The sequence below is a fragment of the Facklamia sp. P9177 genome (assembly GCF_050409585.1).
Classification (GTDB): Bacteria; Bacillota; Bacilli; order Lactobacillales; family Aerococcaceae; genus Facklamia.
Genome location: NZ_JBNUPE010000005.1, coordinates 57,672 through 115,342, shown reverse-complemented (window position 1 = coordinate 115,342; position 57,671 = coordinate 57,672). Strand labels below are relative to the sequence as shown.

65 protein-coding genes and 1 pseudogene (2 of these 66 cut by a window edge) are annotated in these 57,671 nt (G+C 37.4%); 5 read left to right on the top strand and 61 right to left on the bottom strand.

The features are described 5' to 3' along the window. The 5 genes in view from ACQV18_RS04315 to ACQV18_RS04295 are tightly spaced (at most 17 nt apart) and all read right to left on the bottom strand, a layout consistent with a single transcriptional unit that may run on beyond the window. Positions 1 to 457: the start of a V-type ATPase subunit gene (locus tag ACQV18_RS04315; RefSeq protein ID WP_428873286.1), read on the bottom strand. 554 nt of this gene lie to the left of the window's left edge; only the first 457 of its 1,011 coding nucleotides appear in the window; its start codon is at positions 455 to 457; its stop codon lies off the left edge, out of view. Between the two features lie 12 nt (positions 458 to 469). Further along, positions 470 to 1,048 (bottom strand): hypothetical protein, encoded by a 579-nt coding sequence (locus ACQV18_RS04310; RefSeq protein WP_428873284.1) that lies wholly within the window; start codon positions 1,046 to 1,048, stop codon positions 470 to 472. A 12-nt stretch (positions 1,049 to 1,060) separates the two neighbouring features. Beyond that, on the bottom strand, positions 1,061 to 1,525 hold the full coding sequence (locus tag ACQV18_RS04305) for a V-type ATP synthase subunit K (protein ID WP_428873344.1): 465 nt from the start codon (positions 1,523 to 1,525) through the stop codon (positions 1,061 to 1,063). A gap of 17 nt (positions 1,526 to 1,542) precedes the next feature. Then, complete coding sequence (locus ACQV18_RS04300; protein ID WP_428873283.1) at positions 1,543 to 3,468, bottom strand: V-type ATP synthase subunit I; 1,926 nt, start codon at positions 3,466 to 3,468, stop codon at positions 1,543 to 1,545. Continuing rightward, positions 3,459 to 3,779 (bottom strand): hypothetical protein, encoded by a 321-nt coding sequence (locus ACQV18_RS04295; protein WP_428873282.1) that lies wholly within the window; start codon positions 3,777 to 3,779, stop codon positions 3,459 to 3,461. The genes ACQV18_RS04300 and ACQV18_RS04295 overlap by 10 nt, the downstream gene beginning before the upstream one ends. 202 nt (positions 3,780 to 3,981) lie before the next feature. On the opposite strand from ACQV18_RS04295, the gene ACQV18_RS04290 reads away from it, so the two are divergent. Both ACQV18_RS04290 and ACQV18_RS04285 read left to right on the top strand, forming a co-directional pair. After that, positions 3,982 to 4,902 (top strand): peptidase U32 family protein, encoded by a 921-nt coding sequence (locus ACQV18_RS04290; RefSeq protein ID WP_428873281.1) that lies wholly within the window; start codon positions 3,982 to 3,984, stop codon positions 4,900 to 4,902. 9 nt (positions 4,903 to 4,911) lie between these two features. Next, the gene (locus ACQV18_RS04285; protein WP_428873280.1) at positions 4,912 to 6,156 is read left to right on the top strand and encodes a peptidase U32 family protein; all 1,245 of its coding nucleotides are present in this window, start codon (positions 4,912 to 4,914) and stop codon (positions 6,154 to 6,156) included. 79 nt (positions 6,157 to 6,235) lie between these two features. Here ACQV18_RS04285 and ACQV18_RS04280 read toward each other — a convergent pair whose 3' ends face one another. From ACQV18_RS04280 to nox, 37 genes and pseudogenes are all read right to left on the bottom strand, one after another. Next, on the bottom strand, positions 6,236 to 7,702 hold the full coding sequence (locus ACQV18_RS04280) for a phosphate:AMP phosphotransferase (RefSeq protein ID WP_428892618.1): 1,467 nt from the start codon (positions 7,700 to 7,702) through the stop codon (positions 6,236 to 6,238). Beyond that, positions 7,696 to 8,229 carry a GNAT family N-acetyltransferase gene (locus ACQV18_RS04275; protein ID WP_428875094.1) on the bottom strand — a complete coding sequence of 178 codons (534 nt, stop codon included), beginning with the start codon at positions 8,227 to 8,229 and terminating at the stop codon, positions 7,696 to 7,698. Before ACQV18_RS04275 ends, ACQV18_RS04280 begins: the two co-directional genes overlap by 7 nt. Continuing rightward, positions 8,222 to 8,992, bottom strand: a complete 771-nt coding sequence (gene truA, locus ACQV18_RS04270) for a tRNA pseudouridine(38-40) synthase TruA (RefSeq protein ID WP_428892617.1) — start codon at positions 8,990 to 8,992, stop codon at positions 8,222 to 8,224. Before truA ends, ACQV18_RS04275 begins: the two co-directional genes overlap by 8 nt. Positions 8,993 to 9,116: 124 nt before the next feature. Then, positions 9,117 to 14,087, bottom strand: coding sequence for a S8 family serine peptidase (locus ACQV18_RS04265; protein ID WP_428892616.1), 4,971 nt, complete (start codon positions 14,085 to 14,087; stop codon positions 9,117 to 9,119). A 181-nt stretch (positions 14,088 to 14,268) separates the two neighbouring features. Next, the gene (locus ACQV18_RS04260) at positions 14,269 to 15,072 is read right to left on the bottom strand and encodes an energy-coupling factor transporter transmembrane component T family protein (RefSeq protein ID WP_428873272.1); all 804 of its coding nucleotides are present in this window, start codon (positions 15,070 to 15,072) and stop codon (positions 14,269 to 14,271) included. After that, entirely contained in the window at positions 15,065 to 15,970 is a 906-nt protein-coding gene (locus tag ACQV18_RS04255) for an energy-coupling factor ABC transporter ATP-binding protein (protein ID WP_428873270.1), read from the bottom strand. The genes ACQV18_RS04260 and ACQV18_RS04255 overlap by 8 nt, the downstream gene beginning before the upstream one ends. Then, on the bottom strand, positions 15,940 to 16,779 hold the full coding sequence (locus ACQV18_RS04250) for an energy-coupling factor ABC transporter ATP-binding protein (RefSeq protein ID WP_428873269.1): 840 nt from the start codon (positions 16,777 to 16,779) through the stop codon (positions 15,940 to 15,942). Before ACQV18_RS04250 ends, ACQV18_RS04255 begins: the two co-directional genes overlap by 31 nt. Before the next feature lie 247 nt (positions 16,780 to 17,026). Continuing rightward, positions 17,027 to 17,407 carry a 50S ribosomal protein L17 gene (rplQ, locus tag ACQV18_RS04245; protein WP_258436808.1) on the bottom strand — a complete coding sequence of 127 codons (381 nt, stop codon included), beginning with the start codon at positions 17,405 to 17,407 and terminating at the stop codon, positions 17,027 to 17,029. A 23-nt stretch (positions 17,408 to 17,430) separates the two neighbouring features. Then, positions 17,431 to 18,375 carry a DNA-directed RNA polymerase subunit alpha gene (locus ACQV18_RS04240; protein WP_428873268.1) on the bottom strand — a complete coding sequence of 315 codons (945 nt, stop codon included), beginning with the start codon at positions 18,373 to 18,375 and terminating at the stop codon, positions 17,431 to 17,433. A 73-nt stretch (positions 18,376 to 18,448) separates the two neighbouring features. After that, positions 18,449 to 18,841: a 30S ribosomal protein S11 gene (gene rpsK / locus ACQV18_RS04235; RefSeq protein WP_090289495.1), complete on the bottom strand. Its 393-nt coding sequence runs from the start codon at positions 18,839 to 18,841 to the stop codon at positions 18,449 to 18,451. A gap of 25 nt (positions 18,842 to 18,866) precedes the next feature. After that, entirely contained in the window at positions 18,867 to 19,220 is a 354-nt protein-coding gene (gene rpsM / locus ACQV18_RS04230) for a 30S ribosomal protein S13 (RefSeq protein WP_428873267.1), read from the bottom strand. A gap of 22 nt (positions 19,221 to 19,242) precedes the next feature. Beyond that, on the bottom strand, positions 19,243 to 19,356 hold the full coding sequence (gene rpmJ / locus ACQV18_RS04225) for a 50S ribosomal protein L36 (protein WP_006908512.1): 114 nt from the start codon (positions 19,354 to 19,356) through the stop codon (positions 19,243 to 19,245). A gap of 23 nt (positions 19,357 to 19,379) precedes the next feature. Further along, entirely contained in the window at positions 19,380 to 19,598 is a 219-nt protein-coding gene (gene infA, locus ACQV18_RS04220) for a translation initiation factor IF-1 (RefSeq protein ID WP_090289497.1), read from the bottom strand. A 25-nt stretch (positions 19,599 to 19,623) separates the two neighbouring features. Beyond that, entirely contained in the window at positions 19,624 to 20,277 is a 654-nt protein-coding gene (locus tag ACQV18_RS04215) for an adenylate kinase (protein ID WP_428873266.1), read from the bottom strand. A 35-nt stretch (positions 20,278 to 20,312) separates the two neighbouring features. Next, entirely contained in the window at positions 20,313 to 21,605 is a 1,293-nt protein-coding gene (secY, locus tag ACQV18_RS04210) for a preprotein translocase subunit SecY (protein WP_428873264.1), read from the bottom strand. Further along, positions 21,605 to 22,045: a 50S ribosomal protein L15 gene (gene rplO / locus ACQV18_RS04205; RefSeq protein ID WP_428873262.1), complete on the bottom strand. Its 441-nt coding sequence runs from the start codon at positions 22,043 to 22,045 to the stop codon at positions 21,605 to 21,607. The genes secY and rplO overlap by 1 nt, the downstream gene beginning before the upstream one ends. Positions 22,046 to 22,076: 31 nt before the next feature. Beyond that, on the bottom strand, positions 22,077 to 22,256 hold the full coding sequence (rpmD, locus tag ACQV18_RS04200; protein ID WP_428873260.1) for a 50S ribosomal protein L30: 180 nt from the start codon (positions 22,254 to 22,256) through the stop codon (positions 22,077 to 22,079). Positions 22,257 to 22,267: 11 nt separating this feature from the next. Continuing rightward, complete coding sequence (gene rpsE / locus ACQV18_RS04195) at positions 22,268 to 22,771, bottom strand: 30S ribosomal protein S5 (protein WP_428873259.1); 504 nt, start codon at positions 22,769 to 22,771, stop codon at positions 22,268 to 22,270. A gap of 20 nt (positions 22,772 to 22,791) precedes the next feature. Further along, complete coding sequence (gene rplR, locus ACQV18_RS04190; protein WP_428873258.1) at positions 22,792 to 23,148, bottom strand: 50S ribosomal protein L18; 357 nt, start codon at positions 23,146 to 23,148, stop codon at positions 22,792 to 22,794. Positions 23,149 to 23,199: 51 nt separating this feature from the next. Continuing rightward, on the bottom strand, positions 23,200 to 23,736 hold the full coding sequence (gene rplF / locus ACQV18_RS04185) for a 50S ribosomal protein L6 (protein ID WP_428875090.1): 537 nt from the start codon (positions 23,734 to 23,736) through the stop codon (positions 23,200 to 23,202). A 31-nt stretch (positions 23,737 to 23,767) separates the two neighbouring features. Then, positions 23,768 to 24,166 carry a 30S ribosomal protein S8 gene (gene rpsH, locus ACQV18_RS04180; RefSeq protein ID WP_428873254.1) on the bottom strand — a complete coding sequence of 133 codons (399 nt, stop codon included), beginning with the start codon at positions 24,164 to 24,166 and terminating at the stop codon, positions 23,768 to 23,770. Between the two features lie 34 nt (positions 24,167 to 24,200). Further along, a complete protein-coding gene (locus ACQV18_RS04175; protein ID WP_428873252.1) occupies positions 24,201 to 24,386 on the bottom strand; it encodes a type Z 30S ribosomal protein S14 in 186 nt (61 codons plus the stop codon). Between the two features lie 14 nt (positions 24,387 to 24,400). After that, positions 24,401 to 24,943, bottom strand: a complete 543-nt coding sequence (gene rplE, locus ACQV18_RS04170; protein ID WP_428873250.1) for a 50S ribosomal protein L5 — start codon at positions 24,941 to 24,943, stop codon at positions 24,401 to 24,403. A gap of 20 nt (positions 24,944 to 24,963) precedes the next feature. Next, a complete protein-coding gene (rplX, locus tag ACQV18_RS04165) occupies positions 24,964 to 25,269 on the bottom strand; it encodes a 50S ribosomal protein L24 (protein ID WP_428873248.1) in 306 nt (101 codons plus the stop codon). 26 nt (positions 25,270 to 25,295) lie between these two features. After that, entirely contained in the window at positions 25,296 to 25,664 is a 369-nt protein-coding gene (gene rplN, locus ACQV18_RS04160; protein ID WP_090289509.1) for a 50S ribosomal protein L14, read from the bottom strand. Positions 25,665 to 25,695: 31 nt separating this feature from the next. Further along, the gene (gene rpsQ, locus ACQV18_RS04155) at positions 25,696 to 25,959 is read right to left on the bottom strand and encodes a 30S ribosomal protein S17 (RefSeq protein WP_428873246.1); all 264 of its coding nucleotides are present in this window, start codon (positions 25,957 to 25,959) and stop codon (positions 25,696 to 25,698) included. 25 nt (positions 25,960 to 25,984) lie between these two features. Then, positions 25,985 to 26,179, bottom strand: a complete 195-nt coding sequence (gene rpmC / locus ACQV18_RS04150; RefSeq protein ID WP_090289511.1) for a 50S ribosomal protein L29 — start codon at positions 26,177 to 26,179, stop codon at positions 25,985 to 25,987. Next, a complete protein-coding gene (gene rplP, locus ACQV18_RS04145; protein ID WP_258436790.1) occupies positions 26,169 to 26,603 on the bottom strand; it encodes a 50S ribosomal protein L16 in 435 nt (144 codons plus the stop codon). Before rplP ends, rpmC begins: the two co-directional genes overlap by 11 nt. A 2-nt stretch (positions 26,604 to 26,605) precedes the next feature. Beyond that, on the bottom strand, positions 26,606 to 27,262 hold the full coding sequence (gene rpsC, locus ACQV18_RS04140) for a 30S ribosomal protein S3 (RefSeq protein WP_428875089.1): 657 nt from the start codon (positions 27,260 to 27,262) through the stop codon (positions 26,606 to 26,608). Positions 27,263 to 27,265: 3 nt separating this feature from the next. Further along, the gene (rplV, locus tag ACQV18_RS04135) at positions 27,266 to 27,622 is read right to left on the bottom strand and encodes a 50S ribosomal protein L22 (protein ID WP_428873243.1); all 357 of its coding nucleotides are present in this window, start codon (positions 27,620 to 27,622) and stop codon (positions 27,266 to 27,268) included. 18 nt (positions 27,623 to 27,640) lie between these two features. Then, entirely contained in the window at positions 27,641 to 27,922 is a 282-nt protein-coding gene (rpsS, locus tag ACQV18_RS04130; protein ID WP_090289515.1) for a 30S ribosomal protein S19, read from the bottom strand. 31 nt (positions 27,923 to 27,953) lie between these two features. Then, on the bottom strand, positions 27,954 to 28,784 hold the full coding sequence (rplB, locus tag ACQV18_RS04125) for a 50S ribosomal protein L2 (RefSeq protein ID WP_428873242.1): 831 nt from the start codon (positions 28,782 to 28,784) through the stop codon (positions 27,954 to 27,956). A gap of 33 nt (positions 28,785 to 28,817) precedes the next feature. Continuing rightward, positions 28,818 to 29,114 (bottom strand): 50S ribosomal protein L23, encoded by a 297-nt coding sequence (locus ACQV18_RS04120; protein ID WP_090289517.1) that lies wholly within the window; start codon positions 29,112 to 29,114, stop codon positions 28,818 to 28,820. Continuing rightward, positions 29,114 to 29,737, bottom strand: coding sequence for a 50S ribosomal protein L4 (gene rplD / locus ACQV18_RS04115; RefSeq protein WP_428875087.1), 624 nt, complete (start codon positions 29,735 to 29,737; stop codon positions 29,114 to 29,116). The genes ACQV18_RS04120 and rplD overlap by 1 nt, the downstream gene beginning before the upstream one ends. 25 nt (positions 29,738 to 29,762) lie before the next feature. Continuing rightward, positions 29,763 to 30,398 (bottom strand): 50S ribosomal protein L3, encoded by a 636-nt coding sequence (gene rplC / locus ACQV18_RS04110; RefSeq protein ID WP_428873239.1) that lies wholly within the window; start codon positions 30,396 to 30,398, stop codon positions 29,763 to 29,765. Positions 30,399 to 30,423: 25 nt separating this feature from the next. Next, positions 30,424 to 30,732, bottom strand: a complete 309-nt coding sequence (rpsJ, locus tag ACQV18_RS04105; RefSeq protein WP_428873238.1) for a 30S ribosomal protein S10 — start codon at positions 30,730 to 30,732, stop codon at positions 30,424 to 30,426. A gap of 340 nt (positions 30,733 to 31,072) precedes the next feature. Continuing rightward, a pseudogene (gene nox / locus ACQV18_RS04100) lies at positions 31,073 to 32,415 on the bottom strand (H2O-forming NADH oxidase). A 262-nt stretch (positions 32,416 to 32,677) separates the two neighbouring features. Between nox and ppdK the strand changes: the two are divergent. From ppdK to ACQV18_RS04085, 3 genes are read left to right on the top strand one after another with little or no spacing between them, the layout of a single operon-like run. Then, positions 32,678 to 35,296, top strand: a complete 2,619-nt coding sequence (ppdK, locus tag ACQV18_RS04095; RefSeq protein ID WP_428873235.1) for a pyruvate, phosphate dikinase — start codon at positions 32,678 to 32,680, stop codon at positions 35,294 to 35,296. A 22-nt stretch (positions 35,297 to 35,318) separates the two neighbouring features. Beyond that, positions 35,319 to 35,933, top strand: coding sequence for a helix-turn-helix transcriptional regulator (locus ACQV18_RS04090; protein ID WP_258436781.1), 615 nt, complete (start codon positions 35,319 to 35,321; stop codon positions 35,931 to 35,933). A gap of 1 nt (position 35,934) precedes the next feature. Continuing rightward, positions 35,935 to 36,756 carry a pyruvate, water dikinase regulatory protein gene (locus ACQV18_RS04085; RefSeq protein WP_428875347.1) on the top strand — a complete coding sequence of 274 codons (822 nt, stop codon included), beginning with the start codon at positions 35,935 to 35,937 and terminating at the stop codon, positions 36,754 to 36,756. A gap of 69 nt (positions 36,757 to 36,825) precedes the next feature. On the opposite strand, the gene ACQV18_RS04080 is transcribed toward ACQV18_RS04085, so the two are convergent. The 19 genes from ACQV18_RS04080 to mfd form a co-directional block, all read right to left on the bottom strand. Next, entirely contained in the window at positions 36,826 to 38,040 is a 1,215-nt protein-coding gene (locus ACQV18_RS04080; protein WP_428875349.1) for a mechanosensitive ion channel, read from the bottom strand. A gap of 122 nt (positions 38,041 to 38,162) precedes the next feature. Next, complete coding sequence (gene tuf, locus ACQV18_RS04075) at positions 38,163 to 39,350, bottom strand: elongation factor Tu (RefSeq protein ID WP_428873231.1); 1,188 nt, start codon at positions 39,348 to 39,350, stop codon at positions 38,163 to 38,165. Between the two features lie 141 nt (positions 39,351 to 39,491). Continuing rightward, entirely contained in the window at positions 39,492 to 41,582 is a 2,091-nt protein-coding gene (fusA, locus tag ACQV18_RS04070; RefSeq protein WP_428873229.1) for an elongation factor G, read from the bottom strand. Positions 41,583 to 41,661: 79 nt separating this feature from the next. Further along, complete coding sequence (gene rpsG, locus ACQV18_RS04065; protein ID WP_090289529.1) at positions 41,662 to 42,132, bottom strand: 30S ribosomal protein S7; 471 nt, start codon at positions 42,130 to 42,132, stop codon at positions 41,662 to 41,664. A gap of 38 nt (positions 42,133 to 42,170) precedes the next feature. Further along, positions 42,171 to 42,584 carry a 30S ribosomal protein S12 gene (rpsL, locus tag ACQV18_RS04060; RefSeq protein ID WP_258436774.1) on the bottom strand — a complete coding sequence of 138 codons (414 nt, stop codon included), beginning with the start codon at positions 42,582 to 42,584 and terminating at the stop codon, positions 42,171 to 42,173. A gap of 391 nt (positions 42,585 to 42,975) precedes the next feature. Continuing rightward, a complete protein-coding gene (locus ACQV18_RS04055) occupies positions 42,976 to 43,356 on the bottom strand; it encodes a hypothetical protein (protein WP_428876128.1) in 381 nt (126 codons plus the stop codon). Between the two features lie 43 nt (positions 43,357 to 43,399). Beyond that, positions 43,400 to 43,576 (bottom strand): hypothetical protein, encoded by a 177-nt coding sequence (locus tag ACQV18_RS04050; protein ID WP_428875351.1) that lies wholly within the window; start codon positions 43,574 to 43,576, stop codon positions 43,400 to 43,402. A gap of 136 nt (positions 43,577 to 43,712) precedes the next feature. Beyond that, positions 43,713 to 44,804, bottom strand: coding sequence for a hypothetical protein (locus ACQV18_RS04045; protein ID WP_428875352.1), 1,092 nt, complete (start codon positions 44,802 to 44,804; stop codon positions 43,713 to 43,715). Between the two features lie 199 nt (positions 44,805 to 45,003). Further along, positions 45,004 to 45,297, bottom strand: a complete 294-nt coding sequence (locus ACQV18_RS04040; RefSeq protein ID WP_428873224.1) for a GNAT family N-acetyltransferase — start codon at positions 45,295 to 45,297, stop codon at positions 45,004 to 45,006. 111 nt (positions 45,298 to 45,408) lie between these two features. Continuing rightward, positions 45,409 to 45,984, bottom strand: coding sequence for a TMEM175 family protein (locus ACQV18_RS04035; RefSeq protein ID WP_428873222.1), 576 nt, complete (start codon positions 45,982 to 45,984; stop codon positions 45,409 to 45,411). A gap of 111 nt (positions 45,985 to 46,095) precedes the next feature. Then, the gene (gene lysS, locus ACQV18_RS04030; protein ID WP_428873220.1) at positions 46,096 to 47,607 is read right to left on the bottom strand and encodes a lysine--tRNA ligase; all 1,512 of its coding nucleotides are present in this window, start codon (positions 47,605 to 47,607) and stop codon (positions 46,096 to 46,098) included. Between the two features lie 85 nt (positions 47,608 to 47,692). Next, on the bottom strand, positions 47,693 to 48,568 hold the full coding sequence (gene hslO, locus ACQV18_RS04025; RefSeq protein ID WP_428876126.1) for an Hsp33 family molecular chaperone HslO: 876 nt from the start codon (positions 48,566 to 48,568) through the stop codon (positions 47,693 to 47,695). Between the two features lie 64 nt (positions 48,569 to 48,632). After that, the gene (ftsH, locus tag ACQV18_RS04020; RefSeq protein WP_428892615.1) at positions 48,633 to 50,687 is read right to left on the bottom strand and encodes an ATP-dependent zinc metalloprotease FtsH; all 2,055 of its coding nucleotides are present in this window, start codon (positions 50,685 to 50,687) and stop codon (positions 48,633 to 48,635) included. 82 nt (positions 50,688 to 50,769) lie between these two features. Beyond that, positions 50,770 to 51,312 carry a hypoxanthine phosphoribosyltransferase gene (hpt, locus tag ACQV18_RS04015; protein ID WP_428873216.1) on the bottom strand — a complete coding sequence of 181 codons (543 nt, stop codon included), beginning with the start codon at positions 51,310 to 51,312 and terminating at the stop codon, positions 50,770 to 50,772. 69 nt (positions 51,313 to 51,381) lie between these two features. Then, positions 51,382 to 52,839: a tRNA lysidine(34) synthetase TilS gene (gene tilS / locus ACQV18_RS04010; protein ID WP_428875353.1), complete on the bottom strand. Its 1,458-nt coding sequence runs from the start codon at positions 52,837 to 52,839 to the stop codon at positions 51,382 to 51,384. An 82-nt stretch (positions 52,840 to 52,921) separates the two neighbouring features. Then, complete coding sequence (locus tag ACQV18_RS04005; protein ID WP_428873213.1) at positions 52,922 to 53,446, bottom strand: S1 domain-containing RNA-binding protein; 525 nt, start codon at positions 53,444 to 53,446, stop codon at positions 52,922 to 52,924. 36 nt (positions 53,447 to 53,482) lie between these two features. Continuing rightward, the gene (locus tag ACQV18_RS04000) at positions 53,483 to 53,866 is read right to left on the bottom strand and encodes an FtsB family cell division protein (RefSeq protein ID WP_428873212.1); all 384 of its coding nucleotides are present in this window, start codon (positions 53,864 to 53,866) and stop codon (positions 53,483 to 53,485) included. Between the two features lie 62 nt (positions 53,867 to 53,928). After that, entirely contained in the window at positions 53,929 to 54,192 is a 264-nt protein-coding gene (locus ACQV18_RS03995) for an RNA-binding S4 domain-containing protein (RefSeq protein ID WP_428873211.1), read from the bottom strand. A 16-nt stretch (positions 54,193 to 54,208) separates the two neighbouring features. Then, a protein-coding gene (gene mfd / locus ACQV18_RS03990) for a transcription-repair coupling factor (protein WP_428875355.1) crosses the window boundary here: on the bottom strand, positions 54,209 to 57,671 show its 3' portion. The gene runs 104 nt beyond the window's last position; 3,463 of the gene's 3,567 nt are visible here — the last part of the coding sequence; its start codon lies beyond the right edge, outside the window; it ends in the stop codon at positions 54,209 to 54,211.

Genomic DNA, 57,671 nt, shown 5'->3' with positions numbered 1-57,671 from the left:
CTACTGCTGTGATAGCGTCATAGACAGCTTCTTCTAATACAGGATGAAGGTCTTCATTTTGTCCTTTTGTAGACACAACTTGAGCAAGTTCCTCTTTTGAAAAACTGCCAATCGGAATGTACAAATGAGACAAATCTTCATCCAGATATTTTTCTTTAATTAAAAGCTTCAAATTATGATAAGTATATCTTAATGAGAAGATTTCGATTATACGCCTATCAGGTGATGCCTCAAGTAATTCTTCATATACATAAACCAAACGTTGTTGAATGATTGGCTCAAAACTACGATTTAAACGCACTTCCTCCGGAATAGAATAAGCCGTCTTACCTAAGTAGTCTAAAACAGCATCAGAATGGTCCATTTGTAATAACGTTTCATAGTCTGATTGACTGAGAAGTTGAGCTTCATAGAGGCGCAGGGTCGTATTTAAACCAGCATACTCTAATTCTTTCATTATAAGCCCCCCTTATGCTTTCAGTTGTTTTTCAAGTTCAATAAGCAGTTGAGGCTTCAGTTCATTAATAATATCTTCAAATAAATAATTCATATTCATCCCTTTTTGGGTAAGAATAAAACCAGATTTATCCGCAACGTTTTCGCCCCATTGCATCATATTATAATCTGCATGAAATTTATTCGCTTGATCATCAGAAATAAATTGACGTGATTTTTCACCGATTCTTAGTTCAAAAGCTTGATTTGAATCCAACTTTTGCATTGCCGCTTGAATCATTTGACCCAAATTATTAGCTATCGAATGGTTTATTTCTTCAGGAACGTCTTGGATAATTTCTTCTAATAATTTTTGCTTATGAGTAAGCTGTGAGTTGCGCAATTCATTAGCCAATGATTGCTTACGAATTTCAAATTGTTGCTCTTGCTTACGAATAAAGTTTTCTTTATCATGCTCAAATTGTTTATTAATCCGATTTTTGTAATCGTCCATTGCTTGGGACAACTCATTTTGAAGATCTTGAACTTGTGCTTCACCTGTGGCTTGAACTTTCCCTAAGATTTTATTTTGTAAAGTTTCAATGTTTCCCACAAGTTTGACCTCCTATCCTTGAACAAGTAAGAATGAGAATACGAATGCTAAAATTGCATAAGTTTCAACCATTACTGAATAAATAATTGCATTAATAACTTTTTCAGGACGTTTAGCCAAAATCTGCATACCTGCTGCAGCTACTTTACCTTGGTGAATACCTGATACCCAACCTACAAAACCAACAGGCATAGCAGCAATTAATAGATTAAGTCCTGTTTGTAGTTCCATGCCTTGTTGTAACTGTAAGAAAATTAAGAAGCCAATCGCAAATCCATAAAGGCCTTGTGTACCTGGTAGTAACTGTAAGATTAAAGATTGAACGAATTTTTCAGGTTGATCTTTAGTTAAAGCTGCAGCGGATGTACCTGCAGTACCAACCCCATTAGCTGAACCAAAACCTGAGAAAATAACTGCCACTGCTATCCCTAAAACGGCGAATAAATAACCACCATACTCTTGTAAAAATTCCATTATATTACCTCCTAGTAAATTTATTTAATATTAATGTATTTGCCTAAGTATTTTAATGGGGCAAAGGCTTGACCCCCAGCTTCATAGAATTTACCGAAGAACTCAACGAAGATTAAACGTGCAGAGTGAACATAAGCACTTAAGACCGTTAAGCCAAAGTTAAATAACTGTAAAGCAATGATTAATAGAATACCCACTGAAAATCTTGCTGCAGGAGGTAAATATGCCACCAAAATATTAAAGGCTAAGGCAATTGATCCTCCAGCTATACCAAGGGCCATTAGTCGACTATACGATACTAAATCTCCTAAATAAGAAGAGATGCCATACAAATCGTATAAACCGGCTCCGAAACCGGCAAATTTATTTTTACTTTTAATAATAGCTACTACCAAAATTGTTATGGCTGCAAACCCAGCTAAATATAGGCCTAATTGTTGTAGACTTTCAATGTTTAATAACATTGGTCCAAGGACTGCAATTAAAAAGCCAAATAGCATGATAATCCATGATAGTCCATCCTTAATTGCATCTAATCGATTACTTTCCCAATTTAGGAGTGTGTTTAGGATGAGTCCATGAATGATTTGGATAAATCCTAAACCAATCGACAAGGCCAATACCTGAATGACGTCTTCAGTAGGTGATAGCAACTTGAAAGGCAAGGATTCACCAAAAAACGACCCGTAAATTAAGCCCCATAGCAAAACAGCATATGATAAGAGATGGAAGAAACGTATGTTTTTTTTCATCCCTTTATCGATCGTAAAGAATTTTAATGGGATAAAGGTTCCTAACCAGAGTAAAATTCCATAACCTAAATCGGCAATCATCATTCCAAAGAATGTCCAATAATAAGGCGTTAAAGAGGATGTCGGGTCAAACCCCTTATATCCAGGTAGACCATACATTGAAGTAACTGTTTCAAAAGGTTCAACCAAAGGGTGATTTTTTAATTGAATGGGTACTTCTTCGCTTTCTTCTTCAGTTGGTGTCACATAGTCTAAATAAACTTCTCCATTTAGCGCTTTTATAACTTCTTCTAAGCTTGCTTGAGCTTGTTGCTCTTCAATCCAACCTTCTAGAGCGAACAACTCCCCTTTGTTTAATCCTAATTCTGTTGCTTTTTGTCTTTCTACTTTGGCATAAAAAACTTCTTCAGCGATTTTTAATTGGTTATATTCTTGTCTGAAACTTCCCAATTCTTTTCTTAGATCTCTGGCTTTGTTTCTTAAGTTTTCCGCTTCTATATGGGATTCTTCTAGCAGTTTAACCGGAAGGTCTTTGAAGCGATAATCTAAGATCTGGAAGCGGTTTTGATTAAGAAATTGATTCACTTCGAAGGCATCATCCTTATCAAAAGCAACTGCCAGGCCAATTTCTTCTTTAGACTGATAGACCTCTTCCAGTGCAATTCGGTCTTCTTCTTTCAAAGCATTGTAATATTCATTATCCGCTGTTTGAGGAATTGTCCCTAATAACAAGCGTGTATAGCGATAATCTTTAGCGTAATCTGGAAGTGCTTTTAGATTGCGCCACTTATGATAAAAATCGGCTTCATTCTCGCAAATTTGAATTTGGGAATCAATTTCTTCTAGCATCTTTTTCTTTTCCCATACTTTATCAGTAATCTTCTTGGCTTGCTCATCCATTTGACTTTCTTCAATTTCAGCCATACTCATTTCTGGTAATGGCGTTAGATACTTGTCTTTAAAGGATTCAGCTGTTAGATAACTTTCTAAATATTTTTTTGCTGATCGGACATTTTCTAACTGATCGAGATATTCTGTCAGTTGTTTTGATTCCATTTTTGGCTCTTGGTCCAACAATTCAGAGTTAATTGTCTTCACTTGAATGTTTTGCATTTTTTGAAATGCCTGCATCAAGTCGTCACGATTTTCTTTCTCAACAATTGCTAAAACCTTAGCCATTTTAGCTATTGCCATATTTCTTTCACCACCTTTTCAGCAATTTTTTGCGTCAAATCCTCACGGCGGTTAGCAATATCGGATTCAATTTGAACAACCGACAATTGATTTTCATTTCTTAAGTCATTTTCAACCTCAAGAAATTGATGATTATATTTTTCTTTAGTCGTTTGTTTAAATTGAGCGAATTCCGAATCAACCTGCCTTTTAAATGTGAGTTTTTGATCTTCAAAGTTTTCTTGCATTTCTTGCAATTTTTTTTGATAATCAGCAACTTTTTCAGCACTTAATGCCTCTAATTCGTTAACTGTCTCAATTAAATTTGCCATTCGTTCACCACCCTTCTTTTCCTATTTCAAATAGGAAATAAATAATTAGCGACACTGATATTATAACATGAATTTTGATTCCGTTTCCAATATTATTTAGTTTGTGAAAAAGTTACTATGTATTAAAATGCTGTTTATTATCTCTGTTTACTCGTATATAATTGATAGATGAATAAAATAACGATTAGAAAGAAGGGTTCTAATGATCAAGTTGATTGCAACAGCTGAATCGATAGGACAAGCCAAAAAACTAATCGATCTTGGGATCGATCAAGTTGTTATTGGTGAGGAAGTATTTGGTTTGCGCTTGCCGGCTTATTTCTCCTTTGACGAAATGAAAGAGGTTATCGATTACGCCCACCAATACAAAAAAGAAGTCATCATTGCCATGAATGCTATTTTGCATAATGAACAAATTAAGCAAGCACGATCTTTTCTAAAGAAGATCAAAGAAATCGGTGCAGACCAAATTATGGTTGGCGATACTGGCTTAATTCAAATTCTTAAAGATGAAGACCTCTACTTACCATATATTTATAATGCTTCTGTTTTAATGACCTCATCCGGTCAAGTAAATTTTTGGGCCAAATATGGCGCAAAGAGAGCCTTTGTCGCAAGTGAAGTGCCATTTGTTGAATTAAAGGATATGTTAGCTGAAAGTCAAATTCCTCTTGTTTATCAAGTCTATGGCTCTACTTGTATTCATCAAAGTCGAAGACGCTTATTGAATAATTACTTTAACTATATTCATAAGGATGTTGAGGAGTTAACCGATCGTGATCTTTTCTTGTCTGAGCCTAATAAAAAGGATAGCCATTATTCGATCTACACCGATCAACACGGTACACATATCTTTGCCAATAAAGATTTAAATTTAATTGAATATTTACCCGATTTAGCAAATGTTCAACAAACGCATTGGTATTTAGATGGATTATTTACACCCGAAGAAGCGTTCAAACAAGTCGCAAGACATTTTATACGTGTGAAGGAATTAATTGAACAAGACCAAGTGACTTTAGAAGGACTAAAACTACATCGTGTAGCGGTTGAACAATATCACACTAAAAATCGGGAATTGGGTACAGGTTTCTTCTTATATGAAGCAGACCAGGTACAATAGGAGGCGCTTATGGAAAACTTAACTTTTAAAAAACCAGAATTATTAGCACCCGCAGGAACGCTCGAAAAACTAAAAACTGCGATTCACTATGGAGCAGATGCAGTATATATTGGCGGTAATGATTACGGACTTCGTAAAAGAGCCGGTAATTTTTCTTTTGAGGATATGGCTGAGGGAGTCGCTTTTGCCCATGCAAGAGATGCGAAGGTATATGTCGCTGCTAATATGGTTACTCATGAAAATGATGAGATAGGTGCTGGTGATTTTTTCCGGCAAGTAAGGGATATTGGCATTGATGCGGTCATTGTGTCTGATCCGACTCTTATGCAAATATGTGCCAGTGAAGCTCCGGGACTAGACATTCACCTTTCCACCCAGCAATCAGCTGTCAATTATGAAACCTTGAACTTTTGGCAGGAAGCCGGACTGACACGTTGCGTTTTAGGACGTGAGGTCTCTATGGCAGAAATTAAAGAAATCCGTGCTAATACGGATGTAGAAATCGAAGCTTTTATTCATGGTGCTATGTGTATATCTTATTCCGGTCGTTGTACTCTCTCCAACCATATGGCTAATCGTGACGCTAATCGAGGCGGCTGTTGTCAATCTTGTCGTTGGCACTATGGCTTATTCGAACTGCCTGAGTTGGACCAAAAAGTAATGGTGGGGGCAGGTGAACCGGGTATTAAAGAACCTTTCTCGATGTCAGCTGTTGATATGGGGATGTTAGACCATATCCCTGAAATCATTGAGGCAGGGATTGATTCGCTGAAAATTGAAGGCCGTATGAAATCCATCCATTATATCTCAACCGTTGTTAACGTTTATCGTAAGGCTATTGATAGCTTCTTTGCTGATCCTAAAAATTATGAAGTAAAAAAAGAATGGTCTGATGAATTATGGAAAATTGCTCAACGCGAGCTTTCAACTGGCTTTTATTACGACGCACCAAGTGAAAAAGAGCAATTGTTTGGCAAGCGTCGACGTCGACCAGAGTATTCCTTTATAGGGGAAGTTTTAGATTATGACCCTGATACAACCATCGCTACTATTCAACAACGCAATAACTTTAAAGTTGGTGAAACCATTGAATTTTATGGTCCTGGCATGCGCCGTCATCAAGAAACATTAGATCAAATGTGGGATGACACAGGAGCTGAAATCGAAGTGGCTCCTCACGCTATGCAAATTGTTACTATGAAAGTCAGTCAACCTGTTGCTAAGCACGATATGCTTCGTAAACACTTAAAATAAAACGAAAGCAACTCATAGATGATACCTACCACTTTTGCTGGATAAACAGTCAAAGGGTAGGTATCATTCAGAGTTGCTTTTATTTAGCTATTATTTTTTCTAAGTGCTCAATGAAGTATTTCAAGACTTGAATACGGGCATAGCGTTTATCATTGCTGGCTACGATATACCAAGGAGCATATTCGGTATCTGTGCGAATCAACATTTCATTCATAGCCTCTAAATATTGTGGCATTTTCTCACGATTGCGCCAATCTTCAGCTGTTATTTTATAGTTTTTGGCTGGATCTTCTACCCGATCTTCAAATCTTTCATATTGCTCTTGACTATCAATATATAAGAAAAACTTCATGACAGCCGTGCCGTGGTCGGCCAAGGTTCTTTCCATTTGATTAATTTCTTCATAAGCGCGTTCCCAATCTCTTTCAGGGGTGAAATTTTCTACCCTCTCAACTAAGACCCGCCCATACCAAGAACGATCAAAAATAACCATCTGACCATCTTCGGGCATTTCTTTTTGAAAACGCCATAAATAATGAAATTTTTCTTCTATAGGGTCTGGTGCGTTAATTCCAAATATTTTATAAGAACGAGGATCAATGTGCCGGGTCAACCGCTTAATTGCCCCACCTTTACCAGCTGCATCCATTCCTTCAAAGGCTAAAACAATGGGGATTTTCTGATCATAGCATTGGTAAACCAATTTAGCCGCTTGCTCTTGTAAGTCAGCTAACTCCTTGTGGTAATCATCTTTTGAAAGACTCTTACTTAAGTCAAATTGGTCAAGAACATCGTAAACCTGATCACGATCTCTTTTAATCGCTTCATCCCTAGTCCGGCACTGAACGATCCGTTCTATACCACGATGAATTTCATCAATTACCGTCCCTAAGACCATTTTAGAAGCATATTTTTTGTCCTCAGCTGCAACGATATGCCAAGGTGATCGTTTATTATTAGTTTGGGTAAGAATCTTTTCAAACCATTCTCGGTGGTCTTGGTAGTTTTTATTTTGTTCATAGTCTACCTCAGATAACAAATGCTTTCCTTCAACTGTCTCTTCAAGTTTCTTGATGCGTTTTTTTTGTGTTTTTTCCGTTATATTTATGAAAAACTTAATAACAATCATACCGTTATTTATCAAAGTACTATCTAGTTCTGTTAATTCACGAACACGCTGCTCTAGTTTTTCATCATTTTTTTGATCATGATTAAAGACTTGATAGTAAAAGGAACGATCATAGATAACTATTTCTTGATTAGAGGGAATTTTTTGCCAAAAACGCCAAACAGAAGGATGCGCTTTTTCCATTTGATTGGCCTTGTCAAAGACTTCTACTCTCACATAACGTGGATCGAGTTCACGCGTTAAATCGTTGATCACATAGCCTTTACCTGCCGATTCCCAGCCATCAATTAAAATTAAAACTGGAATTTCAAGTCCTTTAACTGTTCGTTGTAATTGATCGAGCCTTTCACCCAACTCTGATCTTTTATAGTTATCAAAGCGTTGGTCAATTTTTTCAAAATCAAAGTCTTTTAACATGGATTCTCCTTCTTTCTGTAATATTGGTAAGCATCTCTAGGATCGCCATTTTCTAAAAAAATAATGCCACAAAACTGAAATCCTAGCTTTGCTAAAATATGTTTCATTGGTTGATTTTCCTCATGTGTGTCAATTCTGATATTCGAATAATGTTCCAAGGTCCAGTCTAATAATGCTTGCCCACTACCTTTTGCTGATGGTAAAGATGCTAGTCGATGAATAGTCACATACTCTTCATCATTCAGCCACTGTCCCTGAATGTTTTTATAAGTAGGGTCTTCCCCTGCTAGCAAAGCCATCACTGCTAATATTTCATGATCGAGCCTATCTTCTACTATATAAGAATGTGCTGAACGATAATCATTTAGAATGACCTCTCTGCCAGGATAGCCATCAATCCATTGATTGAGATTACCAGTAGCCAATTGAAATCGACGTGCTTGATCATAAATGGCTTGCAACTTATCGATATCTTTTAATTCTACTCGACGAACCTGCCAGTCACTTGTTTTTTTTATCTTACTCAAAAGGATCCTCCTCATATTCTACATGCATTAAATATAAACCTTGTGGAGGCGCTGTAGGACCTGCCTGGTTGCGATCTTTTATATCTAGAAGTCGTTGCATCTCGATAGGTTCTTTAAGGCCGTCACCTATTTGAAGGGAAGTTCCCACAATAATACGGATCATATTGTATAAAAATCCGTTCCCTTTAAAATCAAAAACTAACTCTTGATTAGGAACGTCTAGATTAGCCTTTACTTCATATAAGTTTCTCACTTTATTCTCTTTATCTGTTTTAGTAGAGCAAAAACTTGTGAAATCGTGTTCTCCTTGTAGATAAGCTAAACCTTCTTGAATGCGCTCAATTTCAAAAGGATAACCATGGTGAGTGGTAAAATTTCGTTTAAAAGGATCTGGGAAAGCTTGAGTATCCACGCGATAGCGATAGGACTTTCCAATAGCATGGTAGCGGGCATGAAAATCTATCTTCGTCTGGTTACATTGAATAATACGAATGTCTTTTTCAAGAATAGAATTCAAAGCACGCAAAAGATTGATAGCCGGAATCGAAGCAGGAAAATCAAAATGGATCACTTGCCCCATGGCATGAACCCCTGCATCTGTTCGACCGGAACCTATAATTTTAATAGGGTTTTCTGGGCTTTTTTTAGCAATAAGAAGCAAGGCATTTTCAATTTTCTCTTGAATAGATATACCATTTTTTTGAATTTGATAACCGTGATAGTGACTTCCATCATATTGAACTTTAGCTACATAACGTGACAAACTCCCACTCCTTTCCATCTCATTTAATTATAGACATTCTTTTCTTCATTATAAAGGCTAATGGTTGCCTAACAAAAAAACTCTCTCATTCAATTTGAATGAGAGAGAAAAAAGTAATGTGTTATTAATCTTTTAATTTTTTCTTTGAATACGCAAGGCTGCCTAAACCTAAGAAGGAAAGTATTGTTGCTACGATAGGATAAGCATGCTGACTCGTTTCTCCAGTAGCTGGTAAGACGCTAGCGCCCTCAGCATCAGATCCTACACCTTGATTCTTATCAAAACTTTCACCTTGCTGTGGTCTTGAACCAGCCTTAGGCTTCAAGTCTTTAGAATATCCCATTACAAGATTTTGCAATTCTAATAATTGAGCTTTTGTTAAATCGTTTAAGTTACTTGCCTCAATTTCATTCACTAAAGCTTGAGCTTTCTTAAGATCAAAATCTTTAGGCTTACGATAATCTTCGATATTCTTTAACTTATATTTAAACATTTCAAAGTAAGCATTGAAGTTTTTAATTTCTTCTGATAATTCGTCTTCTTTTGCTTGTTCTGGTTTTGTTGGATCAGTTGGACTGGATGGTTCTTCCGGACTTAAATGCTCATCATTTACCTTAGTACCCATTAGAATGATCTCTGTTTGAGCCGGACGAATAACTTCTCCGGTTAACGGATTCAACAACCCTTTAACTCCTTCTTGAATAGTTAATTCGATTCCTTCTAATAAATAAGAGTCTGATTTTTTATCCGTTTCAAAATCAATTTCTACTGGACCATATTCCACAACTTTATCAGTCGCGTCTATAAGAATAACTAATTCACCATCTTCATCGATATTAGCTTTTCCTTCTTGACCTTCTTGGACAACGTTCATTTCACCCACAGCTAAATCTGCATTAAAACGTTTCACAACTTTAAATGGAATAGCTTTTAAATCTCTTAATTGAACTGGGATAGATGTTGCTTCACTTTCATTACCAAAGTCATCATAAACAGTAAAGGTTAGCTCTTTTCCTAACTTAGATTTAGGAATAGTATATAAAACTTTTCCTTCGACTGGGATAGGATTTAATAGTGAATCGAATGTCTTATCTACGCGACCGATCATGTCATTATCCGCCCATAATTCAACATAGTTCATGTTATCACTGAAGTCGATCTCGAAGTATAATAAATCCTTATCTGGACCAAAGACTTGGTTAACTTTAAGTTTTGGCGCTTCAATATCTCGTCTTATTCTTTGAGCCACTTGCTGCTTAACTAATTTATCGTTAGGACTCTTAACATAAGCAATCATTTCAATACTGTAAACTTTATTTTCGGTTAACTTCTCAGTAGATATATCTTCCTTAAAGTAGATCATACCCTCTATTTCTTCAAAAGCGACTGGGTGATTTTCTATAATGATATTTCCGTCTTCGTCACTCACTCGATACTCTAAATAATGAAGCTCATTATAATTTGAGATTTCACCTGAAAGGTCAATGAATTCTTGATACTCACCATATGGCTGGAAGTACCAAGGGCTATTAGTAACAATTGATGGTAAGTCGGTTGTATCTAAGCCTTTTTCTGCAATATATTCTTCTGGATTGCTCGGAGCCTCACCATAAGCTTTGTTCTCTTCAGTTACCTCTGCTTCTGGTTCTTCTCCTGGTTTAATATCAGATCCTCTTTCGACTTCTTCTAAAGTACCATCGGCTAATAAGCGATATTGTTTAATATTTCGAGCGTTGTCATATACCCAAATATCTAAGTCTTTATCTTCAAAACCTTCTTCTAGATTAATTGTAAATGTTTCTTTTAGTAATTGTGGATTATCATTCTTATTAACTTCTTGCCAAGATACAAATTGATCGCCACTATAAACCTCTACTGCAAAAATGCCAGATAAGTTATCTTCTACTGATAAAGTTACTTTGTTTTGTTCACGTTTGGCTTCTAACATAGCATCACTATTATCTAGTACAAACTTATACTCATAACGCTGTCTTTCAGCATCTGGCGCATCAATTTGTGCTTCGATTACATAATAATATTCACCTTCATCTACTTTCTCACCAAATGTATCGGTGAAATCCCAGCCAGTTCCCCAAGGATCTTGTAAGAATCGATATTGATCTTGGTATAAACGAGCAACTTTAAACATACGATTGATGATGGAAAGATCACGTATTTTTTCTCCAGCAGCATTTTCCACGTGGAAAGTTACATCGACTGCGTCACGTAAGAAAGCTAATTTCGGCGTTACTTTGTTTTCAAAGCCATCTTTCTCATTACTATTAACAAAAATCACCTTATCATCTTCAACTCGCCATGCATTAAAGTAATCCCAACCCTGTTCTAAACGCTTACGAACAAAGGCTGTTTTGTCGACACCACCATCCTCGTATTCAATCGGTAAGAAGTTGACATCTTTAGCGTCGGCAAAATCAATCATTTCATCAATAATCGGTAATTTATCCCATTCCCCCTTGAAACCAAAGAAAGGCAATGACAATTCAGTGGCTTTAGAATCAACTGGCTTGAAGAAGAAGTATCCTTGGACGTATTGATTTTGATCGATACCCATAGTTGAAATGATTTGTTCCATTGTTGCTGTTTGACCAGCTTTAACAGTAATTTCACCTAAACTCTCTTCTTTAATCGTTTCGGTTGTTTCTGTATAGCGACCTTCTTCATTAATCTTATCTTTTAATAAAACATAAGAAACAGTATAGGTCTGATCGTCTTTACCATAGTTTTTCAATTTTAGATTAGCTACAAATTGATCTTGAACTTCTTTTATTTCAAGCTTTCCGTCTTCTTTTGTATCTGTCTCATTAGTTGCCACAACAGTCACAAGATTATCTAAGGCTTTTTTGATATTCGCAAGACCTGCACCTTGTTGAATAGGAGTGTAATAAGAAGCACCCTCTTCAAGTGTATTTAACTTTGGAACGGCTGTATTCATTAAAATCAGCATTGCTAAGTCATCCTGTAATGGATCTTTTTCTTTCCCATTACGGACTAAAATACCTTCATCATAAAGTCTTTGCATTACAAGAGCAGCCATGCCCGATAAGTGAGGTGTTGCCATCGATGTTCCCGACATATTCTGATAACGATCATCACTCATTAAACTATAAATGAAACCACCTGGTCCGGCGATGTCCGGTTTTAATAGTAAGTCTGTAGAAGGCCCCCAAGAAGAAAACTCGCTGAGATTACCTGCCGTGAAAGCATCAAATGCTTGTAGTTCTTTAGAAATTTTGAAAAGGGCATCTTGATTAGAACTAGCAATTTCCTTAAGCTTCTGTCCAGACTCCTTAGTCACAAACATAATTGGAATATCTAAATTCTCTAAACCTGTCATTTCCATAGTATAAGGGCTTTCTAAATTATCATAAATAATTAGTCCTGCCGCATTGCGTTCTCTAGCTAACTGATATTTCTCATTAAATGAAGCATCCCCACGTTGGACTAGAACAATTTTCCCAGTAAAATCGACCTCTGCATTGTTGGTATCTTTATACAGTTCGTAATCTTCTACATTACCTTTGCCAAATTCTACAAGTGGTAATTCTTCACTGAATCCTTCAGGATAGGTAAAGGAGCCTGGGAAGTATTTAACTTCTTCTCCTGCTTTTACTTGAACATAGCGTTTCATTTCTTTTAAGTTATCGAATGAAGCAATCGACATGGAAGGATCCACACTGGCTGGATAGCCCATCGTGCTATTATCTGGATTTTTACCTAGTTGAGTATAATCTGTCCCCCAAGTAGCGTTACGGTCATTACCTGCTGCAATCATTGGAAGAATTCCTTTATCGCGAGCGTTTTGAACGGCTTTTGCCATTGGAGTATCACCCATAATGTTAAAGCCACTTGACATACCTAGAGACATATTAATGATATCAGCACCTAATTTAACCGAATCATCAAACGCTTTCATCCAAATGTCTTCATAAACTGTTGCGTTTACTTGATCTTCTGAGAAGGCTTTCATTAATAGTAATTGTACATGTGGCGCGATTCCACGAATACCACCCTCTTCTGGGTCACCATTTGCTCCAATCGTACCAGCTACGTGGTTTCCATGCTCATCTTTAGACTGTAAAGTGTCTACATTGTCAGCATAATTATAACCATATGCAATTTTATTAGAGTACCATTTACCTGGTAATCCTAATTTTTGAATCATTTCATTCATTTCTGTTTCATCATAACGTTTTTCGATATCATCAGCTAAAATGAAATCACGATGATAAGGATCAAAGCCTGTATCAATAACTGACACAACAATGTTTTCACCCTTATATTCTGTTTGGTAATCAGCTAATAAATCCATTCCAATTAAAGGACCAGAATTAATCATATTAGCTTCGGCTACTGGGCGTGTGTAACTTTGCGATACATTTACAGACAAGACTTGAGTCATCGACTTAAGTTGATCAATTGTAGCTTGGTTAGCTACAGCTGAGAAACCTGTAAATGAAGCTGAATATTCTTGTTCACCTTCTAAAGTAAGCCCTTGACCAGCGAGAAGATCAGTAATTTCTTTGATGGTTTTCTTTACTTCTTCTTCACTTTCTTTAATAGCTAACTGATAGAGTGTCTCGTCACGATAGTCTGCTCGATCAATAGCTGCTAGGTTATTGGTGCGCACAATTATCTTAACTTTATCTTCGGCTACTGCTTCATCATCTTTAGCTTCTGTTGTTTTAGTTGGCTCTGCTGTTTCTTCTAAGACTGTTGTTTCAACAGCTTCACTTGTTTCAACCGTTTCGCTTGTTTCAACTATCTCAGTGTTTTCAATAGTCTCAGTTTTTTCAATTGAAGTTGATGTCTCCACTATTTCACTTGTCTCTATGATCTCTTTTTTAGGAATCGCTTTCAATTTTTCATTTGAAAATTCTTTCGCTTGCTGTTTTTCCTCCACTGAATTCGTGGTAACTTTTTGATCCGACTCCCTAGTAGTCTGTTGATGACTGTTTTCTTGAAGCTGAACTTGATCCACTTTTACTTCTTGTTCTTCAGCATTAACTTGATTAGCCTGTGCCATCATCATTAACGCAAGCCCACAAGAACTAAGCACCTTCAATCGATTATTCATAAAATTCCTCCTCAAACGTTTTCATATGGATACATTTTAACAGATTTTTTTTAAATTTGATAGTGAATATAAGAAATAAATGAGTGTTTTATTAAATTGTAAGGGCTTGATTTTAATATTGTTAAACTATTAAAAATCCCTAAACACTAGGTTTAGGGTGCAATAAGATTGTAGTTTTAAATTAAATATAAAATCGAATAGTTAGAATGATTACGGTGATTAAAATCATGACAATTAAAACAATCACGTCGTTGCGATCATAATCTAAGTAACGGTACTTTGTTCGCCCCTCAGCACCATGATACCCACGTGATTCCATGGCCGTAGCTAGTTCCTCTGCTCGATTAAAAGCGGAAACAAATAGTGGAACAAGTATAGGAACAATTGCTTTCATCCGTTCCATCATAGACCCTTCATCAAAATCCACTCCTCTTGAACGTTGAGCATTCATTATAGTTTGAGCCTCATCTAAAAGTGTCGGTACATAACGTAAGGCAATTGACAACATTAAGGCTACTTCATGCGATGGAAATCCAAAATGTGTTAAAGGACGCAACAGATGTTCAATACCATCAGTTAACTCAAGCGGAGCAGTTGTTAAAGTTAAAATGGTTGACATCATAATAATTAAGAACAAACGCATAAAGATATAAAAGCCGCCTAATAATCCTAGCGATGTAATCGAAATGGGTCCCCAATTAAAATAAACCTGTCCTCCTGTTGTAAACAATATCTGAAAAATGACCGTAAAAAGAATAATCCATAGCATAGGCTTTAATCCCTTAAAGAAAAAACTAAGCTTCAACCGACTCAATTTGATGCCTATTAACAATACTAGAAATAAAGTTCCATATCCTACTACATTATTTGCAAAAAAAACAAGTAAAATAAAATAGAAAGTAGCAATCAATTTAGTGCGAGGATCGAGCGCATGAATCCATGAATCAATTTGAATATAGCGGCCGATTAATATCTTATCATTCATTAGCGCTAGCCTCCCAATCATTTTGTTGATGATTAATGTCAATTAGAATCTCTGCTAGTTGTTCTACTGTTAGAGGAGATTGCTTAATTTTTTTCATGAGATCTTCAGGAATTTTATCATCTAATAAATCAATAAACGCTAAAGTCTGTGGTAAACCTAATTGCTTTTCTCTCAACCATTCGGGATCAGAGAATACTTCTGAAGGAGTTCCTTGCTTAACAATCTGGCCATTTTCCAAAACCACCACATTATCGGCATACTTGGCCACATCATCCATCTGATGAGTAACTAATACGAGAGAAAGATGATAGTCCTTTTGCAATTGCATAAACATTTCCAGCATGGTGATTTGTCCCAGTGGATCCAGACCAGCCGTTGGCTCATCTAAAATTAAAACTTCTGGTTGCAATGCCAGTACACCGGCGATAGCAACTCTCCGCATTTGACCTCCACTTAAATCAAATGGTGACCGCTCAAAAAGTTCTTCATCGATTCCCACTAAACTTAGCATATCACGGGCAATTCGCTCGGCTTCTTCTTTAGAAACACCAAAATTTTGTGGACCGAACATAACATCTTTTAACACTGTTTCTTCAAAGAGTTGACTTTCGGGAAATTGAAAAACTACACCTATTTTTTTTCTTAGTGCTTTAAGGTTTTTATCTTTTGATTCGGATGTGATCACCCGACCGTCAATAATCAATTTGCCCCTAGTTGGTTTTAATAAGACGTTTAGGTGTTGGATAAGGGTAGATTTACCTGATCCTGTATGACCTATAATAGCTGTGACTTTTCCTTGTGGGATTTCTAAATCAATCCCTTTAAGTACAGGAACTTCAAAGGGGGTTCCTGGCGAATAAGTGAAATCTACTTGTTCAAATACGATTGAGATAGCCATTCTGCCATTTCCTCCTCTGTTAAGTAGTAGTCTGGGACATCCATTCCCTTTTCTTTTAGTTGCAAACGTAATTTCTCAGCAAAAGGAAGATCTAAACCCATTTCAATTAGGGATGTACCCATAGAAAAAATGTTAGCAGGAATATCTTTATAAATTACTTTTCCTTCTTTTAAAACGATGATTTGATCAGCTAGACTGGCTTCATCAATATCATGAGTAATGGAAATGACCGTCAATCCATACTTTTCTTTGATTTCTCGAACGACTTCGACCACTTCTTTGCGTCCTAAAGGATCCAACATAGCCGTTGATTCATCCATGATGATAATGTCTGGACGTAAAGCAACAACTCCAGCAATGGCAATTCTTTGTTTTTGCCCACCTGAAAGTCTTGCTGGCTCTTTTTTTAAGAAATCAAGCATTCGGACTTGTTGAACAGCTTCTTTTACGCGAACTTTCATTTCTTCACGATTGACCCCGTTATTTTCAAGACCGAAGGCCACGTCATCTTCAACAGTCGCACCGACGAATTGGTTATCAGGGTTTTGAAAGACCATACCAACTGATCGACGAATATCCCAAACAGTCTCTTCTTGTAACTTCATGCCTTTAACGTATATTTCTCCTTCGTAAGGCACTAGAAGACCATTAATCGTCTTTGAAAGAGTAGACTTGCCCGATCCATTCGGACCAATGAGCGCTACCCATTCCCCTTTATTGATACTTAAAGAGATATCCTTAATAGCGTCTTTCTCGGCACCAGGATACTGAAAAGAAACTGAATCGATTCGGATAATTTCTTCTTTCATTATTGTCTCCTTAAAAGATATTCTTATATTAATAGTTAAAGTCGTTTGCTTTCCTTAACTATTAATACAAGTTTTATGTATAAAAAAAACACTTGAAGATGATAGCAGGATTGAGATTAGAAATTCGGCTAATCCCAATCCACCAATTATATTGGTTGCTATAGAGCTAGACTCCTCGATTATCTCTTGAAATCATAACACTCTCCATCATCAAAGTGAATTAGTCAACTTAAGAAATAGCGTTATCTTAAACTAGCTCTAAGATAACCATCGGTGCACCGTCGCCACGACGAGGACCTTTCTTAAGGATACGTGTGTATCCACCATTACGTTCAGCGTAACGCTCAGCATAAGTATCAAACACACGATTTAATACAGTCTCAACCACTACCTCATCACCTTCGATACGAGCATCTGCAATTTCATTGCGTAAAAATGCTGCTGCACGACGACGAGAAGCTAAATCACCTTTTTTACCCAGAGTGATCATTTTATCAACTGTCTTACGAACTTCTTTAGCGCGGGCTTCAGTTGTTTCGATACGCTCGTTGATAATCACATCTGTCGTTAAATCACGTAGTAAAGCCTTACGTTGTGAACTCGTACGACCTAATTTACGATATGACATTCAGTTTCCTCCTTTACTCTCTACTAGTCTTCTTCACGTAAGCTTAATTCTAAACCAGCTAATTTATTTTTCACTTCATCTAATGACTTACGGCCGAGGTTACGAACCTTCATCATTTCAGCTTCGGATTTATTAGTTAGCTCTTGAATTGTATTTATTCCGGCACGCTTTAGACAATTATAAGATCGAACAGACAGATCAAGTTCTTCTATCGTCATGACAAGAACTTTTTCTTTTTCTGCTTCTTCTTTTTCTACCATAATTTCAGTATTACGTGCTTCATCATTCAAATCTACAAAGATATTTAAATGTTCAGTTAAAATTTTTGCAGCTAAACTTAGAGCTTTTTCTGGACTTATTGACCCATCGGTCCATATATCCAATGTAAGCTTATCATAAATATTTCGCTGTCCAATCCGAGTATTTTCAACTTGATAGTTTACTTTTTTGATTGGAGTGTAGATCGAATCAATCGGCAATACACCAATTGGTGTATCTTCTCGCTTATTATGTTCACTTCGAACAAATCCACGACCATTTGACACATTCATTTGCATATTCAATTGAGCACCTTCTGCTAAGGTACAAATATACAAGTCAGGGTTTAGGATTTCGATTTCATTATCATGAATAATATCTGCTGCTGTTACTGTTTTAGGACCTGCAACATTTAATTCGATCACCTTATCTTCTTCTGTATGTGTATTGAAAGCTACTTCTTTTAAATGCAAAATGATGGTTGGAACGTCTTCAACCACGCCTTTTATTGTAGCAAATTCATGAACTACGCCTTCAATTTGAACACTTGTAATCGCTGATCCTGGTAATGAAGATAACAAAATTCTACGTAATGAATTTCCAAGGGTTGTTCCATAACCACGTTCAAGTGGCTCAACGACAATTTTACCATACTTAGCATCGTCACTGATTTCAATCGTTCTAATATCTGGTTTTTCAATTTCGATCATCGATTATTTGCCCCTTTCAAAACGTTTGTCGCGATGATAATTTCGTTTCTAAACGGATTCTACACAATTATCATTATACACGGCGACGTTTTGGTGGACGGCATCCGTTGTGTGGAATTGGTGTAACATCACGAATAGCTGTAACATCTAATCCAGTTGCTTGTAATGAACGGATTGCAGACTCACGACCTGAACCTGGACCTTTAACAGTTACTTCGACTGTCTTCATGCCATGATCCATTGCTCCTTTAGCTGCAACCTCAGATGCCATTTGCGCTGCAAATGGAGTTGCTTTCTTCGAACCACGGAATCCAAGTGATCCAGCTGATGACCATGAAACAGCATTTCCATTCACATCAGTGATCATAACAATCGTATTGTTAAAGGTTGAACGAATATGAGCAATTCCTTTTTCAATATTCTTTTTAACACGACGACGACCTCTACGTGCTTGTTGTTTTGCCATGAATTTTAACCTCCTTTGTTAAGTTCTATCTAATTGGTTTCTTAGGACCTTTACGAGTACGTGCATTATTTTTAGTGTTTTGTCCACGTACAGGTAAGTTACGACGATGACGGATACCTCTTAATGAACCAATATCTTGAAGACGTTTGATGTTCATGCTGACCTCACGACGTAAGTCTCCTTCAACACGAATCTTATCAATGATTTCACGGATACGATCCAATTCGTCGTTCGTTAAATCTTTTACACGTGTATCTTCAGAAACATTTGCCTCTTCTAAGATTTTCTTAGCAGTTGAGTTGCCGATACCGAAGATATACGTTAAAGAAATAACCACACGTTTTTCGCGGGGAATATCTACTCCTGCAATACGAGCCATGCAATTTCCTCCTTCTTAATTATTATCCTTGACGTTGTTTGTGTTTTGGATTTTGACAAATCACCATAACTTTTCCTTTACGGCGAATAACTTTGCATTTTTCACAAATTGGTTTTACTGATGCTCTAACTTTCATTATACTCCTCCTTATTTCGTAGACTACTTAAAGCGATAGGTAATGCGGCCACGAGAAAGGTCATAAGGGGATAATTCAACAGTGACTTTATCTCCAGGTAGAATACGGATATAATTCATACGGATTTTACCAGAGACGTGTGCTAATATTTCATGACCATTCTCAAGTTCTACCTTGAACATAGCGTTCGGTAGAGTTTCCATAATAATACCTTCTACTTCAATTACATCATCTTTTGCCATTCACTTACCTCCTATGGACGAAGTTTTATAATTTACTTAACACTTCTTGAATCTTGCTATAAACTTGATCGATAGAATTTTCTCCACTCACTCGGTGCAACAATCCAAGTTCTTCGTAATAAGCTAGAATTGGTTGAATCGATTCCATTTGGAGATTAATACGATGAGCAACTTTTTCAGGTTTATCATCTTCACGTTGATAGAAGTCATGAGCGCCACATGAATCACATGTGTTCTCTACTTTTGGTGGATTATAAATCTTATGGTAACTTGCTCCACAAGATCCACAGATAATTCTTCCACTTAAGCGTTCTTTTAGAACTTCAGGAGCCACATCAATGTAAATAACGGCATCGATTTTAGAATCGAGGCTTTCAAGGTTGTCACTTAAAGCGCGGGCTTGTTGTAAAGTTCTTGGATAGCCATCCAACATAAAGCCATTTTCTTTTACGTCGCTTTGATTTAAACGTTCTTTAACAAGTCCGTTAGTAATTTCATCTGGAACGAGATTACCATTGTCGGTATATGATTTCGCCTCTAGTCCTAGTGGCGTCTCATCTTTAATCGCTTGCCTGAATATATCGCCAGTAGCAATATGGACAACCGGATAGTCTCGAGTAATTTGTTCACTCTGAGTTCCTTTACCAGCCCCAGGTAAACCCATTAATAATATATTCATTAATTAATCATCCTTTATATTTGTCTATTACGCAATTATAAATTCAAGAAACCTTGATACCGACGTTTAATCATACGACCTTCAATTTGCTTAGCTGTTTCAATCGCTACTCCAACTACAATTAGCAAACTTGTACCTGACAAAGCAATATTAGCGGGAACTTTCCAAATGAAGCTCACGACAATTGGTAATAGTGCAATCACTGTTAAGTAAATTGAACCTACACCACTCAAGCGATTAATTAAACGAGTAATGTAATCTTCAGTATCTTTTCCTGGCCGTACACTCGGAATATATGCAGCTTGTTTCTGTAAGTTTTCAGCTACCTTTTCTGGATTCACTTGAATTAATGAATAGAAGAAGGTGAATGCGATTAAAAGAATTGTATAGAATACCGCACCATACGGATGCTGAATGTTTAATACTTTGCTAAGTAATTCCATCACGCCACCCTCAGGATTTGGATTAATTAAACCGATAATCGTTTGAGGCGTAGTTAAAAATGATGTCGCAAAGATGACTGGAATAACTCCAGCAGAGTTAATTTTTAGCGGCAAATGCGCCATATGTCTAGCGCCAGATACTTTTTTGGAGTGGTGGATCGGGATGCGACGCTGAGCCCTTTCCATTATGACGACAATGGTTGTCATAACAATAAGAGCTAGAACAACTCCTAAACCAATTAGAATATTGATTCCCAATTTGTCGCCAGCTCCAATGATCATCGTATTCACAAAAGCGACAACTTCCTGTGGAATTTGTGCTAGAATACCTGACATAATTAAAATAGAAATCCCATTACCGACACCCTTACGTGTAATTTGTTCACCTAACCAAACGAGTAACATGCTGCCCGCTGTTAAGACAAGAGCAATTGTTAAATAGGTGGAAGGTTGTGGATTCTTAATTAAACCTAAACCGGACATACGGTTTAAACCATATGAAAGACCAGCTGATTGGATATAGCCTATGACTATGGCTAAGTATATCGTCCACTGGTTTAATTTACGTCGTCCCACTTCACCTTGCTTGGCCCATTCAGTAAACTTTGGAATAATATCCATTTGTAAGAGTTGAACAATAATGGAAGCTGTAATATAAGGCGAGACTCCCATAGCAAACAGTGAATACCGGCCTAAGGCTCCTCCACCAAATGTGTTTAAGAGCCCCAAAAGACCATTACTTGCTATTGAATCTAAAACTTTCGCATTTACTCCTGGCATAGGGATATGCGATCCTAATCTAAAGATTGCTAAAATAAACAAGGTGAAAAGAATTCTTCTTCTAACATCTCGCGAACTAAAAGCATTCTTAATAAATGTGAACATTAGATCACCTCGATTGAACCGCCAGCTGCAGTAATAGCTTCCTCTGCAGTTTTAGAGAACTTGCTAGCTTGAACAGTCAATTTTTTCTCTAAGTTACCCTCACCTAAGATTTTTACTCCTGATAATTCTTTTTTAATAACACCTGATTCAATCAATAAAGCCGGTGATACAACGGTTCCCTCGTCGAACATATTTAATGTCTCAAGATTAACAATTGCATAGTCTTTACGATTAACATTAGTGAAACCACGTTTTGGTAAACGTCTGAATAGAGGTTGTTGTCCTCCTTCAAATCCTAACCGTACACCGCCACCTGAACGCTGTTTATGTCCGCCTTGTCCACGACCAGCTAATTTACCGTTACCTGAACCTTGTCCACGACCTACACGGTTACGTTCCTTGCGCGCACCTTCAGCGGGTTTTAATGTGTGTAATTTCATATTGGCACCTCCTTATACTAGTATACTAGATTTAAGCTTCTTTTACTTCTACTAAGTGACTAATTGTTTGGAGCATTCCACGAATAGCTTCATTATCAGGTTTTATAACGGTTTTATAAGTTTTTGTTAACCCTAAAGCTTTGGCAGTAGCTACATGATTCTTTTTACGACCAATTAGGCTACGTTTTAAAGTGATTTCTAAGTTTGCCATGGACTTTCCTCCTAACTTAATAATTCTTCTACTGTTTTACCACGCAATTGAGCCACTTCTTCAACCACTTTTAGTTGCTTCAAAGCTTCAACAGTCGCGCGAATCATATTAATAGGTGTATTAGAACCTAATGATTTAGAAGTTACATCAGCAACACCTGCTAATTCCATAACGGCACGAACAGGCCCTCCTGCAGCCACTCCAGAACCGGCTTGTGCTGGTTTAAGCAGAACGCGTCCACCACAGAATTCACCGATAACTTCATGAGGAATCGTTGTTCCTGCCATTGGGACAGTTACTAGGTTTTTCTTAGCCGCTTCGATTGCCTTACGAATTGCTTCTGGAACTTCTTGAGCTTTACCGGTTCCAAAACCAACGTGTCCTTCTTTATCTCCAACAACTACAAGTGCTGAGAAACGTAAACGACGTCCACCTTTTACAACTTTAGTTACTCGGTTAATCGCTACTACACGTTCTTCAATTTCACCTAAATTTTCTGGTTTAATATTAACCATCGATCGGTTTCCTCCTTTTCTTAAAATTCGAGTCCATTTTCACGTGCAGCTTCAGCTAAGGCTTTAACACGTCCGTGATAGATATATCCGCCACGGTCAAATACTACGACTTTAATTCCTTTTTCAGCAGCGCGTTCAGCAATTAATTTTCCAACAGCAGAAGCTTGTTCTGTTTTACTTGCCTTAGCTACTGACTCATCTTTACTAGAGGCACTTGCTAGCGTCACACCCGCTACGTCATCAATTAATTGAGCGTAGATGTTTGTATTTGAACGAAATACGTTTAAGCGTGGGCACTCAGCAGTACCAGAAATCTTATTACGAATACGATTATGGCGTTTTTTACGCGACTTATTTTTATCTGGTTTAGTAATCACAATGGTCACCTCTTTAATTTAATTTTGAATTTAATTTGATAAATAATTCGATTATTTACCAGTTTTACCTTCTTTGCGAATAACATATTCATCAACATAACGAATTCCTTTGCCTTTATATGGTTCAGGTGGTCGAATGCCACGAATATTAGCTGCTAATTCGCCAACTTTTTCTTTATTATAACCGTTAACAATGATTTGTGTGTTTGAAGGAACTTCAAATGATACACCTTCTGAAGCTTCAAACTCAACCGGGTGTGAAAGACCTACGTTTAGAACTAACTTAGTACCTTGTAATTGAGCACGATATCCAACACCAATTAATTGAAGTTCTTTTTTAAAGCCTTCAGAAACACCAACAACCATATTATTAATTAAAGAACGGGTTGTTCCATGTAATGAGCGATTTACTTTTGAATCGTTTGGACGGCTAAATGTAATCTCTGATTCATTAATTTCAATCTTGATGTTTGGACTAACTTCTCTAGTTAATTCACCTTTTGGTCCTTTGACAGTCACTGTATGACCATCCATTGAAACGGTTACGCCAGCTGGAATTGTTACGGGATTATTTCCTATACGACTCACAGGGGCTGCACCTCCTTTAATTTTATAAGTTTTACCAAATATAAGCTAACACTTCGCCACCAATACCTTGTTGACGAGCTTCTTTATCTGTTATCACACCATTTGATGTTGAGATAATTGCAATCCCTAAACCATTTAGTACTTTAGGAATATCTTCTGACTTAGCATAAATACGTAATCCTGGTTTAGAAATACGCTTGATACCAGTAATAACCTTTTCATCATTACGGCCATACTTCAAGAAGATAGTGATTTCATTTTGTTTGTTATCTTCAGTGATTTCAAAGTTTTTGATGAAACCTTCTCTTTTTAAGATTTCAGCAATCGCAACTTTAGCATTTGAAGAAGGTGCAGATACTATTTTATGTCCTACACTGTTTGCATTACGAATTCTTGTTAGAAAATCTGCAATTGGATCTGTCATTGCCATGTGGATTTACCTCCTTTGATTAATTATATATTTCTTACCAGCTTGCTTTTTTAACGCCTGGAATTTGTCCTTTATAAGCAAGTTCGCGGAAGCAAATACGGCAAAGCTTGAACTTACGGTACACAGAGTGCGGACGACCACAACGTTCGCAGCGAGAATACTCTTGAACCTTGAACTTTGGTTTGCGTTGGTTTTTAATTCTCATTGATGTTTTAGCCAAAGATAATGCCTCCTTTATTTCTTGAATGGCATGCCTAATTCTTTTAGAAGGGCATGTGATTCTTCATCAGTGTTTGCAGTAGTTACAACAACAATGTCCATTCCACGTACTTTATCTACATTATCGTAACTAATTTCCGGGAAGATTAATTGTTCTTTAACACCTAGTGTGTAGTTACCACGACCGTCGAATGCACGGCTTGAAATCCCTTGGAAGTCTCTTACTCGTGGTAGTGCGACCGAGATTAATTTATCTAAGAAATCATACATTCTTTCGCCACGTAAAGTTACTTTTGCACCAATTGGCATGCCTTCACGTAAACGGAAACCAGCGATTGATTTCTTAGCTTTAGTAATGATTGGTTTTTGCCCAGAAAGTAAAGTTAATTCATCCACTGCTTTTTCTAAGTTTTTAGCATTTCCAGTTGCGTCACCCACACCCATGTTGACTACGATTTTCTCAACTTTTGGGACTTGCATAATTGAAGAATAATTAAATTGCTCTACCAATTTTGGGGCAACTTCATTAAGATATTTTTCTTTTAAACGATTTGTCATTTAAAGTTCCTCCCTTCTAATTAATTGATAGTTTTATCTGATTTTTTAGCAAAACGAACTTTTTTGCCATCTTCAAAGCGGTAACCTACACGACTTGCTTCGCCAGTTTCTGGATCCACTAATTGAACATTTGATACATGAATCGCTGCTGGGAATTCTTCAATTCCACCAGTTTGTGTTTGACTTGGCTTACGATGTTTCTTCGCAATGTTAATTCCTTCTACAACAACTCTATCTTCACTTGGAATACTTTTAATAACCGTACCTTGTTTCCCTTTATCTTTACCAGAAATCACAAGGACTTTATCTCCTGTTTTAATACGCATGAACTGTTTCCTCCTTTTTCTTAAAATTACAGAACTTCTGGAGCTAATGAAACAATCTTCATGAAGTTGTTATCACGCAATTCACGTGCAACTGGTCCAAAGATACGTGTCCCACGTGGGCTCTTATCGTCTCGAATAATTACACATGCATTTTCGTCAAACTTAATATAAGAACCATCCTTACGGCGAGCTCCTGATTTAGTTCGAACGATTACCGCTTTAACAACATCACCTTTTTTGACAACTCCACCTGGCGTTGCGTGTTTAACCGTTGCAACGATGACGTCGCCTATATTAGCTGTTTTGCGCCCTGATCCGCCTAACACTTTAATTGTCAACACTTCACGAGCTCCTGAATTATCAGCAACTTTTAATCGACTTTCCTGTTGAATCATTTCGTTATCCTCCTTCCGATTTTCGCAATTATTAGATAATTACTGCTTCTTCAACAATTTCTAATAAACGGAAGCGTTTCGTAGCAGATAATGGACGAGTTTCCATGATACGTACGATGTCGCCTTCTTTAGCTTGATTTAACTCATCATGAGCTTTATATTTCTTAGAATATTTTACACGTTTACCGTATTTAGGATGAATTTTACGTGTGTCTACTTGCACAGTAATGGTTTTGTCCATTTTATCTGACACTACACGTCCTTGGTAAACTTTACGTTGGTTACGTTCAGTCATTTAATATGTGCCTCCTTTGTCGTTTTTACTTAGACAATTCTTGCTCACGCAAGACTGTTTTTATGCGAGCAATAGATTTACGTACTTGACGTAAACGGGCAGTGTTTTCTAATTGTCCTGTTGCTAATTGGAATCGAAGGTTAAACAATTCTTGCTTAAATTCTTTTTCTTTTTCAACCATTTCAGCAGTGGATAATTCTCTTATTTCATTAATTTTCATTCGATTCACCACCATATTCTTCACGTTTTACAAATTTTGTCTTGATTGGCAATTTATGGGAAGCTAAACGGAAGGCTTCTCTAGCGATCTCTTCGCTCACACCGTCAATTTCAAATAGAACTTTTCCACGTTTTGTAGGTGCTACCCATCCTTCGGGTGCCCCTTTACCTTTACCCATACGAACACCAATAGCTTTACTTGTATATGATTTATGAGGGAAGATCTTAATCCATACTTTCCCACCACGTTTCATATAACGTGTCATAGCGATACGGGCAGCTTCGATTTGACGGTTGGTAATCCAACCTGTTTCTGTAGCTCTTAGACCGTATGATCCAAAGTCAACTTGCTTTCCACCTTTTGCTTCTCCGCGCATTTTACCACGGAATTCACGACGGTGTTTTACACGTTTAGGTACTAACATGATTAATTTCCTCCTCTCTGAGAGTTATTTTTAGTTGGTAAGATTTCACCACGACAAATCCATACTTTCACTCCAAGTTTTCCATATTGAGTGTCTGCTTCTTCCCAAGCATAATCAATATCAGAACGTAGCGTATGTAATGGAACTGTTCCTTCAGTATAGTGCTCAGTTCTTGCCATATCCGCACCATTTAAACGGCCAGAAACCATCGTTTTGACTCCTTTAGCGCCAGCTCTCATCACACGTTGGATGGCTTGCTTTTGAGCCCGACGAAATGCCACACGGTTTTCTAATTGTTGAGCGATATCTTCTGCAACTAATTTAGCATCTAATGCTGGTTCTTTAATTTCAACAATGTTTAATTGAACTTGTTTGCCGGTTAATTTATTTAGTTCAGCACGTAATACGTCGACTTCTGATCCACCTTTACCAATTACCATACCTGGCTTAGCTGTGTTAACAGAAACTACAACGCGGTTTGCTGCACGTTCAATTTGAATAACGGATACAGAGGCATCAGCTAATTTCTTGTAGAGATACTCACGAATCTTGATATCTTCGTGTAAATAGTCTGCATATTGCTTGTCTGCGTACCATTTAGTATCCCAATCGCGGATGATGCCAACTCGCATTCCAATCGGATGTACTTTTTGACCCATTAATTAAGCCTCCTCTTTTTCTGATACCACAATTGTAATGTGGCTTGTACGTTTTAAGATCGGTGAAGCTGACCCTTTAGCACGAGGACGGAAACGTTTCATGGTTGGTCCTTCGTTAACGTATGCTTCACTTACATACAACGTTTCTAAATCTAAGTCATAATTATGTTCAGCATTTGCAATAGCTGACATTAATACTTTTTCTATAATTGGTGAACCAGCTTTTGGAGTGAACTTCAAAATAGCCATTGCTTCTCCAACTTGCTTGCCCCTGATAAGATCCATTACTAAGCGAGCTTTACGAGGAGCAATTCGAACTGTTTTTGCCATTGCCTTAGCAGATGTAATTTGTTCAGACATCTTATATACCTCCTCTTATTAGCGTTTCTTAGTTTTCTTATCTTGGTCAACGTGGCCTCTATATGTACGTGTAGGAACGAACTCTCCTAACTTATGACCGACCATATCTTCTTGGATAAATACAGGCACGTGCTTACGGCCATCATATACAGCAATTGTCATCCCAATAAAATTAGGGAAAATTGTTGAACGACGAGACCATGTCTTAATCACTTGTTTTTTTTGGGCATCTTGTTGAGCCTCTACCTTTTTCATTAAATGTTCATCTATAAAAGGTCCTTTTTTCAAACTACGAGTCACAATGTAGCCTCCCTTCAGAATTTATTGGTTATTATTTCTTACGTCCACGAATAATTAATTTGCTAGATTTCTTCTTAGCGTTACGAGTTTTAACACCCATAGCTTTTTTACCCCATGGTGTCATTGGTGATGGACGACCGATTGGAGTACGACCTTCACCACCACCGTGTGGGTGATCGTTAGGGTTCATTACAGATCCACGAACAGTTGGACGTTTTGATAACCAACGAGAACGTCCTGCTTTACCAATATTAATCAATTCGTGTTGTTCGTTACCAACTGTTCCGATCGTTGCACGGCAAGTTGATAAGATCATGCGAACTTCACCTGAGTTCAGACGAACTAGAGTGTATTTGCCTTCTTGTCCTAAAACTTGAGCACTTGTACCAGCTGAACGAATTAATTGTCCACCTTTTCCTGGTTTTAATTCCACGTTGTGAATAACTGTACCAACCGGAATATTAGATAGTGCTAAAGCGTTTCCTATTTGGATATCCGCATTGTCACCAGACTCAATTTTTTGGCCTACTTTAAGGCCTTTAGGTGCTAGAATATATGTTTTAACACCGTCTTCATAATGCACTAGAGCAATGTTAGCAGTACGATTTGGATCGTATTCAATTGTTTTAATTGTTCCGACTACTCCATCTTTATTACGTTTAAAATCAATCACACGGTAAGCACGTTTATTTCCACCACCGTGGTGACGTACGGTTATTTTTCCTTGACCATTACGACCTGCACGTTGTTTTTTTGACTCTAACAAGCTTTTTTCAGGTGTTTTTGTAGTGATCTCTGAAAAATCATATCCAGTCATGTTACGACGTCCATTAGTCGTCGCTTTATAATGTTTAATTGCCACTGCGTTACCCTCCTATTTTAATATTTTCCAGAATTACTCAGCGTCTTCGCCAAACAATTCGATCCGGTTTGAATCTTCTGTTAAGGTAACCACTGCTTTTTTGTACTTACGAGTGAAACCTTGATAACGTCCCATTCTCTTTGCTTTTCCATCTACATTAATAGTATTAACTTTCGCTACTTTAACACCTTCAAACATTGCTTCAACAGCTTGCTTGATGTGAGTCTTATTAGCACGACGGTCAACCTCGAAAGTATATTTATTATCATCAATGGCTAGCATTGATTGTTCGGTAATTACTGGACGTAATAAAACTTCTGATAATTGCATTATGCTAAAGCCTCCTCTACTGTTGAAAGCGCAGCTCTTGTAATTAAGATACGATCCGCATTAATTACATCTAAAACATTCACATTCAAATCATCAATCACTTTTACATTTGGAATGTTACGTGCAGATAAGTACGCTGTTTCATTTGCACCTTCTAAGATTAATAATGTTTTGCTATCAATATTTAAGTTGTTTAATACCGCTTTGAATTCTTTTGATTTTGGTGCGTCAAAGACTAATTCATCAACAACTGTTAACTTCTCATCCATAACTTTTTGAGATAGTACAGAGTTTAAGGCTAAACGACGCATTTTCTTAGGTAATTTGTAACTGTATGAACGAGGTGTTGGTCCAAAGACAATTCCACCGCCTACCCACTGTGGTGATCTAGTAGAACCTTGACGCGCACGTCCAGTTCCTTTTTGTCTCCACGGTTTACGTCCTCCACCGCTAACGGCTGAGCGATTTTTAACCGCGTGAGTCCCTTGACGTAGTGAAGCTCTTTGCATTACGACTGCTTCGAAAACTACCGCTTCATTAGGTTCAATTCCGAAGATTGCTTCGTTTAATTCAACTTCTCCTGCTTGTGTTCCATCTTGTTTAAATAATGTAACTTTTGGCATTTGCTCGTTCCTCCCCTCTTAGATATTATTTAACTGTTTTAATTGCTTGTTTAATTTCAACGAGTGACTTCTTAGCACCTGGAACGTTTCCTTTAATAAGAATCACATTGTTTTCGCTATCTATTGATACGATTTCCAAGTTTTGAATAGTGATACGTTCGCCACCAGTTTGTCCAGGTAATTTTTTACCTTTAAACACTTTAGAAGCGTCTGACGCCATACCCATTGATCCAGGACGACGGTGGTAACGAGAACCGTGAGCCATAGGTCCACGAGATTGTCCGTGGCGCTTAATAGCTCCTTGGAAACCTTTACCTTTGGATGTACCCGTCACATCGACGATGTCACCAACTGCGAATGTTTCAACTGTGATTTCTTGCCCTACTTCATATTCTCCTAGCTCAACATCACGAAATTCGCGAACGAAGCGCTTAGGAGTAGCATTAGCTTTTGCTACATGACCCTTATGTGGTTTGTTAGTCAATACTTCACGTAAATCTTGGTATCCTACTTGAACTGCTTCATAGCCATCTGTTTCAACTGTTTTAACTTGTAAAACAACGTTTGCAGGAGCTTGGATAACAGTAACAGGAATTAATTCACCATTTTCAGTAAAGTATTGAGTCATTCCGACTTTAGTTCCTAAGATTCCTTTGGTCATGAGTACACCTCCATTATTTTATTTTTTATAATTTGATTTCTACGTCCACACCGCTTGGTAAGTCTAACTTCATTAAAGCGTCTACTGTTTTAGCAGTAGGGTTAACGATGTCGATCAAACGTTTGTGTGTACGCATTTCGAACTGCTCACGAGAATCTTTATACTTGTGTGTTGCACGAATAACTGTATAAACAGAACGGTCTGTTGGTAAAGGGATTGGACCCGATGTCTTAGCCCCTGTTCTTTGAGCAGATTCAACTATTTTCGCTGCAGAAACATCAAGAGCACGGTGCTCATAAGCTTTTAAGCGAATACGAATTTTTTGATTTGCCATTTTTATTTCCTCCTTCGTCAATATAAAATATGTGACTTGCTCCACAAGAATTTCTAACAAACCAGCCCTTGGCAACTTGTCCTGGCGTGTCACAACCTCTCGTTTCACTGCATATCTCCCTCTTCTCGAGGGATTGTGCCCATTTCGGGGCAGAACCCTCCAATTGACACAACCGATATTATACCGAAGATAGATTGCTAATGCAAGCGATAATCAAAGCTTTCTTGAGTATTTATAAAAAAAGATAGCTTTTATGTTTTTTTAGCTGCAGGAAAACTAATATCAATTTTCCTAGAAAAACATAATTGCTACCTTATTATATAGAGGATTTTAAATTATCTTACTTTAATTGTTTTTTAGCTTTTAAAGCAGCCACAGTAATGTAATTATACGGTTGGTTAAAGTGAGGTAGGAAGAAGGTATCTAATAAGGCTAACTTATCAATCGTAACTTCTTCTTGAATAGCTAGTGAAAACATATGGATTAATAAAGATACATCGTAATCTGAAGCTAGCTGAGCCCCTACTATCCGACGACTTGTCTTTTCATAGACAATTCTTATTTTGACTTGATGATTTTCAGGCATAAATCCGGGAAATTGTGTATCTTCATGTTCTACATAGTCTACATCAACACCTGCTAGTTCAGCTGCCTTTAACGTCAAACCAGTTGAGACTAATTTTAAGTTGAAAATATTAATTCCGTTTGATCCCTGTACACCAGCTCCTTCCAACTCAGTACCTGCAAGATTATGAGCTGCAACAATACCTGATCGAACCGCATTAGAAGCTAAGGCAATGTATGTTGTATCCTGAATGGCATTGGAGTAATTGCTGGCACAGTCTCCAATCGCATAGACATCATCATCTGATGTTTTAAAATGGCGGTCTACAAGATATGCTCCACCTTCAAATAAGTCGAGATGGTCTTTACCTAACTCGGTATTCGCTTGGAAGCCGATTGAATTAATTACCACATCTGCTTCATAAGTGCCCTTATCTGTTCTCACAGCCTTAACTTTACCGTTTTCACCGATATATTCTTGAACTAATTCACCAAAATGTGTTGATATGCCATTACGCTCTAAGTTTTGGTCCATCATCTTAGCGAATTCAGGATCATAGTAACTTGCTAGTGAAGTTTTTTCAGCATCAAAAATGCGAACGTTTTTTCCACGTCTCTTAGCAGCTTCAGCAATTTCGACACCGATATAACCTGCACCAATTACACAAACATTTTTTGCCCCTTTATCTGCTAAGGCTTTATCAACCGCTTGTCCTTCTTGGAATAATTTTAAGAAGTGTAATCCTTCCAAATCATGACCCGGGAATTTAGGAGTGATTGGCAATGATCCTGTAGCTAAGATTAATTTATCATAGCTTTCCTCAAGTTTTTCGCCATCTTTTTTCAGAGCGTATACCTTTTTATTCGAAAAATCGATGTTAGAAACCTCAGTTTCAGTATAAATTCGGGCTCTTTTTTAGCGAAAGCCTCCTCGTTTGTATAGAAAAGACCCTTATAATCATCAATTTGACGACCTACCCATAAAGCTGTTCCGCAGCCAAGATAAGAAAGATTTGAATTACGTTCCAACATCACAATTTCGTGCTCTGGATAATTTTCTAACAAAGTATTTGCCGCTGCTATTCCAGCATGGTTTGTTCCAATGATGATCACTTTCATAAATATTTCTGCCTCCAAATTGTTTTTTTCACAAGCTAATTGTACGCCTATATTTTACCATTCTCTCGAAAATAAGACAATTTTTACCCTTCTTTTTATCATGTGCTTTCATTAAACATTTTAGCGTTTAAATAAGCAACACTATTAAACTTACATAGCGTTAAAAACAATAATTTTTGTGGCTTATTTTAGATTGACAAGTAATAGTGTGCATTATATAATACGATAAGTTGCACTACTTAAATTTTTAGGAGGTTTGTTGATGAAACGTGTTTATGCATTTGGTGAAGGAAATGCCAAAATGAAGGATCTATTAGGCGGTAAAGGAGCCAACTTGGCTGAAATGACTAGTCTAGGCTTCCCTGTTCCCCAAGGATTTACTATTTCGACTCAAGCATGTTTGGAATACTTAGAGGAAGCTAAGGGGTTAAAAACTGAGCTTAAAGATGAAATTGCCGAAGCCGTGAGCCATCTTGAAGAAATCTCAGGCAAGACCTTTAATGATCCAGAAAAATTATTATTAGTTTCCGTTCGCTCTGGAGCAAAAATCTCTATGCCAGGTATGATGGATACTATATTAAACTTAGGGCTTAACGATGAAAATGTCTTAAAATTAGCTCAAATCACCAACAATGAACGTTTCGCATACGACTGTTATCGTCGTCTTCTACAAATGTATGGGAACGTCGTTTATGAAATCGATATGGCTAAGTTTGAAAAAATTCTTAAGCAAGTTAAATTAGACAATCATTTGCACTATGATTACGAATTGACAGCTGAACACCTTAAAGGAATTGTTAAAGATTATCAAGCTATCTATCAAGAAGAATTGAACCATCCATTCCCTCAAGATGTTTACCAACAGATTTACGCAGCGGTTGAAGCTGTCTTCAAATCTTGGAATAATCAACGGGCTATTGTTTACCGTCGCTTAAACAATATTCCAGATGACTTAGGTACTGCTGTTAACATCCAAGAAATGGTCTTTGGTAATAGTGGCGAAACTTCTGGTACAGGTGTTCTCTTCACACGTAATCCCGCAAACGGTAAGCACGAATTATACGGTGAGTACTTAACTAATGCACAAGGTGAAGACGTAGTTGCTGGTATACGTACCCCTGTTTCAATTAATCGTCTACGTGACCAATTCCCTAACATCTATCAACAAATCATAGAATTAACTGAGAAACTTGAAAAGCACTATTCGGATATGCAGGATATTGAGTTTACGATTGAGGATAAAAAATTGTATATTCTGCAAACAAGAAATGGCAAGCGGACTGCTCAAGCAGCTGTCAAAATCGCGGTGGACTTTGTAAATGAAGGCATCTTATCACCCGACCAAGCCCTTCTAACTATTAATCCAGAATCCCTCCATACATTGCTACACCCTGCCTTTGATCCGAATGCTCTAAATCAAGCTGAATTAGTTTCTAAGTTGGGCTTGCCAGCCAGTCCGGGTGCTGCAACTGGACAAATCGTTTTTGATGCAGTCACTGCAAAAGAGTGGGCAGATGCTGGCAAATCAGTTATTTTAGTGCGTCATGAAACTTCACCTGAAGATATTGTGGGTATGAACTCTGCTAATGGCATTGTAACCAGTCAAGGAGGAATGACTTCTCATGCAGCGGTTGTTGCTCGCGGAATGGGTAAATGCTGTGTAGCTGGTTGTAGTGAATTGGACATCAATGAAGATAAGAAGACTTTATCTTATCCTGGTGGTCAACTAAATGAAGGAGATATCATTTCTGTAGACGGTACGACAGGATGTCTTTACATCGGTGAAATCCCAACAGTTGCAGGCGGAGCAAATGAAGACTTAGATAAGGTCTTAGAATGGTCTCGTCAGCATGCTCAATTAGCTATTCGTATGAATGCCGAAACAGCTTCAGATATTGAAAACGGTTTACGTTTTGGAGCAGTTGGTATTGGACTAGTTAGAACTGAACATATGTTCTTCCAAGAAGACCGTCTAATAGCCATCCGCAAATTCTTACTTGCCAAAAACCCTGCTGATCGTCAAACATCTTTAGATGCTATCCGTAATTTCCAAACCGAAGATTTTTCACATATCTTTGAGTTAATGCAAGAAAAACCAGTGGTAGTACGTTTGCTAGATGCTCCTTTACATGAGTTTTTACCGCATGGTCAAAATGAAATCAAACAAGTTGCTAAACAACTTCAAATTGATGCTTCTGAATTGAGTGACCGGGTGCAGTCTATGAAGGAAGTTAACCCTATGATGGGCCACCGTGGTTGTCGTATGGGAATGTCCTACCCTGACTTATATATCATGCAAGCAGAAGCAGTTATCCGATCAGCTATGAAAGTAGCAAAAGACGGTGTTAAAGTTAAACCAGAAATCATGATTCCTTTAGTGAGTAGTCAAGCTGAATTAATTCACTTGAAAGCAAAAATAAAAGAACACTTAGAAAATGTTCTAAAGCAAGAAAAGGTAAGTATGGAATTTACAGTTGGAGTAATGGTTGAAACACCTCGTGCATGCTTAATTGCCGATCAATTAGCAAATGACGCTGAATTCTTCTCGTTCGGAACCAATGACTTGACTCAACTAACCTTTGGCTACTCACGAGATGACGCTGGTAAATTCTTAAATCAATACCTTGACCAAGGCATTTTAAAAGATGATCCTTTCCAAACTATTGATACTTTTGCTGTTAAAGAACTTGTTGAGATAGCTGTAGAACGAGGACGATCCGTGAAAGAAAACTTGAAAATTGGTGTTTGTGGAGAACTAGGAGGAGACCCTCGTTCCATTGAACACTTCCACCAAGTAGGGCTTTCATATGTATCTTGCTCACCTTACCGTGTACCAATTGCACAATTAGCCGCTGCACAAAGCGCTATTAAAAACGTATAATTAATTAACTAGGAGGGGAACTATGAAACTTTCACCCCGACAAGAAGAAATCATCTCAATCGTTAAAGAAAATGAACCAATCACCGGCGACGAAATTGCTAGTAAGCTTGGTTTAACAAAATCAACATTGCGTAGTGATTTCGCTGTCTTAACCATGACGGGCATCCTCGATGCTCGTCAAAAAGTAGGCTATATTTATTCTGGATTAACTGAAAAATCCTTATTATATGAAGCATTTTCAGAGTATCTTGTTAAAGATATTATGGTCCAGGCTATCACAGTTACACCTGATACTACAGTCCAAAACGCAATTACTCACTTATTTATGTATGATGCTGGTTCTATCTATGTAATTGATGAAGAAGACCACAAGCTAGCAGGTATCGTGTCGCGTAAGGATTTACTCCGCTCAGCGATTGGTCAGTTAATGGATACACCCTTAACCATTATAATGACCAGAATGCCAAATATTATTGTCGCTCAACCCGATCAAACGGTGCTTGATGCGGCACGCCTAATATCTGAACACCAGATTGATTCACTGCCAATCGTAACCGCTGACTATGAAATACTTGGCAAAGTATCAAAAACTCATATCGTGAATCTTTTGGTTGAATTAAGCCAATCGGAGGAATAATATGTCAGTAACCAATTCTTACAAATTCTATGTCATTTCCGACTCTGTCGGTGAAACAGCCCTACGCGCTACCAACGCCGCTTTAGCCCAATTCCCAAAGTTAACCAACATCAGTTTAAAAAGATTTCCATTTATTAACACCCGGGATGAATTAAAACCCATACTTGAAGAGGCTGCTAAAGTGAATGCGATTTTAATCACTACTTTAGTTGATGAAGGTCTAGAAAATTACGCCAGTGAGTTCTCAAAGAAAAACGGATTAGATTATCATAATGTAATCCACCCCATTCTAGACCTTATTTCACAAAAAACAAATATGACAGCTACTGAAAAATCAGGAACCCTACATCGACTCGATGATCACTACTTCGATCGTATTCAAGCCATTGAATTTGCAGTGAAGTACGATGATGGTAAAAATCGTAAAGGATTCGAATTAGCTGACATTGTATTGCTAGGAGTTTCACGCTCTTCCAAAACACCTTTAAGTATGTACCTAGCTAATAAATCATATAAGGTAGCCAACTTACCAATTTTTCCAGAAGTTCACATTCCTGATGAAATCTATCAGGCTGATTCACGAAGAATATATGGTTTGATTGCCTCTCCTCTATATATCCAAAACATTCGTAAAAAACGAGTCGAAATGATGGGGTTAGGTGAAAAAGCTACTTACTCTTCACTTGAGAGAGTAAAGCAAGAATTGATGTTCGCAGATGATTTATATCATCAACTAGGTGCCACCGTGATTAATGTAGAGAATCAATCGATTGAAGAGTTATCTGAACAAATCATTGGTCACTATAATCGACTGATTCAATAAATCGTAATTACAATCACAAAAAGCTCGCTCATTCAATTAAGAATAGCGAGCTTTTTGTTTTGATTAGTTTTAGAATCTTTGCTGTTCTTCTTCTTTTTCTTCGTGTTCAATGCTTTTTTCAATATTTTCTAGTTGACGTGCAGCAAAATCCTTACCACCTATTCCAACTGCAAGAGCGAAAGCAACAGCTACCGCACTAAGAATAATAATAAAGGCCGCGTTAACAATTGTTGGAGCAAACTTTAATTGGTTCAATGTCATGAAAATCGCCAATACAATAATAGCATAACGAACAAATTCCCCAAATACTTTACTACCAGAAACTTCTTTCAAAAAGCTTGCAAGAATATTACCACCAATTACTCCTACCGCTAAGATTAACGCTGCAGCTATTACATCAGGGATGTAGGCAATAATAGAAGTGCCTATCGCATTTAATACTTCTAAGTTAAGAACTGAAATAGCTTCGACAATAAAGAAAATAAGTAATAGTGATTTAGCCACTTGAGCAATCACGCTTGAAATTTGGATATGGCTTTCACCTTTAAAATTTAAATATTTTGAATATTGGTCGATACCAGATGTCTTTAATAGACTTTCTAATAAATCACCTAACAATTTTGCAATGAAGCCACCGACAAAAACAAGAATAACTGCCACAATTATATTAGGAATTGCTGACATTACAGAGTTTAATACACCGACAATCGGTGCTGAAATAGTCTGAATACCTAGTGTTTCAAGGGCCACTGTTAAAATCGGAATAAATATTAAGACATAAACAACGGTCGAAAACACTTCAGCTAGATGTGTATCATTGACTCTTTCTTTTTCTTCCTGCCCCGTCATCTTACTATACCACTTATCTAAATTGAAACCTTCTAGTAAGTTTTGCGTTAATTGTTTAACAAACTTACAGAATAAGTTGCCAATGAATATAATTAAAACGGCTGCAATAATGTTTGGAATGTAAGCAAAAAACTTCGCAAACATATTAGATATTGGATCAACAACCCCTGCCAATCCTAATCCATTTAAAATGAAAGGTACAAAGAAAAGTACAATAATAAAATATAATAAAGTGCCTATTGTTTCTAAGAAGGCATTAGATTCCTCATCGGTTCTAGCTAACCCCCATTTTTGTAATTTCAAGTCAAAGTCGATACTCTCCATAGCCTTAATCGCATATTTTCTCGCAAAATGCGCCAAAATCAATGCTGCTATTAATAAAAGTAATGAGCCTATTATTCCAGGAATAGAGCTAACAACACTGTTAAAATCCATCGTCATTCCCCTTTCTAAATTTTATTTACTTTTAGTATAGCATGATTAAGCTTGATACAACAAACATTAATCTAAAATAAAAAAGCCAAGTATTTTGCTTGGCTTTTGTTCTTAATATTTAATTAAGCATTAATTTTAGTAACAGTACCTGCACCTACAGTACGTCCACCTTCACGAATTGAGAAACGAGTTCCGTCTTCGATAGCGATTGGGTGAATTAATTCTACTGTCATAGATACGTTGTCACCAGGCATAACCATTTCAGTTCCTTCTGGTAATTCTACAACACCTGTTACGTCAGTTGTACGGAAGTAGAATTGAGGACGATAGTTAGTAAAGAATGGTGTATGACGTCCACCCTCTTCTTTAGAAAGTACATATACTTCCGCTTCGAACTTAGTATGTGGAGTAATAGTTCCTGGAGCTGCTAATACCTGTCCACGCTCAATATCATCACGTGTAACTCCACGTAATAATGCACCAATGTTGTCCCCTGCTTCAGCATAGTCTAACATCTTACGGAACATTTCTACACCAGTTACTGTAGACTTCATAGTATCTTCAGCGATACCTACAATTTCAACTTCGTCACCTACACGAACTTGTCCACGTTCAACACGTCCTGTAGCAACTGTACCACGACCAGTAATAGAGAATACGTCTTCGACTGGCATCATGAATGGCTTGTCAGTGTCACGCTCTGGTTCTGGAATATATGCATCTACTTCTTCCATTAGCTCTAATACTTTAGCTTCATAAGCTTCGTCGCCTTCTAAAGCTTTAAGAGCAGAACCTGCGATTACTGGAATGTCATCTCCTGGATAGTCGTATTCTGATAACATGTCACGAACTTCCATTTCAACTAATTCTAATAATTCTTCATCGTCAACCATGTCTACTTTGTTTAAGAAGACTACGAAGTAAGGAACTCCTACTTGACGCGATAATAAGATGTGCTCACGAGTTTGTGGCATTGGGCCATCAGCTGCAGATACAACCAATATCGCACCGTCCATTTGAGCAGCACCAGTGATCATGTTCTTAACGTAGTCCGCGTGTCCTGGAGCGTCAATATGTGCATAGTGACGGTTAGCAGTTTCATACTCGATATGAGAAGTGTTGATTGTGATTCCACGTTCTTTTTCTTCTGGAGCGTTATCGATTGAAGCATAGTCCTTAGCTTCACCGAATCCGTTTTTAGCTAATACAGTCGCGATTGCAGCTGATAAAGTTGTTTTTCCGTGGTCAACGTGTCCTAAAGTACCAATGTTAACATGCGGTTTCGTACGTTCGTATTTTTCTTTTGCCATTTGAGTAAATCCCCCTAATTTTAAAGTGTTTATAGATTATGTAATCTATCAAAATTATTATACCAAAGATATTGAAGTGAATTCAACGGATACTTTCCTTAACCTTGGTCTTTCTTCTTAATAAGCCTTTATTGCTTATGATTAATTTTCTGAAGACCCACCGTATTTTTTGATGATTTCTTCAGCGATTGATTTTGGAACATCTTCGTAGTGGTCGAATTGCATTGTAAATGTACCACGTCCTTGAGTTGAAGAACGTAAAGTCGTTGCATAGCCAAACATTTCTGATAAAGGAATGAATGATTTAACAATTTGTGCGTTTCCACGTGTTGAAGTACCTTCAATACGTCCACGGCGAGAGTTCACGTGTCCCATAACATCTCCTAAATATTCTTCAGGAACTGTTACTTCAACAGCCATCATTGGTTCAAGGATTGAAGGTTGTGCTTTCTTAGCAGCAGCCTTAAGTGCCATTGAAGCCGCAACCTTATAAGCTGTTTCAGAAGAGTCAACATCGTGATAAGATCCATCGTAAAGCTTAGCTTTGATATCTACTAATGGGAATCCTGCTAGGACACCATTTTCCATCGCATCTTTCAATCCTGCTTCTACTGCTGGAATGTATTCACGAGGAACAACCCCACCAACAATCGCATTCTCAAACTCAAAGCCAGCGCCTTCTTCATTTGGTTCAAATTCGATCCAAACGTGACCATACTGACCTTTACCACCTGATTGACGAACGAATTTACCTTCAGCTTGTGTCGCGGCACGGAAGGTCTCACGGTAAGAAACTTGTGGTGCACCAACCGTAGCTGAAACTTTAAATTCACGTTTTAAGCGGTCAACGATGATATCTAAGTGTAATTCTCCCATTCCGGCAATAATTGTCTGACCAGTCTCATGGTCAGTTGAAGCACGGAAGGTTGGATCTTCTTCAGCTAACTTAGCTAAGGCTAAGCCCATCTTATCTTGGTCAGCTTTTGAATCAGGTTCAATCGCTACCTCAATAACTGGATCAGGGAATTCCATTGATTCAAGAATAACTAAGTTATCTGGGTCACATAAAGTATCTCCAGTTCCTGTATTCTTAAGACCAACAGCTGCAGCAATATCTCCCGAGAATACTTCAGCAATTTCCTCACGAGAGTTAGCGTGCATTTGTAAGATACGACCTACACGCTCACGCGAATCTTTAGTTGCGTTTTGAACATATGAACCAGATGCCAATGTTCCTGAGTAAACGCGGAAGAAAGTTAAACGACCAACAAATGGGTCTGTCATAACTTTGAAGGCTAAAGCTGCAAATGACTCACTGTCATCCGCATGGTGTTCAATTTCCTTTTCACTTCCTGGTTCGAAACCAATAATTGGTGGAACATCTAGTGGACTTGGTAAGTAATCAATAACACCATCTAGTAATAATTGAACCCCTTTGTTTTTGAAGGCTGTACCACAGAAGACTGGGTATAAGTCAACATTAACTGTTGCTTTACGGATAGCTTTTTTCAAAACATCTTCAGGAATTTCTTCCCCTTCAAGATAAGCCATCATAATTTCTTCATCAGTATCAGCTACTGCTTCAACTAAAGTTGTATAATATTCAGCAGCTTTTTCTTGATATTCTTCTGGGATATCTGTTTCTTCTATTTCTGTCCCCAAATCGTTATTATAAATATATGCTTTTTTATGAACAATATCGACGATTCCTTTGAATTCATCTTCAGATCCGATTGGAACTTGCATAGCTACTGCATTTGCGTCTAAGCGCTCATGAAGGGTTCTTAGTGAATATTCAAAGTCAGCTCCCATTTTGTCCATTTTATTAACAAATACAATACGAGGTACTCCATAGGTAGTAGCTTGACGCCAAACTGTTTCAGTTTGAGGTTCTACACCTGATTGAGCATCTAATAAGGCAACCGCTCCATCCAATACACGTAATGAACGTTCAACCTCAACCGTAAAATCCACGTGTCCTGGTGTATCGATGATATTTACACGGTGTTCTTTCCATTGAGCTGTTGTTGCAGCAGAAGTAATGGTAATACCACGTTCTTGCTCTTGCTCCATCCAGTCCATTTGAGCTCCACCATCGTGGGTCTCACCGATCTTATGGATCTTACCGGTATAATACAAGATACGTTCAGTAGTCGTTGTCTTACCAGCATCTATATGGGCCATAATTCCAATGTTACGAGTTTTCTCAAGAGAAAATGCTCTTTTTCCCATGTATATTTACCCCTCTTTCCTTTTTTGAATCATTATCTGTTAACAAAGAATCACTAAGTTAACAATACCATTATAAATCTTACCAGCGATAATGCGCAAAGGCTTTGTTAGCTTCTGCCATTTTATGCATATCTTCACGCTTACGTACAGAAGCACCTGTATTGTTTGCTGCATCCATAATTTCACGTGCTAGACGTTGTTCCATGGTTTTTTCACCACGTAAACGAGAATATGTCACTAACCAACGAATCGCTAAAGTATAACGGCGCTCAGGTCTTACTTCAACTGGTACTTGATAGTTAGAACCCCCAACACGACGAGCTTTAACTTCTAATAATGGCATGATGTTTTCAATGGCTTGTTCGAAAACCTCCATTGGATCTTGGCCTGTTTGTTCACGGATTACATCAAATGCACTATATAAAATAGATGATGCTTTACCTCGCTTACCGTCAACCATTAAACGGTTGATTGTGCGAGTTACTACTTTAGAATTATAAATTGGATCTGGTAACACTTCACGTTTAGGAATATTCCCTTTACGAGTCATTTAAACTCCTCCTTTCGAAAAATCGGTGATTGTTATAATTATGATTTAGGTTTCTTAGTACCGTATTTAGAACGGCTTTGCTTACGGTCATTAACACCGGCAGTATCCAGCGCTCCACGAACGATATGGTAACGTACCCCTGGTAAGTCTTTCACACGTCCGCCACGGATTAGTACCACACTGTGCTCTTGCAAGTTATGGCCTTCACCTGGAATATAAGCTGTTACTTCCATAAGGTTAGATAAACGAACACGGGCATACTTACGTAAAGCAGAGTTCGGTTTCTTAGGAGTCATAGTCCCTACACGTGTACATACCCCACGTTTTTGCGGAGACATTGTTTTTGTGTTAGAACGTTTGAAGCTGTTGTAACCTACGTTTAATGCGGGTGAATTTGATTTACTTACTTTTGATTTACGAGGTTTATTAACCAATTGATTAATTGTTGGCATCAAAAGTCCTCCTTCCATTATTTTCTTAGTCCACACATCCAAGTGTGTCATTTATAAATATAAATTTTCCGCAGGCTTGAAATTTTCAAAACTGCGCTTCAGGGTGAATCTATAGCAGTCAGCACGACTGAGTTTCAGGTATCTGTCAATAAAAACACCTTTATTATCTTACCATGTAGTTTTTTCCTCGTCAATTAAATTTCGCATATATTTTAAAAACTTTTCTAGAGTTGTCAAACATATGTTACACAAGGTGCTTCTAAAATGGCATGCTTATGTCTTAGCGTCTCGTCCTCAAATTCTTTGTTTCTGTCAAAGAGGAAAGCGGAGCGATCCTTGACAGAAATAAAGCCTAAAATAGGATACATGCTAGCAACTAATTCTTTAAATCCTAAAAACTTAGAGCAAACCCCGCTAAAGTAACTGCTACATAGTAGGTATAAAACTTGTCGGGTTGCTTACTAGATAGGCGACGCGCACAAGCGAAAGTAAACTGAGGGCGCAGGGCATCACCACTGATAACAACTGCTATGGAAAAACCCGTTATAAAACACATTGAAAAATAGTTTAAGCTAGACAAAATTATCGAAGGGAAAAGCTGATTGAGTTCTTGACTCATCACTTCAATCTTTTCAAAATCAAACCGATAGTTAAATAAAGTATCGATAAAAACTAGGATAATAAAATAATTAAGACCGGCGTAAAAAACCAATAATTTGTTGGATTTTTCAAACTCAAAGGATGCAATAATCAAAACTAATAGAACATACAAGGCGCTACCCCAAATGCTATTTAAATTAAATTGCTGCTGCAAACTAGCTCCGGACAATAGCACCCATTAAGGCATGCATGAGCCCTACCAAGAATAGACCGAATAGGCCAACAGAACCAAAACTAATAAAACATTGCAGTAGCTCTTGGCCTGAAGTCAGTCTCGTCCCTGTTACTACTCCCACATAGGCAAAAGCTATCGTCAATGTCTTTCGATTCAAATAGAAACACTCCTCTATCTATTTAAACAATTAAAAAGCGATGCATAACTATGGAATCATGCATCGCTTTCATTCTATTACATGGCCCAAAATGTTTGGTAATCTTTTGCTATAAAGGGATAAATTCATCTCTTTTTTAGTACCTTAAAAGAGCAGAAAACTGTTGTTTAATCCCTTCAACTTTTTCCAAAACGAGAGAAATTTTAACCCCTTGATCCATGGCTTTGATCACCCAATGATTTAAAGCCTCTCCATCTAATAAGTTGTCTGTAAAGTATTGAATCACCCATTCTTCGATACGCCCTTCATGGATCAGCCCTTTAATCTCTTCAAAATCATGAATGACTTTCCCTTGATTACGAGCTTTTTCAATTTGATCAATCTTTTCTTTTGCGAATTCTTGCTGATTTTGACTAAGGGTCTCTTTTAAAAGTTTGGTTTTCGCTTTAGCATCCATGGATTGGAAGGGTTTGTCGATTGTTGAATCATAATAAATAGCGGTGTTTTCATTGACTTTTTTGTAATGGCCTATGTTCTCAACTGTTCCTGCTAATAAAATTGGCCGGTGATAATGTTTAGCTACTTCTTGCATTTTTTTATGCAAGTAATTGAAATATTTGGCGCGATCTAGATCTTTTTCTTCTGGAGTAGCTCGGTGTCCATGATGCATACCAGGCTCTTGACGTCCGCCATAAGAGTGTACATTGACTTGAGAGTCAGCGTCTAAATCATCATAAATCTCTGAAAAGTCTTTCACTTCAATCGCAGGGTCTAGAGTAAGGGCTTCGGCATTAAACTGGTTGGCATCAAAAAAGTCCACCGAATCTTTAGATATATCTGCAATGATTACTTCATGAAGTTCCTCATAATAAGCCAATAAAGGTAAAAGATAAAATTCATTTCCTAGATGAATCGAAGGTTTAAATTCATTACGTAAATAGGCAACTTCAACATCTTTAGGACTGATAAAAAGGGCTAGACCTTCTTTAGTTTGATCCCAAAAATTTTTATCGTTTCGAATTCTTTCAATTTCTTTTAAAATCTTATTTGCTTCATCTTTATCAACTTCTTCCAGCTTAGATTTAACTTGCTGAATTAGATTTTTAAATTGAATCAGGTCTTCTTGCCTATTTAAACCTCCACGATTAGTAGGCATATAAAGGGAAAGGCGCATCAAATCTTTTTGACTTTGTAACTCTCTTAAATTTGCAATAAAACTGTAACTCATCTTGATCCTTCCTTTCTATATTTTGTAAATAAAATCAATACTTAGGTCGTAAGCACTGTGTTTTCCAACTTACTATTAAAATATTTGAAATAGACCTACTAATTAAAAGGTTATCACGGAAGCGCTTTATTGTCTAATTAAAGACCTTAAAAAAACCAAAAGTAGATGAAACTACTTTTGGTTATATGATTAGCAACTGTTAAGCTGGGTGTTTACGAGCATCTATATGCCTATATTTTTCTGCTTCCTCATCAAATTTTCTAATGACATATGGACAACTGGGATATATTTTTTTACCTTGCTGTTGCATATCTGCTACTAACTCATCTAAAAGCTTACCAGCAATTCCTTGACCTCTAAGACTATCTGAAGTAAAGGTATGGTTAGCCACCACTAACTTTTCATCATCAGTATCTCGATAAGTTATCTCGGCAATCATCTCGTTTTCTTCATTACGTAAAACAATGGCATGGTCTTCTCTTAAAAATTCCATTACTAGCCCTCCTTAATTGTGTTAATTCTATAATAACCTATTAATCGCAAAAATTAAAAAAATATGATTTGCCATATCAATATTTAAAAATTCGTAGAAATAAATGAAAGACTATTTATAAAAGGTGCTTTCTAGTCGCTTATCTGGAATAATCCATAATAAAGCTATCGCCACATATATTAGATAAGAAATTAGAGGCTGATAAAAAGCGAAAATCAAAGCAAGAATATAAAAAACAATCGAACCTTTCCCTTTGAAATCCTTACCAATCTTTTTAGCTAAATCTGAATCCTTGCCATTCACCCGAATAATTTCTGTTTGTAAAATATTATAAGAAACAGCACACATTAGTAAGATGAATCCATAAAAAAAGGCTGGTAGTTTAACAGAAGGGTTTAAGCCCATCCATTCCGTGAAAGTTGGTATCAAAGACATAAAAAAGAGCCAAAATAAGTTACGCCATAAAATTTTACCATTGACTGTTTTTAAAACGGCTAATAAATGATGATGATTGGCCCAGTATATCCCCACATATGCATAACTTAGTATATAGGCTAATAGAGTCGGATATATTTCTTTCAATCCAGCTAGGTCTAAACTAGCTGGGGGTTGTAATTTTAAAACCATGATAGTAATAACAATTGCTAAAACTCCATCGCTAAACGCTTCTGCTCTACTTGTATTCATAGTATTCTCCTTTATTTAATGTTGAGAGGTTTAGATTTTTAACTATTTCAAAAGAAACACCACAAACAAATCTCTATCCAGTTTGTGGTAATTTCTTAATCAATTCAATTCTTAATTATTTCTTAATGTTGGGAATAAGAGGACATCACGAATGGATTGTGAATCCGTTAATAACATTACTAAACGGTCAATACCAATTCCTAAGCCACCAGTTGGAGGCATTCCGTGCTCTAATGCTTCTAAGAAATCTTCGTCAACTGGATGCGCTTCGTCATTTCCAGCATCTTTTTCTGCCATTTGAGCTTCAAAACGTTCTCTTTGATCAATTGGATCCGTTAACTCTGTAAAGGCATTCGCATATTCTTTACCAACAATAAACAATTCAAAGCGGTCGGTAAAACGTGGATCCTCTTCGTTTTTTCGAGCCAATGGTGAAATTTCAACCGGATGTCCATAAACAAAAGTAGGCTGAACTAATGTATCTTCTACCTTTTCTTCAAAGAAGTTATTAATAATATGTCCTACTGACAAATCGTGGTCTTCAACTGGGACTTGATGTTCTTTAGCTAAAGCTTTAGCTTCTTCTAGAGTCATCTCTTGCCAGAAATCGACACCGGTTTCTTCTTTAATTAAATCAACCATATGGCGACGTGCCCAAGGCGTTTCCAAATCTACCTTTTTACCATCATAATCAATCATAGCAGTCCCTAAGACTTTCTTGGCAACATGGCGAATCAACCCTTCTGTTAAGTCCATAATATCCGTATAAACTGTATAAGCTGTATACACTTCAATCATAGTGAATTCAGGGTTATGGGTAGTATCAATTCCTTCATTACGGAAGACACGACTGATTTCGTATACTTTTTCCATACCGCCTATTACTAAACGCTTCAAATGTAATTCTAAAGCAATCCGTAAGTATAGTTCCATGTCTAATGCATTATGATGTGTAATGAAAGGTCTAGCTGACGCTCCACCTGCTAGATTATGTAAGACAGGAGTTTCAACCTCTAGATAATCTAAATCGTCTAAATAATGTCTCACTTCGCGAATAATCTTTGAACGGTTGACAAAGCGATCAAAACTTTCTTCGTTGGCAATTAGGTCTAAATAACGTTGGCGATATTTCTGTTCAACGTTTGTCAAACCATGGAATTTATCAGGTAGTGGTCTTAAAGCTTTTGTTAAAGGAATAAATTCCTTTGCTTTAACTGAAAGTTCCCCTGTTTTTGTCTTAAACAAGTTGCCGCGAACCCCCACAATATCTCCTAAATCGGCAGCGTTCCACCAAGTAAAGGCAGCTTCACCCACTTGATCCTGGCGAACATAAATCTGCAGCTTGCCTTTCATGTCTAACAGGTGAGCAAAACCTGCTTTTCCTTTTCCGCGCTTAGAAACGATACGGCCAGCAATAGAAACTTCAATCGCTTCTTTTTCTTGCAAGTCTTCTTTGGATAAGTGATCATACTTTTCAATTAAAGCCTTTGAATAGTCACTGCGTTCAAATCCTGCAGCAAAAGGATTGACTCCTGCTTCAGACATTTCTTGCATCTTTTGTCTTCTGACTACTAACTGGTCATTTAATTCTTCAAATTCTGGATTATCTTTTACATCAGACATTGGCTTTCCTCCCACTATTTCTTTATACTGTCCCTTTCATTTTACATGAAGTCGTTCAGTTTGTCATGGTGATAATAGAGCGATCTTATTGATTAGCTAAGATCGCTTTTAATTCTTCTTCACTAAATTGATAAGTCGCACTACAATATTGGCAAATAACCTCTGCTCCCTTATCCTCGTCAATCATTTGCTGTAACATATTAGAATCCAAAACTGCAAGTGACTTACGAAAGCGCTCTTTACTACATGGACAATAAAATTCAACTGGTTGCTGCGAAATAACTCGGCTATTATTCAATCCAACTAATGAATCCAAAAGATCTGTAATCACTTCTGATCCGTCGATTAACTCTGACAGCGAACCAAGCGACTTAATCCTTGTTTCCAGTTGATCAATCACTTCGTCAGATGTCCCAGGTAAAACTTGAATCATAAAGCCCCCAGCTGATTGAACTGATTCATCTGGATTGACAAGCACACTCAAGCCAATAGAAGAGGGAGTTTGTTCCGATACTGCCATATAGTAAGTAAAATCTTCGCCCAGTTCACCTGAAATAAGCTCAACTTGGCCAGTAAAAGCTTCTGAATCCGCAAGGTATTTACTGACCTTCAAACTACCAGGAAGCCCAACCGCTCTCGCTACATCCAACTTGCCTTTACTATTTAACTCTAAAGCCACGTTCGGATTTGATACATACCCTCTAATTCGACCTTGGGTATCGCCATCACAAGAGATTAATCCTAAAGGACCATTACCTTTAATCTGAACAAGCAGGTGGTCATCCCCTTTTAGATTGGCTGACAAGAGAGCTGTAGCAACCAAGCTTCGCCCCAATGCAGCTGTAGCCGTATGCCACGTTTGATGTTTTTCTTGTGCTCGCTTAACTAAGTCCGTCGCATCTACTACAAATACGCGTATTTGATCATCAAAAGCTAATGCTTTGATTAACTGCCCTTTCATTTTTTCCCTTCTTTCTATTTCATTCGATGATAAAAGACAGGCGAGGGCCTGTCTTTTAACTTAACTATTTGACTTCGTCCTTTGAATCCAAATCTTCGTTAGAATTTTCTTTAGGGTCATCTTCCAAAGATTTTTGTTTAGACTCTTCAAAGTCAGACGGATCTTCCACAACTTCTGCTGCTTCCGTTTCATCTAATTTAGGCATTTCTCCTGTTTCAAAAAGAGCTTTAATTTGGCGAGCATCTAAGGTTTCAACTTCTAAGAGCTTTTCTGCGATCAGATTTAACTGTTCTCGGTGCTCATTAATAATACGATAAGCTTCCATTAAAGCTTCCTTCATAATACGGTGAATTTCCTTATCGATTTCATAAGCCACTTGCTCAGAATAAGAGGTATGGTCTTCTGTACCATAGCGACGTCCTGCAAATGGTTGGCTATCACTCTCATATTGAACGGTTCCAATTGTTTCAGACATCCCGTAACGAGTCACCATACTACGTACTATAGCTGTCGCTTGACGGAAGTCATCACTGGCTCCTGTTGACTGATGGTTAAAGACAATTTCTTCCGCCGCACGACCTCCTAAAAGACCTACAACTTGCTCAAATAATTCTTTATAGGTAACAATGTATTGATCTTCTTTAGGAAGCATAATAGCATAGCCACCTGCACGACCACGTGGAACGATAGTCACCTTATGGACTGTACGGGCTTCACTTAAAACCATACCAATTACAGTATGTCCTGCTTCGTGGTAAGCAACCGTTTTTCTTTGACGCTCCGAAACGACAGCATCTTTTTTAGCAGGTCCTGCAATCACACGATCATGTGCTTCGTCTAAATCAGGCGCTGTAATTTCTTTACGGTCAAAGCGGGCTGCAATTAAAGCTGCTTCGTTTAAAAGATTTTCTAAATCGGCTCCTGAAAAACCGGGTGTTTGTTGAGCAATCACTTTCAAGTCAATATCAGAAGCTAACTTTTTATTACGAGAGTGAACTTTCAACACGGCTTCTCTGCCTTTAACATCTGGATTACCTACTAGTATTTGACGGTCAAAGCGCCCAGGACGTAAAAGAGCCGGGTCCAAGACATCTGAACGGTTAGTCGCAGCCATAACAATGACACCTTCATTTCCTTCAAAGCCGTCCATTTCAACAAGCAGTTGGTTAAGTGTTTGCTCACGTTCATCGTGGCCCCCACCCATACCTGCTCCTCTTTGTCGGCCTACAGCATCGATCTCGTCAATAAAAATAATAGCTGGTGCTTCTTTTTTTGCATTTTCAAATAAATCACGGACACGTGAAGCTCCCACCCCAACAAACATTTCGACGAACTCAGAACCTGAGATTGAGAAGAAAGGCACACCTGCTTCACCAGCAACGGCTTTTGCAAGTAAGGTTTTACCTGTACCTGGAGGTCCTTCTAAAAGCACTCCAGCTGGTATTCTTGCACCTAGAGCTGTAAACTTCTTAGGCTCTTTTAAAAACTCAACAATTTCAACTAGCTCTTGTTTTTCTTCATCGGCACCGGCAACGTCAGAGAATCTAACTTTGACTTTTTGTTTTGAGACATCTTTAGACTTAGACTTACCAAAGTTCATGACACCCTTTCCGCCACCACCACTAGCTTGCATCATGGTATACATCAAGAAAAAGCTAGGAATCAGTAATAGTAGGATAGGTAAAAAATTTAACCAAATACCTGCTGAAGACTCCGGCATTGATTTAAATTTTACATTTTTCTCTTTGGCTAATTCAGTCACTTGGCTAATGGTCGAATCATTTGGTAAGATATCTGTCTCAAACAATTGAGTTTTACTATCACCTTTGATGACTTCAACCGCTTTATCACTCGTTTTGTTTTCAGCTTCTATCGGTTGATACTTACCTTTCACATGATAAACTCCTGCTCCCGGTTGCATCTCAAATTCAGCAATTTTATCGGCTTCAAGTTGTTGAACAAATTCAGATATCGTGATCTTTTTAGTAGAATTTAAAAACGATCCACCATCTGTCATTAAACTAAAGCCGCCTAAAATAGCCAAACCGATTAAAATATAAACGAGGGGGTTTCGAAAGGGATTTCGAAAGGGATTTCGATTTGGATTAGGTTTTTGCATTCGTTTCTTTCTCCTTAACTTCGATTATTGATTAAAAATATACTTAATCTTTTGATAAAAATAATTAGTCTCACTGACTATTTTAAGAATAGATTTCAGCTTTTAAGACCCCAATATAAGGTAGATTACGATATTTTTGATCATAATCTAGTCCATATCCTACTACAAACTCATTAGGAACTTCAACTCCGACATAGTCTACTTTGACATCTGCTTCTATACGACGCTCTGCCTTATCTAGTAGACTGCATATTTTGATAGAATTGGCTTTACGAAAGTTTAGTAGATCCATGATATACTTTAAAGTTCTTCCAGTATCAATAATATCTTCGACTATTAAGATGTCCTTGCCTTCTACACTGCTATTCAAGTCTTTTATTATTTTGACTTCACCAGAAGACTCTGTAGCTGATCCATAACTTGAAACATCCATAAAGTCAATTTCTACATAGCAATCCATCTGACGGATTAAATCTGCCATAAAAAGAGCGGCTCCACGTAAGATACCTACTACCAGCACTTCTTTCCCTTGGTAATTCGCTGTAATTTCTTTACCTAGTCGTTGGACAGTAGCTCGTAATTCTTCTTCTGTTACAAGTACTTTTAAAACATCTTGTTCTAACATATTGACTCCTTTTCTTTCTCAAAGTGTATTAATGTATTTTAACATAACTCTTTATTTTCTTGCACCTTTTTAGTACATCTTTTGAATCAAAAGGTAATGTGTAATATTTTCTGGTTTTTGTGGTTGGTACTTAGAGGAACTCTGATGACCAATCATCCAAATCACTTCGTTAGTGTCATTAACAATTAACCAAATTTTATCTCTTACGGATGAAGGGATTTTTTCATCAATTAAGATTCTAGAAATTTTCTTGTGATAAGCTCCTTTGCTTGACTTCAACTCAATCAAATCCCCGTCTTGACGATGACGAATATGAAAGGCGGGGGGATTCTCTTCTTCTGATAGGTCAAGTGCCAAGAAATCATCTACTGCCTTACGCATTTGATTATTAACAAAAGAGCGGTTGAAAAGACCAATCCATAACCCATTCCCTAGGCTAAACCACTTATTATTGGTAGATAAGTCCACTCGATAATCAGAAAGAGCTGGTGCTTTTCTTTCTTCCGGCTCGATAAAGATGTAATCATATTCTCGACGCGACACCCATCCTGGAGCTAAATTAAAGCGGTAATTTGGTGTTTCAGTATTTAAAATTTGATCCAGCAAGTGACTGATAGCCTCTTTATCATATTGACCAGCCACTTCTATAAAGCGCTCTTCGAAAAAAATGGTCAAAAAGACTTCTCTAAAATCATCAGACAATTCACGCCATTTTTTAACATCAAAGGCCCAACGCTTGTCTTCAAGTTTAGCTAATAATAATGGTTCTTGACACATATAAGTCTCATAATGTGCTTGGTAGGAAGAGGTCAGCTGTTGTTGCATCGCAAATAAATTATGATAAAATTGCGGATTTTCAAGTTCAATTTTAGGTAAGTACTGCTTGCGAATACGATTTCTTAAATATTCTGTTTCATGATTGCTTTCATCTTCATAGTAAACAATCTGGTGGTTCTCAGCGTATTGATAGAGCTCTGCTTTTCTAAAATTAATTAAAGGACGCATCAAGGCTGTCACAGTAATTTCATTATTACTAGCTTTCATGACTCTTTGATAATTATCACGTATTCCCGTCAATCCTTTTAACGAAGTCCCTCGAATCATTCGCATAAACATAGTTTCAACAGCATCGTCTAGATGATGGGCGGTCATTAAACAGTCCCCTTTACTAGCATCTAAAACATCAGCTAGAAATTGATAACGTGCTTGTCTAGCATTTGCTTCAATATTTGACTTGCTTGGACTCTCCCACTTAGATACAAAGTAAACCAATTGATGACTCTTAGCCGTGTTTACAACTAGGGTCTGTTCTTTATCATGAGTTTCGGGGGATCTTAGTCGATGGTTAAAATGAGCCACTACTAATTGCCGATCCCTATATTCATTTAATTGAACCAACTCTATCATTAAATGGAGGAGAACCATCGAATCAACACCTCCAGAAATAGCTAAAACAATCGTTTTGCATTCTTGCCAACCGGGCCAAGATTCTACTTTATTCTTAAATTGTCGAAAGGTTGCTTCCATAGCTTACCACCTCTGCCTCGTTCAAAATAAAGACTGCAAATAGACTGGCTAAGGTCTATTGCAGTCGGCAATATTTTATCAATTAACTACGGCGTCCACCACGTCCGCCTCGTTTTCCTTCAGTATTACGTTTCAGTGAAATTAAACGATCTTCACTATCTTTCAAGAAATTACTCATTAATTGATCGAAATCATCATTGTTTTTTTGAGCATATTTACCAGAAACATTTTGGTTAGGATAAGAGTTACCCTTGCCTTGCGGAACTTTTGGATATTCTTGATGGAAATTGCGACGAGCAGCTTCTTTTGGTTTACGATACTTGGCAGTAGACCCATCATTATTCTTTTTATCTTGATAAGAGTTGGCTGGTTTATCAACTGCTTGGCGTATTGATAAGCCGATCTTTCCATCATCAGCTACCGAAACCACCTTCACGGTGACTTCATCTCCCAATGATAATACTTCGTTGATGTCATTAACAAACCCATCTGAGATTTCACTTATATGGACTAATCCTGATTGATTATTATCTAAGGCAACAAAGGCTCCAAAATTTTTGATTCCTGTAACCTTACCTGTAACTTTTTGTCCTACTTCTACCGCCATATAATTCTTTTTCCTCCTATTAATACTTTAATTTTTTTACTGTTCACTTGACTCTTCGTTTAGATCGAAGATTATTTCGTTATCTTTTGAAAAAAAGTAATCTTTGCGGGCCAATTTGGCAATATAATCTTTGTCTTTTGATAAAATATACTCTTTTTCTGCCTGCTTGTTTTCCGCTTTAACCTTATTCAATCTCTCTTCCGCTTGAACCAATTGACTGTTGACTTCACTTTGCTTATGAAGCGCTTGAAGAAGCGAGAAAAGCGATAAACAAGTCAAAAAGACCCCTACTGAAAACGCTATATACTTTAATAAAGACTCCTGTTTGCTTTTTGAAGGGCTTATATGACCTGCGCTTTGATCAAAGGGGATGATTTTACGATTGGCTGACTGATTATTTTTTTCATTCAATTTTTTCACCACTCTCTCATTTTTGAGTATAGCAGTAATTTAATAAGAATGCACCCTATAATATTTGGTTTTTAATTAATTTTAGTGAATTCTTCACTAATTAATTCATACATCTTCGCTGCGTCTTCTTTTTTAGTTGACTCTTGTAATTCTTTTACCTTTATTGTCATTACACGGTTACCAAAAGTAATGGTTATTTCATCATCTACTTTGACAGTCGAACTTGATTTAGCAACTTGACTATTAATCTGAACTCTTCCTTGGTCTGCTACTTCTTTAGCTACGGTTCTTCTCTTAATAATTCGCGATATTTTTAAAAATTTATCTAAACGCATACTTTAATACTCCTTTTTACTTTAGTGCATGATTTAAATCTTTTTGACGCTGTTGATAATTTTGCTTAATTTGATAGGCTTGCTCTAATAATTTCTTTAAGAGACTTAAAATTTCATAACTCTCTTTTCCTTGAATGGTCAATTTAACCAGCATTCGATCTTTAGGTTTAGTGACTGTTTCTCTCGCTTGAACATCCTGCAGGGCTTGATAAATATTAGGGCCATAGAAAAATTGTGTGGCTTCTTCGCTGAAAGTCAAAACGACATATTGGTGCTGCCTTTTAATAGTAAGCATGCCCGTTTGACTAGCTAAATACCGGAGTAAAGCGATATCTAATAAGTCAGCTACTTGGTCAGGGTATTCACCGTAGCGATCAATTAATTGATCTTGAACCTCGCGATAAGAATCAAAGGAATCAATTCGTTGGATAGCTTTATAAGCTGCAATTTTTTGGCGTTCATCTTCAATATAACTAGCAGGTAGATAGGCATCAATGGCTAAGTCAATTTCAGTATCACTTTGATTGAATACTGCCTGCTGGTTTTCTTTACCTTGCTTTTTGTCGACCGCTTCTTTCAATAATTGAGAATATAAATCAAACCCGATGGAATCGATAAAGCCAGATTGTTGTGCCCCTAAAAGATTGCCTGCTCCACGAATTGAAAGGTCGCGCATAGCAATTTTAAAACCAGATCCCAATTCGGTGAATTCACGAATGGCATTCAGTCGTTTTTCACTGACTTCACTTAATTGCTTCATAGGATCATACATTAAATAAGCATAAGCGAGTCGATTGGTTCGCCCCACTCTTCCTCTTAATTGGTAAAGAGTGGATAAGCCCATTTTATCTGCATGGTCAATAAATAAAGTGTTGGCATTAGGAATATCGACTCCCGTTTCAATAATAGTAGTCGTCACTAATAAGTCATAGTCTCCTTGAACAAAGTCATATAGAACATTTTCTAATTCAATTTCACTCATTTGACCGTGAGCAACCGCAACACGTGCCTCAGGAACTAATTGAGCGAGTTCTTCTGCACGATGATAGATAGTAGCTACACGATTATAAAGATAAAAGGCCTGTCCTCCGCGAGCAATCTCACGTTCCAAGGCAGATTTAATGGCCCCTTCATTCCGTTCCATTACATAGGTCTGGACAGGATAACGATTACTCGGCGGTGTTTCAATCACAGATAAATCTCTCACTCCAATCATCGACATATGAAGAGTTCGAGGTATTGGAGTAGCTGTTAATGTTAAAACATCCACTTGCGATCTTAATTGCTTCAATCGCTCTTTATGTTTCACACCAAAACGCTGTTCCTCATCGACGACTAATAAGCCTAAATCTAAAAATTCAATATCTTTCGATAAAATCCGGTGAGTTCCCACTACAATTTGACAAGCGCCTACCTTTAAGTCTTTGATTGTCTCTTTTTGATTAGTCTTGGTCACAAAACGACTAAGCATCCTGATATTGAATGGATAATCAGCGAATCGTTCAATCAATGAATTGTAATGTTGTTGAGCCAATATAGTTGTTGGCACCAAGAAGGCTACTTGCTTACCATCCATCACCGCCTTAAAAATGGCTCGCATGGCTACCTCAGTTTTTCCATAACCAACATCCCCAATTAATAAACGATCCATCGGTCTTTCTTTTTCCATATCTTTCTTTATTTCTGAAGCTGATTGTAGCTGGTCAGGCGTTTCTACATAAGGAAAAGCATTTTCGAACTCTTGCTGTTCAGGACTATCTTCACTAAAGGCAAAGCCCTTGTCTTTTTCACGTTTAGCATAGAGTTCAATCAACTCATCCGCAATATCTTCAATTTTACTTGAAACTTTTTGCTTAGTTTTCGTCCATTCTGTACCACCTAAACGATGAATTTTAGGTGTTTTAGCTTCACCAGAGGCAACATATTTTTGAATAAGATGCAATTGGTCAATGGGCACCATCACTTTGGCGTTATTTTGGTATTCAATAACTAGTAAATCACGATGGGAACCAGCAATTTCCATGGTTTCCATTCCAGTATAGCGGCCAATCCCATGATTAATATGGACCACGTAATCGCCAGTTTCCAGTTCATTATAAGATTTTATTCGCTCAGCATTAGAAAGTTTTTGTTGTTTAATCACTTTCTTCTTCATACGATTAAACAATTCTTTTTCTGTCAGTAAAACCCATTTATCATTTGGTAACTCGAAGCCATGGCTTAGGTTTCCAATGAGCAGGTTTACCTGGCCTGGCAGAAAATCATCTTGTTCTTGGATATGTATCGGATCAATTTGATATTCAGCAAATAGTTGCCGCACCTTTTCGGCCCGCTTTTTTGATTCAACAATAATTTGAATATTTTGATTTTGATTCAACCAATGATCTATCTCTGCTTTTATTAATGGCATCTGATGATAAAAGGCATTCATTGTCCGGTAAGAAAAATGATGAATACTAGCTAATGCCTGCTTGCCCATACTCTTTTGAATCAAATCAAAGAAGATGACTGCATGCTTACTTTGATTAATTTGATCGAATGCTGATAACTTTAATGGTTGATTGGGAAATAGATGACCCTTTAAGGTTTCCTGTTCCAACCAAAATTGATCATGCTCAATTAATTGGATTTCTTCTTGATGAATTTTTGAGAACTCATTGACTACTAAACGCCCTGAAACATGCATATAATCCAAAAGGGAATGCCCCTTAGGATCGTAAAAAGATAAAAAAGCTTGGCTCTTATCAAGTGTTTGATTATGGTTTAAACCTTCAAGCTGCTCACCCATAAATTGCTTTAGCTTTTGTTTCATCTCTTCATCTTTGATTTTTTTACTCGCCTTCTTAATTGCTTCATCCAATTGCTCTTTAATACTTTCTTGTTGTTTTTTAGTAAATAGCACATCAGTAGCAGGTTCAATCTTTATCGTTTGAAGGTTTTTCTTTGAAACTTGGCTTTCTGCATCAAAGTAACGGATAGAATCGAGTTCCACATCAAAGAAATCTAAGCGAATAGGAGAGGGAGCGGTTAGAGGATAAAAGTCAATGATACTCCCCCTTACAGAGAACTCCCCGGGGGTCATAACCATTGCTACTTTTTGATAACCTAGTTCAAATAAAATATTTTCTAAGTCTTCTCTTTCAATCTCATAACCAATCGTCAATTCCAATTGGTTGGCTAACCAATCTTCAACTGGCGAAAGTCGCTTACGAATACCAGACACATTGGTTAAAGCAATAACAGGCTCTTTACTCAATAAGGCTTGTAAACATTCTACTCTTTGCGCCCGACCTTCTAGAGAAGCTGTAGAATATTCTAGCGCCAAACTCTCTTCCGCAGGAAAAGAATATATAGCGACATTAGGTAGCAAGCTGGAAAGATCTTCAAACATTTGGATTAAGTGATTCGGATTGCTTTCCAGTATAATCATTTGACTCGGAGCCTCTTGATATAGTTTAGCGATATATATTGCTTTCCCA

Excerpts from the sequence above, each read along its gene's own strand:
- ACQV18_RS04300 (WP_428873283.1), bottom strand. The coding sequence starts at position 3,468 with ATGGCAATAGCTAAAATGGCTAAGGTTTTAGCAATTGTTGAGAAAGAA.
- ACQV18_RS04295 (WP_428873282.1), bottom strand. The coding sequence starts at position 3,779 with ATGGCAAATTTAATTGAGACAGTTAACGAATTAGAGGCATTAAGTGCT.
- ACQV18_RS04290 (WP_428873281.1), top strand. The coding sequence starts at position 3,982 with ATGATCAAGTTGATTGCAACAGCTGAATCGATAGGACAAGCCAAAAAA.
- ACQV18_RS04285 (WP_428873280.1), top strand. The coding sequence starts at position 4,912 with ATGGAAAACTTAACTTTTAAAAAACCAGAATTATTAGCACCCGCAGGA.
- ACQV18_RS04280 (WP_428892618.1), bottom strand. The coding sequence starts at position 7,702 with ATGTTAAAAGACTTTGATTTTGAAAAAATTGACCAACGCTTTGATAAC.
- ACQV18_RS04265 (WP_428892616.1), bottom strand. The coding sequence starts at position 14,087 with ATGAATAATCGATTGAAGGTGCTTAGTTCTTGTGGGCTTGCGTTAATG.
- ACQV18_RS04260 (WP_428873272.1), bottom strand. The coding sequence starts at position 15,072 with ATGAATGATAAGATATTAATCGGCCGCTATATTCAAATTGATTCATGG.
- ACQV18_RS04255 (WP_428873270.1), bottom strand. The coding sequence starts at position 15,970 with ATGGCTATCTCAATCGTATTTGAACAAGTAGATTTCACTTATTCGCCA.
- ACQV18_RS04250 (WP_428873269.1), bottom strand. The coding sequence starts at position 16,779 with ATGAAAGAAGAAATTATCCGAATCGATTCAGTTTCTTTTCAGTATCCT.
- rplQ (WP_258436808.1), bottom strand. The coding sequence starts at position 17,407 with ATGTCATATCGTAAATTAGGTCGTACGAGTTCACAACGTAAGGCTTTA.
- ACQV18_RS04240 (WP_428873268.1), bottom strand. The coding sequence starts at position 18,375 with ATGATCGAAATTGAAAAACCAGATATTAGAACGATTGAAATCAGTGAC.
- rpsK (WP_090289495.1), bottom strand. The coding sequence starts at position 18,841 with ATGGCAAAACAACAAGCACGTAGAGGTCGTCGTCGTGTTAAAAAGAAT.
- rpsM (WP_428873267.1), bottom strand. The coding sequence starts at position 19,220 with ATGGCTCGTATTGCAGGAGTAGATATTCCCCGCGAAAAACGTGTGGTT.
- rpmJ (WP_006908512.1), bottom strand. The coding sequence starts at position 19,356 with ATGAAAGTTAGAGCATCAGTAAAACCAATTTGTGAAAAATGCAAAGTT.
- infA (WP_090289497.1), bottom strand. The coding sequence starts at position 19,598 with ATGGCAAAAGATGATGTAATTGAAGTAGAAGGTATTATTATGGAAACT.
- ACQV18_RS04215 (WP_428873266.1), bottom strand. The coding sequence starts at position 20,277 with ATGAATATATTATTAATGGGTTTACCTGGGGCTGGTAAAGGAACTCAG.
- secY (WP_428873264.1), bottom strand. The coding sequence starts at position 21,605 with ATGTTCACATTTATTAAGAATGCTTTTAGTTCGCGAGATGTTAGAAGA.
- rplO (WP_428873262.1), bottom strand. The coding sequence starts at position 22,045 with ATGAAATTACACACATTAAAACCCGCTGAAGGTGCGCGCAAGGAACGT.
- rpmD (WP_428873260.1), bottom strand. The coding sequence starts at position 22,256 with ATGGCAAACTTAGAAATCACTTTAAAACGTAGCCTAATTGGTCGTAAA.
- rpsE (WP_428873259.1), bottom strand. The coding sequence starts at position 22,771 with ATGGTTAATATTAAACCAGAAAATTTAGGTGAAATTGAAGAACGTGTA.
- rpsH (WP_428873254.1), bottom strand. The coding sequence starts at position 24,166 with ATGGCAATGACAGATCCAATTGCAGATTTTCTAACAAGAATTCGTAAT.
- rplE (WP_428873250.1), bottom strand. The coding sequence starts at position 24,943 with ATGACAAATCGTTTAAAAGAAAAATATCTTAATGAAGTTGCCCCAAAA.
- rplX (WP_428873248.1), bottom strand. The coding sequence starts at position 25,269 with ATGCGTATTAAAACAGGAGATAAAGTCCTTGTGATTTCTGGTAAAGAT.
- rplN (WP_090289509.1), bottom strand. The coding sequence starts at position 25,664 with ATGATTCAACAGGAAAGTCGATTAAAAGTTGCTGATAATTCAGGAGCT.
- rpsQ (WP_428873246.1), bottom strand. The coding sequence starts at position 25,959 with ATGACTGAACGTAACCAACGTAAAGTTTACCAAGGACGTGTAGTGTCA.
- rpmC (WP_090289511.1), bottom strand. The coding sequence starts at position 26,179 with ATGAAAATTAATGAAATAAGAGAATTATCCACTGCTGAAATGGTTGAA.
- rplP (WP_258436790.1), bottom strand. The coding sequence starts at position 26,603 with ATGTTAGTACCTAAACGTGTAAAACACCGTCGTGAATTCCGTGGTAAA.
- rpsC (WP_428875089.1), bottom strand. The coding sequence starts at position 27,262 with ATGGGTCAAAAAGTACATCCGATTGGAATGCGAGTTGGCATCATCCGC.
- rplV (WP_428873243.1), bottom strand. The coding sequence starts at position 27,622 with ATGTCTGAACAAATTACATCTGCTAAGGCAATGGCAAAAACAGTTCGA.
- ACQV18_RS04120 (WP_090289517.1), bottom strand. The coding sequence starts at position 29,114 with ATGCAATTATCAGAAGTTTTATTACGTCCAGTAATTACCGAACAATCA.
- rplD (WP_428875087.1), bottom strand. The coding sequence starts at position 29,737 with ATGCCAAAAGTTACATTATTTAAACAAGATGGAACACAAGCAGGAGAA.
- rplC (WP_428873239.1), bottom strand. The coding sequence starts at position 30,398 with ATGACCAAAGGAATCTTAGGAACTAAAGTCGGAATGACTCAATACTTT.
- rpsJ (WP_428873238.1), bottom strand. The coding sequence starts at position 30,732 with ATGGCAAATCAAAAAATTCGTATTCGCTTAAAAGCTTATGAGCACCGT.
- ppdK (WP_428873235.1), top strand. The coding sequence starts at position 32,678 with ATGAAACGTGTTTATGCATTTGGTGAAGGAAATGCCAAAATGAAGGAT.
- ACQV18_RS04090 (WP_258436781.1), top strand. The coding sequence starts at position 35,319 with ATGAAACTTTCACCCCGACAAGAAGAAATCATCTCAATCGTTAAAGAA.
- ACQV18_RS04085 (WP_428875347.1), top strand. The coding sequence starts at position 35,935 with ATGTCAGTAACCAATTCTTACAAATTCTATGTCATTTCCGACTCTGTC.
- ACQV18_RS04080 (WP_428875349.1), bottom strand. The coding sequence starts at position 38,040 with ATGGATTTTAACAGTGTTGTTAGCTCTATTCCTGGAATAATAGGCTCA.
- tuf (WP_428873231.1), bottom strand. The coding sequence starts at position 39,350 with ATGGCAAAAGAAAAATACGAACGTACGAAACCGCATGTTAACATTGGT.
- fusA (WP_428873229.1), bottom strand. The coding sequence starts at position 41,582 with ATGGGAAAAAGAGCATTTTCTCTTGAGAAAACTCGTAACATTGGAATT.
- rpsG (WP_090289529.1), bottom strand. The coding sequence starts at position 42,132 with ATGACTCGTAAAGGGAATATTCCTAAACGTGAAGTGTTACCAGATCCA.
- rpsL (WP_258436774.1), bottom strand. The coding sequence starts at position 42,584 with ATGCCAACAATTAATCAATTGGTTAATAAACCTCGTAAATCAAAAGTA.
- ACQV18_RS04045 (WP_428875352.1), bottom strand. The coding sequence starts at position 44,804 with ATGAGTTACAGTTTTATTGCAAATTTAAGAGAGTTACAAAGTCAAAAA.
- ACQV18_RS04040 (WP_428873224.1), bottom strand. The coding sequence starts at position 45,297 with ATGGAATTTTTAAGAGAAGACCATGCCATTGTTTTACGTAATGAAGAA.
- ACQV18_RS04035 (WP_428873222.1), bottom strand. The coding sequence starts at position 45,984 with ATGAATACAAGTAGAGCAGAAGCGTTTAGCGATGGAGTTTTAGCAATT.
- lysS (WP_428873220.1), bottom strand. The coding sequence starts at position 47,607 with ATGTCTGATGTAAAAGATAATCCAGAATTTGAAGAATTAAATGACCAG.
- hslO (WP_428876126.1), bottom strand. The coding sequence starts at position 48,568 with ATGAAAGGGCAGTTAATCAAAGCATTAGCTTTTGATGATCAAATACGC.
- ftsH (WP_428892615.1), bottom strand. The coding sequence starts at position 50,687 with ATGCAAAAACCTAATCCAAATCGAAATCCCTTTCGAAATCCCTTTCGA.
- hpt (WP_428873216.1), bottom strand. The coding sequence starts at position 51,312 with ATGTTAGAACAAGATGTTTTAAAAGTACTTGTAACAGAAGAAGAATTA.
- tilS (WP_428875353.1), bottom strand. The coding sequence starts at position 52,839 with ATGGAAGCAACCTTTCGACAATTTAAGAATAAAGTAGAATCTTGGCCC.
- ACQV18_RS04005 (WP_428873213.1), bottom strand. The coding sequence starts at position 53,446 with ATGGCGGTAGAAGTAGGACAAAAAGTTACAGGTAAGGTTACAGGAATC.
- ACQV18_RS03995 (WP_428873211.1), bottom strand. The coding sequence starts at position 54,192 with ATGCGTTTAGATAAATTTTTAAAAATATCGCGAATTATTAAGAGAAGA.